Annotated in this window: 61 protein-coding genes (2 of these 61 only partly in view); 25 read left to right on the top strand and 36 right to left on the bottom strand. The window is 39.0% G+C overall.

Annotated elements, in window-relative coordinates; genetic code table 11:
* Window positions 1-235, top strand: the end of a protein-coding gene (locus C1S73_RS16255) for a hypothetical protein (protein WP_038869309.1). It extends 302 nt beyond the left edge of the window; the window shows 235 of its 537 coding nt (coding positions 303-537); the start codon falls outside the window, past its left edge; its stop codon occupies window positions 233-235.
* Between the two features lie 1151 nt (window positions 236-1386).
* On the opposite strand, the gene C1S73_RS16245 is transcribed toward C1S73_RS16255, so the two are convergent.
* The 8 genes from C1S73_RS16245 to rimK form a co-directional block, all read right to left on the bottom strand.
* Window positions 1387-1971 carry a hypothetical protein gene (locus C1S73_RS16245; RefSeq protein ID WP_227740545.1) on the bottom strand — a complete coding sequence of 195 codons (585 nt, stop codon included), beginning with the start codon at window positions 1969-1971 and terminating at the stop codon, window positions 1387-1389.
* Between the two features lie 250 nt (window positions 1972-2221).
* Window positions 2222-3259 (bottom strand): HlyD family secretion protein, encoded by a 1038-nt coding sequence (locus C1S73_RS16240; RefSeq protein ID WP_038869306.1) that lies wholly within the window; start codon window positions 3257-3259, stop codon window positions 2222-2224.
* A gap of 1 nt (window position 3260) precedes the next feature.
* Entirely contained in the window at window positions 3261-4577 is a 1317-nt protein-coding gene (locus C1S73_RS16235) for a glycosyltransferase family 2 protein (protein WP_038869305.1), read from the bottom strand.
* A complete protein-coding gene (locus C1S73_RS16230; RefSeq protein ID WP_038869304.1) occupies window positions 4564-5919 on the bottom strand; it encodes a TackOD1 domain-containing metal-binding protein in 1356 nt (451 codons plus the stop codon). Before C1S73_RS16230 ends, C1S73_RS16235 begins: the two co-directional genes overlap by 14 nt.
* A gap of 100 nt (window positions 5920-6019) precedes the next feature.
* Window positions 6020-6217 carry an ANR family transcriptional regulator gene (locus C1S73_RS28310; RefSeq protein ID WP_152436135.1) on the bottom strand — a complete coding sequence of 66 codons (198 nt, stop codon included), beginning with the start codon at window positions 6215-6217 and terminating at the stop codon, window positions 6020-6022.
* A gap of 724 nt (window positions 6218-6941) precedes the next feature.
* Entirely contained in the window at window positions 6942-7412 is a 471-nt protein-coding gene (locus C1S73_RS16225) for a DUF2780 domain-containing protein (RefSeq protein WP_050566701.1), read from the bottom strand.
* A 70-nt stretch (window positions 7413-7482) separates the two neighbouring features.
* Complete coding sequence (locus C1S73_RS16220; protein ID WP_038869302.1) at window positions 7483-8541, bottom strand: succinylglutamate desuccinylase/aspartoacylase family protein; 1059 nt, start codon at window positions 8539-8541, stop codon at window positions 7483-7485.
* The gene (gene rimK / locus C1S73_RS16215; RefSeq protein WP_038869301.1) at window positions 8501-9406 is read right to left on the bottom strand and encodes a 30S ribosomal protein S6--L-glutamate ligase; all 906 of its coding nucleotides are present in this window, start codon (window positions 9404-9406) and stop codon (window positions 8501-8503) included. Before rimK ends, C1S73_RS16220 begins: the two co-directional genes overlap by 41 nt.
* A 420-nt stretch (window positions 9407-9826) precedes the next feature.
* Between rimK and C1S73_RS16210 the strand changes: the two genes are divergently transcribed.
* The 5 genes from C1S73_RS16210 to C1S73_RS16190 all read left to right on the top strand — a co-directional run bounded on the left by C1S73_RS16210 (window position 9827) and on the right by C1S73_RS16190 (window position 15417).
* Window positions 9827-10255, top strand: a complete 429-nt coding sequence (locus C1S73_RS16210; RefSeq protein WP_158654987.1) for a hypothetical protein — start codon at window positions 9827-9829, stop codon at window positions 10253-10255.
* 29 nt (window positions 10256-10284) lie between these two features.
* A complete protein-coding gene (locus C1S73_RS16205) occupies window positions 10285-11085 on the top strand; it encodes a hypothetical protein (protein ID WP_152436133.1) in 801 nt (266 codons plus the stop codon).
* 44 nt (window positions 11086-11129) lie between these two features.
* Window positions 11130-11864: an EAL domain-containing protein gene (locus tag C1S73_RS16200; RefSeq protein WP_038869298.1), complete on the top strand. Its 735-nt coding sequence runs from the start codon at window positions 11130-11132 to the stop codon at window positions 11862-11864.
* A 259-nt stretch (window positions 11865-12123) separates the two neighbouring features.
* A complete protein-coding gene (locus tag C1S73_RS16195) occupies window positions 12124-13470 on the top strand; it encodes a magnesium transporter (protein WP_038869295.1) in 1347 nt (448 codons plus the stop codon).
* Between the two features lie 402 nt (window positions 13471-13872).
* Complete coding sequence (locus C1S73_RS16190; RefSeq protein WP_038869294.1) at window positions 13873-15417, top strand: sensor domain-containing diguanylate cyclase; 1545 nt, start codon at window positions 13873-13875, stop codon at window positions 15415-15417.
* 105 nt (window positions 15418-15522) lie between these two features.
* Here C1S73_RS16190 and C1S73_RS16185 read toward each other — a convergent pair whose 3' ends face one another.
* Both C1S73_RS16185 and C1S73_RS16180 read right to left on the bottom strand, forming a co-directional pair.
* Window positions 15523-15711: a hypothetical protein gene (locus C1S73_RS16185; protein ID WP_167391655.1), complete on the bottom strand. Its 189-nt coding sequence runs from the start codon at window positions 15709-15711 to the stop codon at window positions 15523-15525.
* 1166 nt (window positions 15712-16877) lie between these two features.
* Window positions 16878-18641 carry a methyl-accepting chemotaxis protein gene (locus tag C1S73_RS16180; protein WP_038869292.1) on the bottom strand — a complete coding sequence of 588 codons (1764 nt, stop codon included), beginning with the start codon at window positions 18639-18641 and terminating at the stop codon, window positions 16878-16880.
* A 1198-nt stretch (window positions 18642-19839) separates the two neighbouring features.
* Here C1S73_RS16180 and C1S73_RS16175 point away from each other — a divergent pair.
* The gene (locus tag C1S73_RS16175; protein WP_038869291.1) at window positions 19840-20787 is read left to right on the top strand and encodes a LysR family transcriptional regulator; all 948 of its coding nucleotides are present in this window, start codon (window positions 19840-19842) and stop codon (window positions 20785-20787) included.
* Window positions 20788-21679: 892 nt separating this feature from the next.
* On the opposite strand, the gene C1S73_RS16170 is transcribed toward C1S73_RS16175, so the two are convergent.
* From C1S73_RS16170 to mobC, 5 genes are all read right to left on the bottom strand, one after another.
* On the bottom strand, window positions 21680-22663 hold the full coding sequence (locus tag C1S73_RS16170; RefSeq protein WP_038869290.1) for a hypothetical protein: 984 nt from the start codon (window positions 22661-22663) through the stop codon (window positions 21680-21682).
* 1071 nt (window positions 22664-23734) lie between these two features.
* The gene (locus tag C1S73_RS16160) at window positions 23735-23953 is read right to left on the bottom strand and encodes a hypothetical protein (RefSeq protein ID WP_102778958.1); all 219 of its coding nucleotides are present in this window, start codon (window positions 23951-23953) and stop codon (window positions 23735-23737) included.
* Between the two features lie 278 nt (window positions 23954-24231).
* Window positions 24232-25056 carry a DUF4437 domain-containing protein gene (locus C1S73_RS16155; RefSeq protein WP_208623400.1) on the bottom strand — a complete coding sequence of 275 codons (825 nt, stop codon included), beginning with the start codon at window positions 25054-25056 and terminating at the stop codon, window positions 24232-24234.
* Between the two features lie 744 nt (window positions 25057-25800).
* Window positions 25801-28467, bottom strand: coding sequence for an LPD7 domain-containing protein (locus C1S73_RS16150; protein ID WP_038869288.1), 2667 nt, complete (start codon window positions 28465-28467; stop codon window positions 25801-25803).
* Complete coding sequence (mobC, locus tag C1S73_RS16145; RefSeq protein WP_038869286.1) at window positions 28461-28814, bottom strand: plasmid mobilization relaxosome protein MobC; 354 nt, start codon at window positions 28812-28814, stop codon at window positions 28461-28463. Before mobC ends, C1S73_RS16150 begins: the two co-directional genes overlap by 7 nt.
* A gap of 230 nt (window positions 28815-29044) precedes the next feature.
* Here mobC and C1S73_RS16140 point away from each other — a divergent pair, with 230 nt between their 5' ends.
* From C1S73_RS16140 to C1S73_RS16110, 7 genes are all read left to right on the top strand, one after another.
* Window positions 29045-29521, top strand: a complete 477-nt coding sequence (locus C1S73_RS16140) for a hypothetical protein (protein WP_038869284.1) — start codon at window positions 29045-29047, stop codon at window positions 29519-29521.
* Window positions 29522-29523: 2 nt separating this feature from the next.
* On the top strand, window positions 29524-30222 hold the full coding sequence (gene stbB, locus C1S73_RS16135; RefSeq protein ID WP_038869282.1) for a StbB family protein: 699 nt from the start codon (window positions 29524-29526) through the stop codon (window positions 30220-30222).
* A gap of 10 nt (window positions 30223-30232) precedes the next feature.
* The gene (locus tag C1S73_RS16130; protein WP_038869280.1) at window positions 30233-30646 is read left to right on the top strand and encodes a hypothetical protein; all 414 of its coding nucleotides are present in this window, start codon (window positions 30233-30235) and stop codon (window positions 30644-30646) included.
* Window positions 30647-30928: 282 nt separating this feature from the next.
* Window positions 30929-31141 carry a Hok/Gef family protein gene (locus tag C1S73_RS16125; RefSeq protein ID WP_373863212.1) on the top strand — a complete coding sequence of 71 codons (213 nt, stop codon included), beginning with the start codon at window positions 30929-30931 and terminating at the stop codon, window positions 31139-31141.
* 116 nt (window positions 31142-31257) lie between these two features.
* Window positions 31258-31665: a hypothetical protein gene (locus C1S73_RS27795; RefSeq protein ID WP_038869276.1), complete on the top strand. Its 408-nt coding sequence runs from the start codon at window positions 31258-31260 to the stop codon at window positions 31663-31665.
* A 342-nt stretch (window positions 31666-32007) separates the two neighbouring features.
* A complete protein-coding gene (locus C1S73_RS16115; protein WP_038869274.1) occupies window positions 32008-32655 on the top strand; it encodes a hypothetical protein in 648 nt (215 codons plus the stop codon).
* 140 nt (window positions 32656-32795) lie between these two features.
* The gene (locus C1S73_RS16110) at window positions 32796-33752 is read left to right on the top strand and encodes a phosphatidylinositol-specific phospholipase C (RefSeq protein ID WP_227740544.1); all 957 of its coding nucleotides are present in this window, start codon (window positions 32796-32798) and stop codon (window positions 33750-33752) included.
* A gap of 405 nt (window positions 33753-34157) precedes the next feature.
* On the opposite strand, the gene C1S73_RS16105 is transcribed toward C1S73_RS16110, so the two are convergent.
* The 11 genes from C1S73_RS16105 to C1S73_RS16055 all read right to left on the bottom strand — a co-directional run bounded on the left by C1S73_RS16105 (window position 34158) and on the right by C1S73_RS16055 (window position 40367).
* Window positions 34158-35351: an MFS transporter gene (locus C1S73_RS16105; protein WP_038869270.1), complete on the bottom strand. Its 1194-nt coding sequence runs from the start codon at window positions 35349-35351 to the stop codon at window positions 34158-34160.
* Window positions 35352-35671: 320 nt separating this feature from the next.
* On the bottom strand, window positions 35672-35812 hold the full coding sequence (locus C1S73_RS27895; RefSeq protein WP_167391660.1) for a hypothetical protein: 141 nt from the start codon (window positions 35810-35812) through the stop codon (window positions 35672-35674).
* A 41-nt stretch (window positions 35813-35853) separates the two neighbouring features.
* Window positions 35854-36168 carry a hypothetical protein gene (locus C1S73_RS16100; protein ID WP_038869267.1) on the bottom strand — a complete coding sequence of 105 codons (315 nt, stop codon included), beginning with the start codon at window positions 36166-36168 and terminating at the stop codon, window positions 35854-35856.
* A gap of 83 nt (window positions 36169-36251) precedes the next feature.
* Entirely contained in the window at window positions 36252-36536 is a 285-nt protein-coding gene (locus tag C1S73_RS16095) for a hypothetical protein (protein ID WP_038869265.1), read from the bottom strand.
* A 528-nt stretch (window positions 36537-37064) separates the two neighbouring features.
* Complete coding sequence (radC, locus tag C1S73_RS16090; protein ID WP_038869263.1) at window positions 37065-37553, bottom strand: RadC family protein; 489 nt, start codon at window positions 37551-37553, stop codon at window positions 37065-37067.
* A gap of 213 nt (window positions 37554-37766) precedes the next feature.
* Window positions 37767-37970 (bottom strand): hypothetical protein, encoded by a 204-nt coding sequence (locus C1S73_RS16085; protein ID WP_050566699.1) that lies wholly within the window; start codon window positions 37968-37970, stop codon window positions 37767-37769.
* A 53-nt stretch (window positions 37971-38023) separates the two neighbouring features.
* Window positions 38024-38242 carry a hypothetical protein gene (locus C1S73_RS16080; protein ID WP_050566698.1) on the bottom strand — a complete coding sequence of 73 codons (219 nt, stop codon included), beginning with the start codon at window positions 38240-38242 and terminating at the stop codon, window positions 38024-38026.
* A 711-nt stretch (window positions 38243-38953) separates the two neighbouring features.
* On the bottom strand, window positions 38954-39289 hold the full coding sequence (locus C1S73_RS16070) for a hypothetical protein (RefSeq protein ID WP_050566697.1): 336 nt from the start codon (window positions 39287-39289) through the stop codon (window positions 38954-38956).
* A complete protein-coding gene (locus tag C1S73_RS16065; protein WP_038869260.1) occupies window positions 39286-39501 on the bottom strand; it encodes a hypothetical protein in 216 nt (71 codons plus the stop codon). Before C1S73_RS16065 ends, C1S73_RS16070 begins: the two co-directional genes overlap by 4 nt.
* 27 nt (window positions 39502-39528) lie before the next feature.
* A complete protein-coding gene (locus tag C1S73_RS16060; RefSeq protein WP_038869258.1) occupies window positions 39529-39816 on the bottom strand; it encodes a helix-turn-helix domain-containing protein in 288 nt (95 codons plus the stop codon).
* Between the two features lie 83 nt (window positions 39817-39899).
* A complete protein-coding gene (locus tag C1S73_RS16055; RefSeq protein ID WP_038869503.1) occupies window positions 39900-40367 on the bottom strand; it encodes a YrhA family protein in 468 nt (155 codons plus the stop codon).
* A 214-nt stretch (window positions 40368-40581) separates the two neighbouring features.
* Between C1S73_RS16055 and C1S73_RS16050 the strand changes: the two genes are divergently transcribed.
* The 4 genes from C1S73_RS16050 (at window position 40582) to C1S73_RS16030 (ending at window position 42755) form a co-directional block, all read left to right on the top strand.
* A complete protein-coding gene (locus tag C1S73_RS16050) occupies window positions 40582-41016 on the top strand; it encodes a hypothetical protein (RefSeq protein ID WP_152436132.1) in 435 nt (144 codons plus the stop codon).
* A 2-nt stretch (window positions 41017-41018) separates the two neighbouring features.
* Window positions 41019-41678 carry a hypothetical protein gene (locus tag C1S73_RS16045; protein WP_050566696.1) on the top strand — a complete coding sequence of 220 codons (660 nt, stop codon included), beginning with the start codon at window positions 41019-41021 and terminating at the stop codon, window positions 41676-41678.
* A complete protein-coding gene (locus C1S73_RS16040; RefSeq protein WP_038869253.1) occupies window positions 41671-42051 on the top strand; it encodes a hypothetical protein in 381 nt (126 codons plus the stop codon). The genes C1S73_RS16045 and C1S73_RS16040 overlap by 8 nt, the downstream gene beginning before the upstream one ends.
* A 260-nt stretch (window positions 42052-42311) precedes the next feature.
* Window positions 42312-42755: a hypothetical protein gene (locus C1S73_RS16030; RefSeq protein ID WP_038869249.1), complete on the top strand. Its 444-nt coding sequence runs from the start codon at window positions 42312-42314 to the stop codon at window positions 42753-42755.
* Window positions 42756-42857: 102 nt separating this feature from the next.
* On the opposite strand, the gene C1S73_RS16025 is transcribed toward C1S73_RS16030, so the two are convergent.
* The 8 genes from C1S73_RS16025 to C1S73_RS15985 form a co-directional block, all read right to left on the bottom strand.
* Complete coding sequence (locus tag C1S73_RS16025) at window positions 42858-43289, bottom strand: hypothetical protein (protein WP_038869246.1); 432 nt, start codon at window positions 43287-43289, stop codon at window positions 42858-42860.
* A gap of 253 nt (window positions 43290-43542) precedes the next feature.
* Entirely contained in the window at window positions 43543-44163 is a 621-nt protein-coding gene (locus C1S73_RS16020; protein WP_038869244.1) for a hypothetical protein, read from the bottom strand.
* Window positions 44164-44462: 299 nt separating this feature from the next.
* Entirely contained in the window at window positions 44463-44663 is a 201-nt protein-coding gene (locus tag C1S73_RS16015) for a hypothetical protein (RefSeq protein ID WP_038869242.1), read from the bottom strand.
* A 214-nt stretch (window positions 44664-44877) separates the two neighbouring features.
* Window positions 44878-45450, bottom strand: a complete 573-nt coding sequence (locus C1S73_RS16010) for a hypothetical protein (RefSeq protein WP_038869241.1) — start codon at window positions 45448-45450, stop codon at window positions 44878-44880.
* Window positions 45450-46181: an AHH domain-containing protein gene (locus tag C1S73_RS16005; protein ID WP_038869240.1), complete on the bottom strand. Its 732-nt coding sequence runs from the start codon at window positions 46179-46181 to the stop codon at window positions 45450-45452. The genes C1S73_RS16010 and C1S73_RS16005 overlap by 1 nt, the downstream gene beginning before the upstream one ends.
* 156 nt (window positions 46182-46337) lie before the next feature.
* Entirely contained in the window at window positions 46338-47546 is a 1209-nt protein-coding gene (locus tag C1S73_RS16000) for a replication initiation protein (RefSeq protein ID WP_038869238.1), read from the bottom strand.
* 428 nt (window positions 47547-47974) lie between these two features.
* Window positions 47975-48385, bottom strand: coding sequence for a hypothetical protein (locus C1S73_RS15990; protein WP_038869234.1), 411 nt, complete (start codon window positions 48383-48385; stop codon window positions 47975-47977).
* Between the two features lie 58 nt (window positions 48386-48443).
* Window positions 48444-48656 carry a hypothetical protein gene (locus C1S73_RS15985; protein WP_005430833.1) on the bottom strand — a complete coding sequence of 71 codons (213 nt, stop codon included), beginning with the start codon at window positions 48654-48656 and terminating at the stop codon, window positions 48444-48446.
* A 153-nt stretch (window positions 48657-48809) separates the two neighbouring features.
* Here C1S73_RS15985 and C1S73_RS15980 point away from each other — a divergent pair, with 153 nt between their 5' ends.
* From C1S73_RS15980 to C1S73_RS15965, 4 genes are all read left to right on the top strand, one after another.
* Window positions 48810-49472: a helix-turn-helix domain-containing protein gene (locus C1S73_RS15980; RefSeq protein WP_038869233.1), complete on the top strand. Its 663-nt coding sequence runs from the start codon at window positions 48810-48812 to the stop codon at window positions 49470-49472.
* Window positions 49473-49931: 459 nt separating this feature from the next.
* The gene (locus C1S73_RS15975; protein ID WP_038869232.1) at window positions 49932-50360 is read left to right on the top strand and encodes a helix-turn-helix domain-containing protein; all 429 of its coding nucleotides are present in this window, start codon (window positions 49932-49934) and stop codon (window positions 50358-50360) included.
* 74 nt (window positions 50361-50434) lie between these two features.
* Window positions 50435-51532 carry a DUF262 domain-containing protein gene (locus C1S73_RS15970; RefSeq protein WP_038869231.1) on the top strand — a complete coding sequence of 366 codons (1098 nt, stop codon included), beginning with the start codon at window positions 50435-50437 and terminating at the stop codon, window positions 51530-51532.
* Complete coding sequence (locus C1S73_RS15965; protein ID WP_050566695.1) at window positions 51532-52299, top strand: MAE_28990/MAE_18760 family HEPN-like nuclease; 768 nt, start codon at window positions 51532-51534, stop codon at window positions 52297-52299. Before C1S73_RS15970 ends, C1S73_RS15965 begins: the two co-directional genes overlap by 1 nt.
* Before the next feature lie 20 nt (window positions 52300-52319).
* Here the strand turns inward: C1S73_RS15965 and C1S73_RS15960 are convergent, their stop codons facing one another.
* On the bottom strand, window positions 52320-53834 hold the full coding sequence (locus C1S73_RS15960) for an Eco57I restriction-modification methylase domain-containing protein (RefSeq protein ID WP_038869230.1): 1515 nt from the start codon (window positions 53832-53834) through the stop codon (window positions 52320-52322).
* Window positions 53835-53969: 135 nt separating this feature from the next.
* Here C1S73_RS15960 and C1S73_RS15955 point away from each other — a divergent pair, with 135 nt between their 5' ends.
* Window positions 53970-54956, top strand: a complete 987-nt coding sequence (locus tag C1S73_RS15955; protein ID WP_038869228.1) for a BsuBI/PstI family type II restriction endonuclease — start codon at window positions 53970-53972, stop codon at window positions 54954-54956.
* A gap of 480 nt (window positions 54957-55436) precedes the next feature.
* Window positions 55437-56459, top strand: a complete 1023-nt coding sequence (locus C1S73_RS15950) for a phage integrase (RefSeq protein ID WP_038869226.1) — start codon at window positions 55437-55439, stop codon at window positions 56457-56459.
* 238 nt (window positions 56460-56697) lie between these two features.
* Here the strand turns inward: C1S73_RS15950 and C1S73_RS15945 are convergent, their stop codons facing one another.
* Entirely contained in the window at window positions 56698-57033 is a 336-nt protein-coding gene (locus C1S73_RS15945; protein ID WP_038869223.1) for a Grx4 family monothiol glutaredoxin, read from the bottom strand.
* 242 nt (window positions 57034-57275) lie between these two features.
* On the opposite strand from C1S73_RS15945, the gene sodB reads away from it, so the two are divergent.
* On the top strand, window positions 57276-57671 hold the 5' portion of the coding sequence (gene sodB, locus C1S73_RS15940) for a superoxide dismutase [Fe] (RefSeq protein ID WP_038869221.1). Its footprint extends 189 nt past the window's final position; 396 of the gene's 585 nt are visible here — the first part of the coding sequence; it begins with the start codon at window positions 57276-57278; its stop codon lies off the right edge, out of view.

The raw sequence follows: 57671 nt of genomic DNA, 5'->3' as shown, positions 1-57671 counted from the left end.
GAAGTGGGAAACAGGCAAAGACTGGAGTCGATGCAGCAAAACAGAGGTTCGACCGAGCCAAATCATTAAAGACCAGAGCTGCCATGTGAACCACAAAGAAGGGACTTCAAACCCAAAATATTGCTCACATACCATCAGTTACGTTAAGACGTTCCAAGATGGCGAGCAGTACGGGGAAACCTATTACTTCGATAATGCAGGAAACACTTATATCGAAGGCTCAACCGAACACTAGGAGTGTACTATCATCGTTTATATCGCGGAGAAACCTTCCCTCGCTAAAAACATCTTCGAAGGGTTAAGTGGCAACCAAAAACGCAGCGAGGGGATGGGTTTTATAAACACAAAGAGCATGTCGTCACGTACTGCGTCGGGCACCTTTTAGAAATTTATGGCCCTGTAGACTAAGATGAGAAGTATTCGAAATTGGTCAAGAGTGCACTAAGATTAAATATTTCTAATAATTTAGATTCAAATAACTCACCTAGCCCGACAAACGTAAAATTTGACGAAAAACGAGCGGATTTATAGCCCACTCAGTGTTATTAGGATCATAAGATTATTTTTGAATCACGCTGCCTTTTTTTGACTATTCATATAATTTAACGCAATACCTTAATCAGAAAAAATTCAATACAACCCTTTACAACTATGGTTTTTCAACGAATCGCGGACAGGAGAATATAAAGAAATCAAGTATAATCGTGTAAATCAGCGTTTTCAATTTCATACCAATCGATGCAAACAATAAAAATCTTGGATCAAAATAAACTTAAGTACCATTTGCAGTGATAATATTGTTTTCATTTTTAACTGCATCATAAACAAAAAATAATGATAGAATCATTTCAGATAATTTCTCAAGACGCGAAATTATCTGAAAGTTGAAAATTTCAACGACCTTTAAGAGTTATTTTGTCTAAGTAATTGATGCATATAGACTCCAGCCTTACATTTTTCTCCTCAGTTTAATGTAAGGCTTTTTTATTTTAACAAACGGCCAAAAATCAAGAATGATAATGACGCTTTCGTCCGTAGCAATCAAAAAGCTTGGACCGCTTATAGGTACTAACCGACGATATCGCATCATTTTCTTGGTAGGTTCACTGTCTATTGTAATCGCTCATCAAGCTTGAATTTGATTCAGGTAACCTGTAGAAATCGCACATTCAGTTTTTAGACTTCTACACAACCTTTAGTAGAGGCGCCTAGCAACTGCTGCGATGACTCATTCTTTGAGTGACGTGAGTCTTTACCAAACTTTCGACTGTTATATTAACCTATTTTGTATAAATAGAAGATAACTAATTCTAAATAAAAGATAATTTGTCCTTAAAAATTGAAACCTCTTAATAAAGAGGCTTCAATAAATCTGTTTGCTAAAATTTAGTTTGAGTATGGAATTGAAGAGTGATGTACATTTATTTTTAATTTTCCATCAGAATCTTTTACATAACCAAAAGTGTATTCAACTTTTATCTCTTGACCATCTTTTTTTGTAAAAAAATAATTACCCATTGCTATTGCAGAATCTTGATCTGTTATGATGCCTTCGTTTTCCCAACGCACTTTAATGTATGGCGCCAATGCAAAGCCTTTATCTTCAGATAAATCTTGGCCAATAAAGTAAGAGAGCGCTTCCTTTTTAGTTCCTCTAAATTGATCTACTGCCGCTAAAGTTGGTTTAAATAATACTTGTCCATCATCAAATGCATAAAATTTTTCGATGTGCTCTGTTGCGGCCTTCCTAGCGTCTTTTGCCGTGCCAATTTTTACAATCCCTTCTCCCCATTCTTTCTGGATACTTTCAACTTCTGTTGTTGATATTGATGCAGCAAAAGTATTTAGTGAGAGAAGAGAACTAATTAAACCTGAGATAACAAATTTTTTTTCCATTATAAAATCCATCATGATAAATAAAAATACTTTTTCTTGAGCCAGATATCTATTGGTTGTTTCGTAATGCGTCATGTCGTAACAATGGCGATATTTAACTTAAGAAATATAATTTCACATTGGGTGTGTAATATAAAATAAAGAACAACTAAAGATAAGTTAATCAATTACAACTTAGAATTTCACTAAATTATTCCTCACTGTTATCCTTCCAAAATATTCCTCATTCTTGAGTGCCAATTTTATTTTCTAATTTAGAGTTTCATACAATTAAACAACTACAATACCGTTCATTGAAGTGGACGGTATTGTAATTCACTCTCTATTAAAATCTTACTTCCACTTCCACTCCTTCAACCCACCGAATCTTTTCCATAGGCTCACCAAAAGATAGTGTGACTTTCAGATACGCTGACTGACTTTCAAACGGACTCTGTAGTTCTTGAGGTAGTTTGTTGACAATTTCAACTGGTTTTGAGACGGCCGCAGAGAATGTTTTACCATCAGGGAAGACGACCTTCGCTTGGGTTTCTTTTGAGCTGTAATCCAAATATTTAGGACTTAGATACGCAATGATATCCGGCGTTACGTTTTGAGCCATCGTTAATAATGGTGCATTTTCTGTAACGCGCTGACCTTCATGAATGTGAATATCCAAAACCCGACCACTAAATGGAGCACTAAACGTTAACATCTCGTGTTGAGCCAGCTTTACGACAAGCTCTTGCATCAGCGCACGGTACTGTTGTAATACAGGGCCTGCCAAGGCCAGTTGCTCTCTATCACTCTTGGCATTGATGTAAGCAATTTCTTGACTGCTAAGTTGGCTTTCAATGGCGTTGCTCACATTTACGACCGCAGCATAATCCACCTCTGAAACCTGACCTTTCTCTCTAAATTGGTCATACTTTTGCTGGATTTGTTGCACCTTAGCGAGACTCGTTTTGGTATTAGCAATCGCTTGTTGGTACAACTCGTCCGTATTATTAATTTTGTTGTTGGATAACGAAACTAGCTCTTTTTGTATAAATTCGACTTCTTTGTTTAACATCCTGTCAGCCAATAGAATTAAGAGTTGTGCTTTGTCGACCTCATCGCCGACATTAACAGAAACAGATCCGACAGTAGCGGCTTGCGTCGCCGTTATCGTTAGCGGATAAGAGGTCACGATGCCTGGCGCAGTGACTAAGACCTGCTTCTTAAACAAGTAATAAGCCATAAATAGTAACGGACTCATTACAATTGCTAAAATCAGAAACCAACGAAGTCGATAACCACCACGCTTAGCCTGACCATACACGACTTTCATGCCATTCTCTGATTGCGGTTTATTTTTTTTGTCTAAGTGAAAGTTAACTTTCATACTAAAATTTTTTGCCTCGTTTCAATACCCACCAAGGAGCCATGCTAGATTCCTCGTGACTGCGCCTTACTACTTCATTCACCATCGAAAACGCAGTTATTAGGCGCATAAAAAATTGATAAATAGGGTACAAAAATAACCATTTGGCGAATTTAAAATCTTCTTTTTTTCTCTCAGATATTAATCCCATGTAAGTTACAAATATTATCAGAGAGAGAAACAAATATGTTATGTACAGCAACAGCATTAACGCTAAGACAAATTTAAGCGGATACACAACGAATATATAGACAGTAAAAATAACAACTAACAAAGGTAATAAAACGTTTTGAACCACACCATAAGCGAGAGTAAATAGAAAATTACTCCAGCCTAATAGAGACGGAGATAATCCTTCATTGTGCTTACGCAAAAATAGAAAAAGTAAATCTCCATCCCACCTTAAACGCTGCATAACTAACGCCTTCAAGGTATCTGGAACGTCGGTATGCCCTATCGCATTAGTGGCAAAAGTCAATTTGTGGTTTGGATAACGTCGTTTATATTGCTTTAGACGCATAGTTAAATCCAAATCTTCCGCAGTGTGCGTATCCCAACCGCCGACTTGCTTGAGCAAATTTTTTCTGAAGGCACCAAACGCACCTGAAATATTATTTAATACACCCCAATTTGCCATCCCCGTTTTTCCTGCTTGCATTGACAGCATGTATTCCAAGGACTGCATTCTTGTCAAAATATTGGTATTATGATTTCTAACCCGCAACGCACCACCGCTTGCAATCACATCTTTTGATGTAAACTGTTTCATCATCGTAAAGACCATATCGTTATCAAAAGACGTATCGCCATCAACGTTAATAACGATCTCGCCTTTAGCAACAGATAACCCGGCGTTAAGGGTCGACACTCGCCCCCCTCGTTGCCACTTAGGGATAACACGCACTTTGCGATTGCGGACTCCAGCGTGACGTAATTCACCGTTCAACGCCGCTAGATAAGTATCTTGATTCTGCACCGCACCATCGACAACCGCTAAGATTTCAATGTGACCGGGATACACTTGTTCGACTAAAGTGTCGATGGTAATTGCAATGGCATCTCCTTCGCCATAACAAGTGATGATAAAACTGATCGATGGAAACTGGATCAAATCGATTTCTTTTTGATTATAAGACCAACGAAAAATGCCTGTTAATACCAGTAGGTACAAGGGCAATTCGATAATGATCATGACTGGGAATAGCAGCAGCCACAGTTCTTTATTGTGAAACAGCATCCCAGAAAGATAATCAAGCAGAACAAGACTATCTTGCCACATAAATATCACCGACTATTGTTTCTAACCATAAAGCAACCCCATCGCCAATACTCGCTTGGGGAAGTGCCCAAGACAACACATTGAGCTCGAACTCTTCGTCTTCGATTTGGCTTCCCAGTATCGAAAGTTTGTCCTGTAATACCGATAAACTAGATGTTTTAGTATTCGGCATAAGCACCAGTAAAACATCTTGTTTAAATTGGCAGCAGATGTCCGTATCTCTAAATATCTCACTGAGACGTCTCGTCAATTGGTCCATAAGAGAGAAAAGCTTGGCATCCCCATGTTGCTTCCCGTACTCGTCCAGTGACGGAAGATGTAACCCCAAAAGCAAGTGTTGTTCTTTGTGTCGCATAGCAACTTTATTCTGCCACACTAATAAATTCTGAAAAAAACTGACCTCGACCTTACCTTTGATTGAGAGTTCTGGAGCTTGAGAAGACATTCCATGTTGGAATATATATTCCCCGGCTTCACCCAAACGATATTGATAAAGTTTGCGAACAACTAGGTCATCTAGCTTCATCTTCTCCTCACAGCTCAGACAGTGGCTCATCGTTGCAGCTTCCACAAAGAGGTTAGAACACTGATTACACACGTGATTCTCTAGGGGACGATCGTAGTCCACACCAATGTGTCTCAATTGCGTCAAACACTTTGGACATTCCAATTTGCCACGGCGCTGAAATGACAGTTGCTCCCCCACGTGACCGCAAGTAAAGCAATGAAGTGAACTCTGTGACTCGATGTCTATGCTGCTACACTGGGGGCAAACTTCAACATAGTTTAAGTGACCACTGTTACAATGCGTGCAGACACGAATACGGTCTTGCAACTGCTCGCTTTCTAAAATATTTCTCGCTTGCTCGGAAAGCACATAGCGATAAGTTGAATAAATATCCGGATAAAACGCATCGATCAATGGATATGTATAGATTGAAGGTGAGTCAAGGTTCTTCAAAGCTATCAATCTGCGATTTCTATTTACACCAAGCCAACCTATAAGTGAATCTATTCGCTCTACATACGGTACTGCTTCAAGACGTCTTTGTAAGCTTTGCCATGCTTTAAAAGACGTAGCTAAATCAAAAACACCGTCAGTAACACATTGAGAATATGGCGTTTCAATAGTAGTGTAGACAACCCAACTCCATCGTTCTGCTTGCTGATAAAAAACTTTTAGCAACTCATCAACTAGCTTTGACTCCGAAACGTTTATGCATAGCATACCGCCCATTCCAAGTGGTAGCTCGTTTATATCATCAATATAAGTTACATTTCCCAGTTCATATTCAGTTGGTTCATCACCAATCCAATAAAATTTCTCTTTATCAATTAGCATGTCTACACTCATATAAATATTAAGATATAACCAAAAAAAACCTCGCATTTCTAAGAGGAGATAAAATGCGAGGGAATAGTGAAAATCACACTACTTTTAATTAAAACCTAGGAGTAAAAGAAGATGGGCGGGTGCCACTTTTATAACAACAAAACTCGTAACGTGCTGTCGCCCAAGGCTTGTTCTTCCCGTAAGCGGAATTTATTGAAGCATGCCAAAGTTTGCAAGCCAGCGCCCAATTTCTTTGCCTTTCAGCCTCACAGGCTCTCTGTGCTAATTCAATATATTTTTTTTTCACATATCACCCAATAATTTTTATTGCCTTCTTATCTTTATATTATAATTACAATACATTATTAATTTTTGAAACGTCTACTCCAGTCCCCAATTAAGGTCGTAAACCTATAAAAACTTAATATTTATTCTATCTATAGAACATGATTTCGAAGTGTTCTAATTGAATGGCTTCTGAGTCAAAATTCATACTAATGAAGTTATAACTTATAGCCTAAAATGAAACATTATCGTATCTCTAAATGGAAGCCTATTGATACCGAGTACTGTTCTAACAGATAAGTCAAACCGAACCATTACATCCAGGCAACATATCTTGTCAAGCAAAAAATCAGCCATACACGTTCACATACAATACGTTAACATTAAGCCAATTAAACACTTTGAAAAACATGCAAAACATCAATACTCTTTCTTCAAAAAAACGATAATGTCAGCAAACATAGATGACTGTCGAATGTAATCCGTTTAAGACCTCTTGACCATTCAGTTGGCTACAGACAAGTCAGATCAATCGCCCTTCCCATTCAGATGATCTAAATACCTGTATCCACTACCTAGAACCCTTCGTTTTTGGAGCTACTTGCATCTGATTGACCAACCGAGTCAAGCCTATTCCCCCAAAAGATCGAGTTTCTGATGTTTATGTTAACCAGTATTCGGACTACCCTAAGCGACTATACTGGCTAATATTGACATCAATTTTCAGTATCAATTATCTATCATTACTACTCTATCCAAAGACTGCTTAGCGAATGCAACAACGCCTCACTAGCACCATTATCTTTCAAATACTTGAGAGTTAAGGACGTAAATTCGGGAATCATAAGAGTTTGGATACCTAAATCGTTGAATGCCGCTTTCACATCGTTCATAGAATTGTACGGGTGATTCATATCAATAATTTCACGTAAATCTGGAATACTGATCAATGACCCTAGTTCTTCTAGGTCTTCATTCGAAATGTTATTTTTGGCATACATCAACAAAATGCTACTGCCTCCGATGACCTGTGGCGCGCTTACAGGGAGTTGTTCCATCAAATCACTATTTAAAGGCGTAACTTCTACATCAAATTTATTGATGTGTTTTTTCAGTTCTTCACTCGAAAAAGATATACTTGAAGTGTCGCCAAAAAACGCGCTAACTTGAAAACTACCGACAATCAATAGCAATATTAAAGGTGTTATTTTTCTCATAAAATTCTTGATTTTTTACATTTTTATTGTTAATCCACTACAAATACACTGTATTGTCCTGTAGTGATTTTTAGTTAATTCCGAATCTAGGAATATCATCGATACACGTTTCGCCAACATATTCGACTTCGAGTGAATCATCACTTAAAAAAGCCAAATTTATTACGGCATCGTTTTCTTGTACGAGTGGTAGTAGACTTTTCCCAATAACAATCGCGTCAGATTTTGCTACAATCGCCCTACCATTACACCCTAAAGGACAACTTATATAAGCGAGAATCTCCCCTTTTTCGACCCTATCCCCAACATTGACAAAAGTTCTCAATATCCCCTCACAATCAGCATTCACCCAACTTGTTTTTTTTACAATGACTGAAGGAGGTACCTTCTTCCTGCTAATTCTAAGCATTCCTATAGAACGCATAAGTCTTGTTACACCAAGGAATCCCGTTCTGACTATTACTTGCTCAAATCGCAGGGCCTCTCCTGCTTCGAAGGTTAGTGTTGGTATACCTAAGTTTTCGGCCACACTTCTTAAAGAACCGTCTCTTTTTCGGGAATCTATAATAACTGGAGTGGCGAAAGCTTCGGCTATTCTCAAAGTTTCTTTGTTTGCAAGGTTTGCACGAATTTGAGGTAAGCTGGTTTTGTTCACTGAAGCTGTACGCAAATCTAATATATAGTCACAACGTTCAACAACATTCGAAAAAAAAGAATAAGCGACTCTAGACGCTAACGATCCTTTGCAATTTCCAGGGAAGACATTGCTCAAACTACCGCTCTTAAGCATGTAAAGAGGTTTGCGAACAAGCTCAAGGACATTGACAAAAGGTACAGCAATCAAAGTACCTCTTAGGTTATTAGTATCGATTGTATTCACGAGCTTGCGTACAATCTCGACACCATTCAACTCACTGCCATCTACTGCAGCGCTAACCATGAGTACAGGGCCGACTTTTTTTCCGTTAATTATCTCAATCGGGATCGATGATGGTGAATCGTAATGCGGATGAACGACTTCTAATCGAATACTTTTGCGAAAACCAGCTGCAATCTTATGCCCGAGAATCTCAAACGTTAAACTTTTGCTAACCTTTACCACGAGTTTTAACCCCTTTTGTGGGAGCATTTTTTTCGATGTAATCAATGATCATTCCGGCAATATCTTTTCCCGTTGCACTTTCGATACCTTCTAAGCCTGGAGAAGAGTTTACTTCCATGACCAATGGTCCGCGTTCTGACCTCAATAAATCTACCCCTGCAATTCCTAATCCCATGATTTTGGCAGCTGCGATAGCAGTTTTTCTCTCTTCTGGAGTAATCTTAATGAGCGACGCACTCCCCCCACGGTGTAAATTTGAGCGAAACTCTCCTTCAGCGCCTTGTCGTTTCATTGCCGCTATTACTTTATCTCCAATAACAAAGCATCTAATATCGGCCCCTCCAGATTCTTTTATGTATTCTTGAACCATAATATTTGCTTTTATTCCCATAAAAGCCTCAATTACGCTTTCAGCTGCTTTTCTGGTTTCAGCTAAAACTACGCCTATACCTTGAGTGCCTTCCAAAAGTTTTATTACAACCGGCGCTCCACCAACCATATTCAAAAGGTCTTTTATATCATCAGGCCTACAAGCAAAACCTGTTATAGGCATACCGATACCTTTTCTTGATAAGAGTTGCATAGAACGCAATTTGTCACGAGACCTCGTGATCGCGACTGACTCGTTAACTGGGAAAACACCCATCATTTCAAATTGTCGTAAAACAGCCGTGCCGTAAAATGTCACGGACGCCCCTATGCGAGGGATAACTGCGTCAAAAGTGGACATCTCAATCCCTTTAAAGTGAACCTCTGGCTTGTTAGAGTTAATATTCATATAACAACGCAACACGTCTACTACCTGAGTTTCGTGACCACGCGATTCAGCTGCTTCAATTAAACGTTTTGTCGAATAGAGATTACGATTACGTGACAATATTCCAATTTTCATTATGTTTGCTCTTCTTTATCGTACAAATTAAATTTTGATTTTTCTTACAATCATAGATATTTCTAAACTTGTCAACATGCATAGCACCCATATTTATCTATCAAACACAAAAAAGAAGAAATACGTTTAGAAACTTCAAAAGCAAATCGAAATTTAGCTTTCGCCTCTCTAATCGTAATTAACTGAAGAATAAGAAAATTTATCAAAAGTGAAATTTCTACATTTAAAAAAACAAGGAATTGTATCGTTTTTGAGAAACCAAACTAATATAATCAACCCTCATTTGTTATGTAAAAATAAAACCCGATCAATAACTTTTATTTTTCTTATCGACAATAATTTTTTATCGAATTAATATTGACATATATTGTTTGCTATTTTATAAACTTAATTTGCGAACGCATAATTAAAAATAAACTCATGCAAAAGACGAAAAAAAAAAACAAATTCTTAAATAACCTGCTATCCTTCGCGTTATTAATATTTAGCAATGTATCTTACGGTTCTGTAAAAATAGGAGTTTGGAAAGAGAGTATCACTCCTAGATATTCCGAATTACGTAACAGTTGTTTAGGTGGGTATGGAGCACCTTTGTCAAACCCAAGATGCTCGCCTGTTGCAATTAGCGATGAGTTGACGTTGCGTACGTTACATATCTCTAATAAATATAATAAGAAAGAACAGTTGACAGTTCTTATTTTTGACACAACAGGTATAGGTGATTCGATTGATAAAGAAATACGCCGAAAAATTCGGGAACTTACAAATTCAATTGATACGGATAGAGTTATTATCGCTTCTACACATACTCATTCAGGATTAGATTATCAAGGAATTTGGGGGGAATAGATAAAAACTATAGAGAAAGAGTTATAAATTTGACTGCAAGAAGCGCAGTCCAAGCGCAGGATACAACCATCCCTGCAAACGTTTTTGCTTCAAAAACAAAAATCAAAGTCGAGAATAGACGCGGATGGAATATTGTCGACGATAGTATTACGACGTTGTTTTTTGAAAATAAATCAAATGGAGGCAGGATTGCAACCTTAGTCAATTTTGGCGCTCATCCTACTATATTATCATCCGATAATTCAATGTTAAGTAGTGATTATGTCCATTCTTTAAGAGAAGCAATCGAATTTGAGAGTGGTGGTATGACATTGTTTTTAAACGGGATATTAGGTGATTCACATTTTAAAACAGACAATAGAGAATTATCCGAGGCAAGTAGAATTGGTAATGAAGCAGCTCGACTAGTTTTGGAATCAGAAAAGAAACGAAAGAAAATAGACGGTGATTTAAAAATCACAACCTTGCCGTTTACTCAACAAGTAACAAATAGACAAATTATAGCGTTATATAACAATAACGCATTAGACATTGACTTGAATGATAATAATGAAATTAATACTAAGATTTTACACGGTACAATAGGCAAAAATTTAAGTTTTATCTCTTTTCCAGGAGAAGCCCTTACAAGGCTAGGTTTGCCAATAAAGAAAAATATGAAGGGTGATTTTAAGCTATTTTTTGGTTTATCGAACGCATCTTATGGCTACTTCATCCCAAACGATGAGTTTTTAAAGGTATCAGGAAGAAATACAGAAGAGGTATTTTCGATGGATGAAAATGCCGGAACAAACATTAAAAACGTAATTATAGATCATTTAAAAAAATAGAATTTCAATATTACTATCGCGACCCTTATTATTGAGAAGTAAAAATGAAGCCAACATGTAATGAAAAATCAAAAGATAAGCCTAAGACAAAAAATAAAACGGTTGATTTTAAAAAATTTTCTCCGTATTTCGAAACCATTGTTAAAGTACATGATTTAGACATGCTTTGCTTTGAAGCATTACTTCGAATAAGCACTAGCAACTCTGAATTACAAAACTCCATATTTACTTATTCAAAAAGACATCAGTTACCTGAGAAAATTGAGATAGAAGGTTTAGAGTTTCTACTATCCAGGCTATCGTGTTGTTCTGGAGAATTTGCAATAAAGTTGAATCCTAATTTGCTTTTGAACGAAAAGGTTCACGACATACTTATAAATCATATCGAACCAAAAAATATAAATATAGAATTAACGAGTTATTTAAAAATAAAAGATTGGACACAAATAATGACGAGAATTGAGGAGTATCGAGAAATCGGTTACCGCTTTTGGTTAGACGAGGTTCATTGCGGTTTCTTTGAGTTAGCTCTTGTTAACCATTTGCAACCTGAAGTCACAAAAATCGTAAGTGATGTTACTAAACGAAGAGTTACAGATGGGCTTTATGATGGAAATTTGCATAAAATGATTTCAATGATTCATGCATTTGGAGGTAAGGTTTTAGCAAAAGATATTGAGCAGTTAGATCATTTTGAGAATATCGAAAGACTGAACTTTGACTATGCTCAAGGAGGATTTTTTGAACTTCCAATAGAGCACCATAGAAGACCAATCTAGGTAAATAATAATCATACTATGAAGATATGGTATTATTATCCCTCTTCTGTCCGTTACTCAACGCTGAAAATATCATGAAGCGGGCACTACCGCATTATCTATTCAGAGATAATGACATATAAGCATGTAACCTTCATTAAGATGTTCTCTGCCAGACATTAAGTCTGATACCTATCAATGTCTAACCCTCGAACTTTGGTGCAGAAGACATACATTTCAAGTAAAAACTCCTATTCGATTCAAAATTAAGGATTAATAATTGAATAAATTTCAAGAGCTATCTCTTTTGATAGAAGCAATAGTTGATAGAAGTGACGATAGTCAGGTCCAGATACTAACACAAGCTATAAAGGATGGCATCGAATCTGGTGCTATCGCTCACGTTATCGAAGCTATACCAATCGAAAAGCGGGGACATTTATGGCGTTCTCTACCGCAGTCAATAAGTATCGATGTTCTTACCGATATGCGAGCTGAGGTTAGGTTATCAGTAATATCAACGTTGTCAGAAAATGAGTTGAAGCTAGTTCTCTCTAGGCTCGACAATTTATCGTTGATCGAATGGTCAGAAACACTACCTGATGACATTGTGAATGATGCTTTAGGTCTGATTGCACCGAGTGAGTTGGACCTATATACGCAAGCAAATACTTATTCGGATATACATATTGGAAGGTGGGCTAACAACAAAATCACGACGCTGCCATTTAACATAAGCATTGAAAAAGCAAAAATGTTGTTAGCAAGAAATAAAAAAGTATTGAGTCACATCTATCTAATTAACAGAAAGAAGCAATATAAAGGAATTGTTCGCTACATTGACATCATGTCTAACATAAATAATATTCGTTTGGACAAGTTGACTTTAGACAGTGTAACTGTAATTGATAGTAAGGTTGAAGTATTCGAAGCAGTTGAAGCTCTAGAACAGCACTCATTTCAATCACTACCGATTGTTGATAGCAGTAATAACATTTTAATTGGTGAAATCGATTGGAAGTTTGCTCTCGAGAAGCAAAGAGAGTTGTATGAATCTCGATTAATGGCTGGTACAGGTATGAATGAAGATGATGACTTATTTTCACCAATAGTCAGAAGCTCACAAAAAAGGGGGATTTGGTTAGGTATTAATTTGTTAACTGCTGTTACAGCTTCTGTTACCATCGGCCTGTTTGAAAATGTCATCACCCAAATCGTCGCATTAGCAGTACTCATGCCAATAGTAGCTTCTATGGGAGGAATTGCTGGTAGTCAAACACTTACTCTGATGATTAGAGCGATGGCCTTAGACCAAATAACTTCCGGAAATCGATTTGCATTATTAAAGAACGAATTGGGAATAGGAATTATTAATGGTATCTTATGGGCTATCGTAATAGGATCTATAACTTGCGTTTGGTTCGAATCAAGTACCCTCGGGATAGTGATATCACTTGCTATTGTGATTAATATAATATCAGCTTCTATATTTGGAGTACTCATACCAGTAGTTTTAGATAAGTTCAAACTCGACCCAGCTTTAGCGGGTTCTGTAATATTAACAACTATAACTGATGTTGTTGGGTTTTTCACCTTTTTGGGAACAGCAAGCATCTTTCTTACTTAGCAACAGCACTGTATATAGTTTAAAAGCCATATTACTATTTATGATTTCAAGTCATATGGAAAATTTTGCTACATTTCATCTTTAAATGCTTTCTAGCTCCTAACTTTTCATACTCGATAACTTGAAAAAGATTTTATGTCCTATCGCACTTTATTGTTACGAAAGACCAAGCCCAGATTGACCTTTGTACATATCCTTGCTTACGAATAGGTACCTTTCAAAAACGAATGAGAAAACTAACCATGACATATATTAAGTAGTGTCTAACCATATGGATGTGCTAAACAAATCTGTGACGTAACTTACTTTATAGATAGTGTACATTGCTTTTTTTAGAACTATAGTAGTTCTAGTACTTTGTTAATATTCAAAATTTGCCATACAAACATAAAGGTGAGTAAAATGCCTAACACTGTCGCAAAGGAAGGGTTCATACAGCGAAATAAAGTCTCCATTTCAGTGTTTCTTTCTTTGATCTTAGTCACTGCCGCTATGACATATGGGGCGTTGCGACTGCAGCAGCGCTATGCCTTGACTATTTTTAACACGTTGGCAGATAGGCAGACTCAATCCATAAAATTTTTTGTAGAGAATGATCTTGAATTTATAGGAGCAGGCGCTAATTTTTTTCAAACTGTAAGCCCGTCAAGTTGGCACAAGTTTTCGCGCTACTCCGAACAAATTGTTCGAGGTTCAAAAAGCTTGATAGGCTTGCAATGGTTGCAACGTGTAGAAAAAAATGATCTAAAATCCTATATAAAAAAAATGCGAGAGCAATATAAAAATTTTGACATTTATACAATTCCAAAAGGTCAGGATAAAAAAGAAGGCTATATTCTTAAGGATGATTCTCCTATATACGTTATCACTGATGTTTTTCCCAAAACTGAAGCAAATTTAGACCTGATAGGTTTTTACTCTTCAAGGGAACGCTTCGATCTGGTCATTCGTGATATTGAGAATAATTATAGACCTGCGATTTCTGATAACGTTAATCTACTGCAATATAGGACAAGTAAGACAACTGAACCAACTGGAATATTAGTCTATCACCCAGTTTTTAATAGCGAAAAGAAACGTTTATTAGGAGTAATGGTCGGAGTATTAAAAAGTTCAGTCTATTTTGAAAACCTAGTAGTTAAAACAGCCACAGAATCAGATCTACTAATTAAGGTTACTGATTTAGGTTTTGATGGGCATGATAGACCGACACTATTCGCAAGTAAAAACTGGGATTACGTAGAAAGCGAGCCATTGAGTAGGATAATCAGTCTCCCAAACCGTAACTGGCTTATCGAGTTCAAATTATCAAATTCAATCTCTACTTGGGATCGCACGATGCTTTATAGCATAGCTATTTTCGGCCTAACCATATCATTTCTTATCTGTTACATCGTTAACTTACAGATCAATGATAAAGAACGTTTAGCCGTAATGTTAGACTCAAAAACTCGTGAGCTAAAAGAAATGGCAGAAAAAGATTCATTAACTTACCTTTATAATAGACGTATGTTCAATTTACACTTAAGAAAATTCATTGATGGTTCAACTCCATTTAGCTTAGTTGGTTTTGATATTGATCACTTTAAAAAAATTAATGACGAGTATGGACATATCGCAGGAGATGAAGCGATTATACATATTACAAAAATGATTAAATCAAAGTTAAGGAAAAGAGACTTGTTCTATCGCACTGGTGGGGACGAATTTTGCATATTAACAAGGTTGGTACAAAAAGAAGATTTGGATAAATATTTGGAGTCATTAAGATTATCAGTATCTGAATCTTCTTTTGTAGTTCAAGGTTCTAGAATACCATGTACTATAAGTATTGGTGCGGCATCATATGCTAACGAGACCCCTGCAGACTTGTATCATAAGATGGATGAACAACTATATGAAAGTAAAAGAAAAGGTAGGAACAGCGTATCTATATTTACTGAGTAGCTACTGTTTAAAAATTTTAAACAGTAGCTTTCATATTTTAATTTTTACTCATCCTTCTTCTATTACAGAGAACTTAAAGTCATATAAAGCAAAGTAAAACTAAATCTATTTCTTAGTATTATGTTTTTGCTTTTTCATGTCATACGTTCTTTTTATAATCAATTGCTTTATTTCTAGAAATTCAGACAATGTTGGTGCGCCAACCTTTTTAAAAACTGCATATGGAGAATTAAAGTAAAGTCTTTCAAAATCATCATGATTAGACTTTTTATTAAAATTATTATTATCTTTCATGTAAACGCTCTGTAACTGTAACTGTAACTGTAACTGTAACTGTAACTGTAACTGTAACTGTAACTGTAACTGTAACATAAATTATTGATGATATTTTTCATAAAGTATATGTTTATCAACTATTCTCAATAATTAGAAGCCCTCTCATAAGAAAATAATTTTTCAATACTCCCAATGATATAGTGAGAATTTTTTATTTAAAAATTTCATTTAAAAAAGCAAACCTATCAATCTGGTCAACTCACAGGCTGAATAAATTATGATTTTAATTTAATAGTATTGCCATTAGTGTTCTCGACCTATTAAAACAGGTTTGTCTCGTAATTTAGACAGCGATCAAACCTCCGCAAATTAATCAGAACTTAAACAACGCATAGAGTTTCATTTACATCAAACCCTGCAGCTTATTCAGTGCTTTAATCATGGAGTAGATTTCACTAATCCCACCATTGGTGTCTCTACGACTTAGCCTCACGTCTAACAACTCGATGCAATACATGACTGTTTCGGAAAGAAAATGCTTGTAATAACTATATCGTGTTTTCCACTTCTTGTTGGAACTATATAGCTTTGGCTATTCACTGCTAAACAAGGAAGTATATTCTATCGATGCGATAAGCGAAACATCCCGCTTAATCCGTATGACGCTACGACAATTCCTTCTGTCGTAAGCAACAACTCGAGATATTTCGATGATTCGTTGGTATTTTCTCTTAAGTAAATTAGGAAGCACTTATCTTTCATTCGCATTAAATAGTTGTTACTGGTCCGTTAGGCCTGGTGCCGACTGATAGATGAAGCTTTCCCCGAACATTACGCCTTCCATCCCTCTACCTTGAGCCTTGGAACCTGTAGCATCAATAACCAGATGTTGTATCACACCTCTAGTTCTTATCTGAATTGAAACCTTAACCTGCTTAGCTCTTTAACTGAAGCAACTGTAGTGTGGACAGATATGATGAATTTTGCCCGACGCGGCCAGGGAATAGATAAAGACGCGTAACGTCCTCATAGGCACTGAAAAATTCATTTACCATAATGAAGACCAGATCGGCTATGCGATGAAATTTGGCATAGGGTTAGGATAGTTAACTGATGTAGCTGATCAGTTCGCCAGTTCCAAATTTGCTTCCATCGAACTATGCTACATACTCTATTAAAGCCTGTCATATTGTTGTTTTAAAGTTGGCTAAGATCATATCCATGTCTCTAGCTTGCTTTGTTATTTCGTTAACTTCAAGCAAGCAATCTTTCGCAGATTTTCTATTTTCTTCGGAAACACTGTTCAATTCTTTTATCGAATCGTCCACCTGAGACATTACTATGCCCTGCTCTTCTATAGCGGAAGCTATCCTCTCTGAGTTTTGTTGAATCATGATGACATCATCTATTATTTGTTGCAGGCTAACATCTAACTGTTGTGTCCCTGTTAGTGTCTGGTTGCCCTGCTCGTTGCAGTTGTTTATTTCATCTACAACACTAGACATCTGACTTTGAATACAAACTACAACACGCTTGATTTCCTCCGTTGATTTATGTGTTCTACTAGCTAGAGCTCTTACTTCATCGGCTACAACAGCAAAACCACGGCCTTGTTCACCAGCCCGAGCAGCCTCTATTGCTGCATTTAAAGCCAATAAATTGGTTTGTTCTGCGATTCCTTGAATGATTTCAACGGCACCACCGATTTGCTGCACAAATTCACTCAACGAAGTAATAGAGTTTTGGCTACTTGACAACCTCTCGGTCAACTCAAATACATTGCTTATTGTCGATTCAACAACTCTTCTTCCCTCAATTGCGTTATTCGATGCTTTATGGACACCTTCGACAGCGGTTGCTGTGCTATAGGAAATTTCGTTTATTGTAGCAACTATTTGTTCTACAGCCGTGCCCATTGATGCCGTTTGTTCCGTTTGAACATCAATTTGAGTTGTTAGTCTTTTGAGTTCTGAGTTTATAGCATCACTGCTTTCAAAAAGTGTTTGAGACTTCGATTTAGACTGCTTTGTCAAATTTTCAATCTTATTCAACAATTCGTTTAAATGGCTGCTGATGGTTGAAATTTCGTCTTTTCCTCGAGTTTCAGCCCTTAGGCTTATGTCGTTTTCTTCAGTGATCGCTTTAATTGTGATTAGGAGTTCATCAACACTATAGTTGATAGTCCGAGTGATCTTCCAAACCACAAAAGAGATGAACACTAAAAGGAGTACAACGAAGGATATACTAATCATCCTCAAACGAGCTTCTCGCTCGACATACGCACTTTTTAACAATGCTGAAAAGTCTTTAAATTGGGTTTCAACTCTATGGGAGGAAGACCTTGTCTTACCAAGCAATCCATTGTCAAAAGATAATCCAATAGTAGTTTTTTGTTCCACAATTTTTCTTGCCAGCTCGTTGAGTTGTGGGTTAACAGATTCTATATCGAGAGCATCAAATTCCCCTTTTTGAATTTTTTCATTGAACTTCATCAGTATCACGTACTTCGTATCTGTTACGAGCTTTAATTTTTCATTCAATAATAAATTATACTGGTCCAATAATCCTGAACTCTCTTCATTCTTTAGAGTTTGGATTGCTCTACTCAACTCCCCGAAAGCTTCAGAATAATCGATTAAACCAGTTTTCAACTTATCGCTGTTAGGCAGATTGTTTTCTTCAAGTATTATGTGTAATTTTTTTTCAATATCAAAAAATATTTTCACATTGCGGTCAAAAGACGCCACATAACGTGTCTCTTCTCTCAACAAAAAGTCTTTTTCATTGCGACGCAAATTAAGTAATCTTACTTCTAATTGTTCTACAAGGTTGATGGCGTCACTTAGATCTTTACTTTGCTTTAAAAAATATGATGAAGCTCCAAGCATCATAAGCAAACCAAATATCACCGTTGCTCCCAATAAATATAACTTCATTTTAATCGTCATTACTAAAAATCCTTTGAGTACTGAAATAAATCTTTTTGATAGTTGCTTTAAAACTCTGTATGTAAAATATGCTTACACTATCATAAGCAATAAGAGCATATCCCCATAAAATTATGAATAAATTCATTAAAAGCCAACTTATATGTCAACATTTTATAAATCACAACAAAATAATTTTATTGATGCGACAATTTTTTTTGTTGAAAAGTTCACTACATTCGTTTAATGAATTTCTAATGTCACTAAAATCCCAACATGGCATCGCAAATAAACGTATTTTGTCCAATTAATTAAGTAAAAAATAAAAATAACCACCACAATTTACACTATGTCATGCGATAGAAATAAACGTTAACATTTAACTTACTTTGTTTACACACTGTTTATTTAAATTCAATTGATAAAAAGAATAATTCATTTAATAACGGTCAGAATGGAGTTGTGAAATTGCCAATTTTTTTAGCTATATCTTATAATAAAAATGATGACATCATTGGGTCTGAAACCTTGTTTTCAAAAACATTGGAAGGCGCAAAACTTTTAGTGAGAAACCATAATCAGGATACAACTAAACGAATAGAGATTAGCTACTTAATAGGGAGACGACTATCAATATATACTCAAAAACATGGATGGATCGATACAACATAAAAAAACCTGGACTTTTAAAACGTCCAGGTAAACGCCAGTATATCTGTTGTTATTTTATGTGAAGTTTCATATTGTTCCGTATACAAGAAGACAATGTCAGAATAATGAAAAATCCTTCACTCCATTAGCTATAAGATATAATAATTTTGTTGAAAAATATTTTTTATCTTAACGATAAAAAATATTTTTAATTCTTTGAAAGAATTTCATTAAACTAGCGGCTATTTGTGTTAGTTTAATAAAATAAGCAATTCCACTATTTGTTGTGTGACCAGGGGTTTATTGCCCCTTTATTTGATGATTAATTTTCATCATATAACCTTGCACTGAATTAAAGGTGCAAGGTTCTTTTTCCAACAAGTGGCATATTTAATTCGTCGTTTTCTCGTTTCTTTTCCCACGCTATTAGCTTAGTTTATATAGCTAGCAGTGAAAAAATCTATTTTAATCAGATAAGAAGATTCGAATGTAAAACAAAATTTAGCAACTCAACAACTGCCCTGCTTCGACTTACTACTGCATAAAAAAGGAATTCCAAAGTAATAAAATGAAAATTTCAGATATCCAGATATTAATTAAGATCGCAGAACTTCAATCAATCACAGCTGCAGCTAAACATTTTGGAATCAGCGTATCTTCTGCTAGCGTGTCTTTGAAGCGCGTCGAAGCTGCTCTGGGTGTTGATCTCGTTGTACGTACCACACGTAAATTAAGGTTGACAATAGAGGGAGAACGTTTTATTCCAATTTGTAGTCAGGCTCTCCTTCTGTTACAAAAAGCTCAAAATACATTAAATGAAGAACAACATGAAATAAGCGGAGAAGTCCGTCTTGCAGTATCATCAGAAATGGGTAGAAATTTGATGCGTATACTGCTAGATAACGTAATAGAAAGCCACAACTCACTTTCTCTCAAGCTTTATGTGAGTGACGGTCGAGCAGACTTCTATAAAGATAATGTTGATGTCGCATTAAGGGATATGGTTCAAACTGAAGCGAATGAATCCAATTTATATGGATTTAAGATTGCCAATATACCTCATATCCTATGTGCAAGCCCAAGCTATATAGCAAAACAAGGTGAACCGATGGAACCTGAAGACTTAGTTTCTCATAACATTTTGCTTTATAAAATCGACGATGTTATTCATGATGGATGGGAATTATTAAAAAAGGAAACAAAACATAGAGTTAAGGTAAAAGGTAACCGCACTTCTAATGACAGTGATATAGTGCGTCGCTGGTGTGTAGAAGGCTTTGGAATTTCTAAGAAGTCCGCTTTAGACGTAGCGAATGATCTTTTAGAAGGTAGAGTCAAGCGACTAATGCCCTGTTATCAATTCCAATTAACTGAACTATGGTTATTACTACCTAGTCGTCAGTTGATTACGCCTTCGATTAGATTGATAAGGGATGAGTTGAAACAAGAGATTAAAAAAGTTAGAGAGAAGTTACTCGAAGAAAAAATACTGTCTTCCAGCGAATGGCCTTTGTAATACTAAGTTACATTATCCCTCACGTTCACTTAATAATAGAAGTCAGCTGAACAAACAAACCATCATTATATAAAGCACGATCTCTGTACGTGTCCAAGAAAGCACCTTAACAAAGATTTGCTACAAGAATACGAGAACCTTTGTAAGATAACTCTTGGGCACGAGCGCTCTAGTTACTACATGTCGCTCAGTGGATGTTTGAAGGAACAAGCCATCCAATTAATCGCTCATGCTTTACATTAACGAGCTACACATCTTTCTTTTTTTCAAAACATGGTCAACCTTTGATAAATTTAATTAATCCGATTTGTGACTATGCAACAAGGAAAACTAGACCTTAGTTACTAGGTAAACTCAAATCTTAGTATCTCGCTATTAAATCTATCAGCCTCCTAACTCGGTACGGGTACTTTTACAGAGTGCAACCGGAAGAGATAAGCACGTATGAAAAAATACAGCATTAGCTCTCACTCACATTCGCCAGAACTACTAACCATAAAATCAAGAGAATAACATTAAGTACAGTATAATTGTCTAAATCTTAAGAAAAAACATAGTATATTTGAAGATTATTGCCGGCGTTTACTAAGGTGAAAAGGGCGATTTATACTGTGTTGAAACAAGCGGAGACCATGTAAAGTAAAAATCGCCCTAAATTTAGGTGTTGTGAGAAAGTAATAAAGTCTAATTCCAAGTAATAAGGAATCATACTGAGTATTAAAGTATCACACTAGAAAGGTCGCGATCACATCGGACACCACCTTCTCTAAAACATTTATGCCAAAGCTTTTTGGAGAGTGAAAAGGATTTGTAGATATGACGAACAAAGAAAGTTACGCAGCTATATCTCTAACGAGGAGACATAACTGCTTATTAAGATAATAGACTAGAGCTATTTCACTTCGTACCTAAGTAGAACTTCATTATCCAAAACAACGTTTGTTGACCAAATGAAGCTAGCTCCAACACCACTGAATTTCTCAATAAAATTCATGTAAGATTTCTTGTTATTCACACCAATTTCGTCTTCCGAGTATTCAGTCGCTTGAGGCCATGAAACTGCATCAAAGTCTTGTGCCATCCAGTTACTTGGGGTTTCCCAATGGGCTGCATAAGCATTCTCACCGTTATCTGTACCTTCTGTAGTACAGCTCTCAGATAAACGTTTACCATCTACCTCACTCAGGCAACTCAAGTCGTAGATTGGCGCAGTATAAAATGTCTGCGCTTGCCAGTCAGAGCCGGTCACAGTACCGTCACTAAAGCTTGCGATAAAGCCACCATCACCTGGGTGAAATGCCTTACCACGATTATCTTCTGTACCTAAACCTAAGTTTTCTTCCCAATCAATTACTTTTACAGCAATTGTGTATGGCTTGTTTACTTTGAACTTTACAATACTAGAGTTAAACGGTGTGAAAGGTACAGTGTCTACAGCAACGAGCTGACCATTGATATATAGCTCGAAATAGTTGTCAGCAAAGATATAACCAGTGATCTCTTCGCCATCTTGATCAATCACAGCCACAGGTACAGAAGCTTCATCTACATCAGCTATGCTTTCAGGTGTGATGTTGGCACACTCTTCATAAAGATCGATCGCCTTTGGCGCTGTTGTGAAATGATTTTGAGCAGGGACTGTCCATACTTTGCCATCAGCATCAGCGATTTCACCGATGCCTGCAACACGGCTTCGACCATTAGCACATTCAAAAAGGCTTGCTTCTACTGTTTTTGCAAGTCCTTGAGTGATGCTAGCTGAGCCTTTGTAATCACTAATTGTTCCAGCTACCGTTAGATCGGAGGATGGTGAGCAACCAGCTAACAGCAAGGCGATAGAAGAAAGAGCGAATACTTGATTGTTTGTAGAAATCATAAATAAAAATCCAGTAGTAAGTATGAAGCTTAAGTGTAGTTTTTAGTCTCGACAAATCAATATGTTGAGTTACATAAATAGTTAGTGCATATATTAGGTTGTGTGCTGTCAATTACCGTAAGCGATGTGCAATTGACTTCGACTCCAAGCTTTCATATCTAATCCCTCGTAACTCACAAATGTCCGGAAACGCATTTCAAAGAGTAATGAAGACAATCATCATGATACGTCAATATTCAGTGGTAGCCCGGCTCAAATTTGGTTGTAGAAATTAGTATGAATATTTTTTGGGTTACTTGGCTGTTTAGTATGAAACTTTACTTCTCTCTCACAGTTATTCCGGACGAATTAAAAATTGAGTATCGCAACTTTCAGTATTCCAATGGGAATATCTAAACTACATTTGCTAATTTTTATTAGGTAATGGAATATGTTGTAACGTTATACCTTATGAAAAAATACAGGCCAATAAATAGTCCAACTATTCGTCGCTTGCAAGCTTAGAAGCTTCTAGGCTTTATTTATCCCTTCTTTCCTTGCTGTTATCAACGTTGTATTTATGATAAATAAGGTATCCCTTATGTGCTTTAAATGCCAATCCATATTGTCCTACCTTTCTCCTTCTTTTTCGTATTATGAGCTTTTCTAGTGAATCTGAAGATATTATTAGATTTTTAATTTTAATATTAAAATTAATATTATACTTATCTAGTTCCATATATATTAATTCAATTATAAAAGCCTTATGTAATCGATCTCTAGGTGTAGCAGGCAAGTTAAAAAAAGTCAAAATGATAGCTTACACCTTCAAATAGTACATATATGTTCGGCTCTATGGTTTTAGTTTCTTTACTATTTGTAATGGGGTGCTATCCCATCACTAGAGCATGTACTAACTAACCTATACTCAGCATAGTAAGCTAGCATCAATAACTTATCAGCATAGGTTTAAACCTTATTTATTTTTAGAGTCGTTAACACTATAGTTATAATTTACATTGATGATTGCACGATACTTTATTTCATAAGGCTCCTCTGAGTATTCTTCTACGTAACGTAAAAATTTTCCAACTATGTATCTCGAGAAAAACCTTGCCCGATAATGCTTAATCTTTTGTTAAGTTCTGCTTGAGACACATCTTCTAACTGGCTTATGAAGTCAAAACTTTCTTCATAAACTGTCGATTTATCAATAAAGTTGTTTTTAATTATTCTTTTTGTACCATCTTCGACATGACCCCTTGCAACGGTATAAAAAATAGCAAATGTTAGAGTTGTTAAATTTTTCAAATTTCCAACTATAAAGTAGCGATTAGTTGAACTTTAAATTTTTTAACATATCCATGTCTCTTTACTTAATTAAAAATATTAGATCTCACTTAATAATAAAATTTTTGTACAGTGCGTTTCAACAATATCCTATTCTTATAGTTTCCTTATTCACCTATTCAGGAAGTGATATTCGTTATGATAAAACTTTTTGTTAGTCTTAATACGATCCGAGAAAAATTCTAGAGCAGCCTTATTTTCTGGAGATAACCGCTCATATGTAAGATTTCTCTGTTTGCTTAATTCACTTTGTATTTGCTATTAGTACGAATATAAATTGTGGCTTCCGATTCCGTGTTATTCATTAGTTCATGACTAATACTACCTGTTGATTCAATATAACTACCTGGTGCAAGGCGTTGTGCTTTTTTCATATCATCAGAGTTGTATTCTATTGAGCCAGAAATAACTACGGCACGAAACTCTGTCGCTGTAGTTTCAATCGAACCTTTAAAACCTGCTGGCAACTTAACCATCGAACCACCTATACCAGTGGTGCTACCCCAAACATAAGTCGATTTCACATCTTCTACATTAATATCGTGTAAATCGCTCTTACCGAGCCAGACAATATTGTCTTTGTGTAGATTGAGCGGTCGTTCACCGTTATCAAATTGCTCTTTAGTTGGCTTAACTAAGTAAGGCCCCTCATCAATCTCAAGGTAGATTAGGTTCGTTTCACCGCTTGCCGCTGTTATGTGGTCTTCACCTGCAGGCTGTGTCCAATATGAACCAGTCGGCATCCACATCTTTACCGATGTTGGATCATCATTGTGCATCAGGCCCTTAATAACAATTCCACGGTAGGTAATGTTATGAATGTGCGGAGGTGACTCAAAACCTTTATTGAAACGTACCAGCATACCCGTTGCTGTATCAGTAGTACGGTCTCCCCAAAGGTCTGCTGCTCCTGGACTTAAAACTCCCCGCAGAGGGTTAAGGTAACCCCATTTGATATCACCTGCTGCCACAATTTTATATGTACCATTAGCCGCAAATGTTGGTGCTGAAAGCAACAACGCCGTTAGCGTAAGTGTTGATTTGGTGATTACATATTTCTTCATTTTGGTTTTCATCCCACAAGTTAGACGCATATATTGCTTATAGTTACATCTTAATTAAATACGCAAATGCTAAATTCTCTTTCGCAAAAATGTGGAAAATTTATTGTAACTTTACACAGACCTCCCAACATCCAAACGTGTAATGGCTCATGACTGTAGCCAATTGTTTCTCTATTCAAGAAATCGTATCTGAAACAAGCTACAGTAGGTCTGCATCAAGAATTTTTAGTTGATTCCTTTTGAATGCAATAGACTCTAGTCACCTCTCTAACATTTGTGAATGCGCATAACAAAAAAACACTTTCAATAGAAACTATAAGATCACAAGTTAACGAGACCATTACAATCATTAGATCTAAAGTCTTCGTCCGTTTTAACAGTTATTTAGGCCCGGGCCATAAATTAGATTTTTCAGTTCTGTGTAGGGTGCATCATTATTCTCAGAAAATTGCAAATGTTAAAAGAGTAACTGCTCAATTGGGGCAAAAGAACACAAGGTTTTCGCTCTGAAAACTAGAGAAACATTATGTTTGTAAATAATGACTGTATAGTCGAAGAAAAACTAAACGAAAGCGAGTGAGAACTTCATCAAATCATGGGTTATCAATGGAGCACACTAGCTCATTAAACGGCACATTGAACTACCAATACGACTTGTTGGATGGTGGCAGACTAACTACCTAGAAAAATCTGTCAAACCTTGAATCGGACAGTCACAGATTGCATCCAGATCAAACCAAAACACTATTTCATGCGACGGTTTTGTTGCCGGTTATAAGCTCTATCAATGACATTAGTCTGAGCATCATACGTCTTAGGCACTGGCTGCACTCCTTCCGCTTTCTTTTGGTCTATCAAACCAAACTGCACCTCTTTAACAGTGTAGTGTTTTAAGAAAGTATCTTTCTTCACAATTTGCTCAACCGTGGATTGTTCAAAACGGTTTGGCGACTTCCCGTTTATCGTTACTTGCAGCTTACCACTGAGCTTATCCCACTGATATTCGACCTCAAACTTAGCAGGCTTAAGCACCTTTTCTTTAAGCTGCGTATTCGCAGCTTCATGAGGCATGTGCTCTTTCGGTTCTGTTGCCGCTTCGCTTTTCGAGCGAGCGCTATCCATCGTTTCAACAATGACGTCACGCTTCAACTCTTCCTTGCGACGAACAAAATCCGCTTCCATCTTCTTATCTGCAAACACAATGTTTAAGTCCTTGCTCACAGCCACATCGATGACTTGATCTTTAAACTCCTTCGTACCATTGATTTTCACCACCCCAAACTTTTCAGCGGCTAGCGTTAGTGCGGCTGCGGTATGGTTAATGTCCGCTTGTTTGCTATGCATAACGATCTTTTCACCGTCATCACGAAATATCTTATCGCCGGTGTTCTTGTCAGAGAAGTCCACATATCGCTTTGTATCGTTCTTGCTCGCGACTAGGTCGTTCATGGTCAACGTGATCTGCGCAGCAGTCTCTCTCGCCTTCATGATGCGCTTAGCGCTCTCGACGGCGCTAAAGCTCTCGTTAGCTGAAACGATAGCATTGTCTTTTGTTTCCGGCGCGCGGTGGCGCTCTAGTTCATGTAGTGCCATAGGTAACTCTCCAATGTGCTCTTTGCGTTGCAAGTGTTTGAGCAATCGGATGGACTCATCGAGTGGGTTCTTTTTACCCCAACCTAGAGTAACTCTATTGCTGACAAACACGATGGAATTGACGGCTTGTTGCTCTTGGCGAACTCGTTGCTGTTGCGCAAGTTGCTGCCTCTGCTTGCCGTAAGTCGTCTTTAGAATTTCTTTGGTTTCATCCCAACTCAGCCCCATGTATTTTGTGCAGAAGTCGCTGACGTTATAAGCTCGCGTTTCAGCTTTTATCCGCCCAGAACCATCTTTGGCATTAAAGTGGCTGTACTGGTCTTTGACTAAACCATGAGAGTCGGAAAGGTGAGAAAGCAAGCTTTCGGCCTTTAGGTTTTGCCTGATAGTGCGAAAGCGACCGAGTTCGCTTTGCTCTTGCTTATTTTCTTGGAAGGTGTCGAACAATTGCGTCACGTAGCTCTCGCTATGTTGCGCCTTGGCTTTGATGCGCTTGATAGTTGCCAGTGTCGCGTTCGGTGAAGGCTTTCGGTAAACCGAAAGTCGAATTACTCGTCGTCGAGGTTCATAACCAGCCCGTCGCAATTGAGGACTTCGACTGGTTTGTTTGACTGCCAAATGATTCGATGCATTATCATGCAATAGTTCTGTAGAACGACTTCCCCGTTTTCGTCCTGCTGTAGCCACATTGAGTTCGGACATACTTGGCAACCCGTTGGGGATGTCGGTAAATCCTCTGGGGATGCCTCGTTCAACACCAGGCTTTCGATCACGCGCCCGTCTGCTCGTTGGAATATTCCGCTGGCTTGCTCCGGTGCTAAGGTTGTGTTGTCGGTAATATCGCACTCGTTGCTCATTTAAAAACTCCCCTTTTAGTTGGGTTGGCAGCGCCTTGTATTGCTCGCGCAATTTGGGAGCTGCTTGGTGAATGTACTTGACCTCATGTGACTTGCTGTTGACCCACTCATCAACCAAGCGGTTCACCTGCTTTTCGCTCGGCTTTTCTCGTTTGAGTGTTCGATGCTCGATAAACTCAGGGCGAAAACAACTGTCCGTTAAACGAACATTGCGCGTTGAGCCGTGAGGTTTGATTTTGAGGTATTCATCCGGCTTTCCGGCCTTACCTATCGATACTTCACCATGCTTCGCGAGTTCTTCTTTGAAAGCGGCCATAGTGGTGATGTTTTTGTCTTGGATAACGTCAAACAGATCAGACTTGAGTTTGGCGTTCGCACCTTTGAAGTTGTCACCTTTGTAACGCGCTAACAATTTTCCATTGTCTATGTTAAATAGCCTTTGATTATCTCTAGGAGATACGAAGTTATGCTTATAATTAATTTTCTCTTGGATCGCTTGAATATAATTCTCATGCGATTTGTAGAAGCCAAATGGGTTTAAATTCTTATCATCGAGCAAATTTTTCTTAGGTATGACAACGTGAACATGAGGAAAACGCTCTACTACTTCCCCTGTGCTCTTATCTTCGTAGGACTTAATTTTTGGAACATGAACTTCAGCATAAATATTAAATTCTTCGCTGACATACGCCGCCATTAATTCTGTTTTAAACTGCTCGTAAACATCTCTTATCACTTGCTCGCCAATATCTTTCTCAGCAAAACTCAAAGTAATATGAAAATAATTTTCAGGTTTATCTGTTTTCGCCATCGTTTTAATAATGGTATCGGTAATAGATAAATCCCCATCAATACAAATACGCTTATCTAAATGGTCGCGGTGCATTTCGCGATCGGACTTCATTCCATCGCGCAAATACTCTGCAATGCCATCCTTACCACCACGAACTCGAACTAACATTTATCCATGCCTTTTTCAAAAGTAGAGCGAACACCAATCAACTCATTCATGACTTTCAGGTAGTTCCGCTCACTAACCACTTCACCACGGTAAGCTTGATTTAGCTTCCTAGCGATTTGGTTGATGTTGTTCGAGGTTTTGTTGGCTAGAAAAACCATGCGTTTTTGAGCATCAGTTTCCTTAACTGAGCCGCTCACTTCCACCATATTATTCTCGTTTGATAAAATAACTTTTCGAAAAAGCTCAGCCTTTTTTATGTCAAATTTTTCTATCACGACTTTAAACGGTTTATATTCAGAAGGTGTTAGTCTTGTTTGAATATGAATAGTGGCACTTTCTTTTTCCATAATTAAACTCGTAGAGTTTCAGGGGTTCAAAGGGATATTATCCCCTTGGCACGCGAATGTATACATTCGGCAACGTGCCTATGGAAATATAAAAGACCCGAAACGGGTCTTTTACTTTCACACATTCACTAGTCTTTTTTCACATATTAAGTTAGAACTATCACAAGACAAGCATTTAATTATCACTGTCTAATCATACTTATATCACTGTTTTATCACAGAGAGGACTTATGTACTCAGAAGAAACGCTTAATAGGCTTGTGCAGGATATTAAAAATGACTTGGATAGCAAACTCATGACTACGCAAGGTGTATTCTACAAGTACATTCCCAAATTAATTGCGTTTAAACGAAACGGGTTTAGTTATTCAAAAATATATGAGCACGGTCAGTTCAGCATTGGTAAATCACATTTCTACAATTTACTTCATAAAGCCACGATGCAGACAATCGAAAGCAATGAAGTTCAACAACAACCAGACACAGCGAGCGAAGACATTAAGCGAAGCACGCTGAAGTCAAAACCACGAACTAACTTTTCTGATTCGGACTGGAAAGCAATTGGTATTCACAATGAATATTTAATCAGCGTCTTGCAAGAAACCGACCTCACACCAGAAGAAGTAAAAAGTTGGAACTGCCCTAACCAAATTCAACTGAGTACGCGAATCAATGAATATCGTATGCGTAAAATGAAGAGGAAATAAACATGTACTTAAATATTGCTGTCGTTAACAACTCTGGCAACGTAGGTAAATCTACCATCTGTGACATCCTGTTAAAACCAAGACTACAAGGGGCACAGGTTGTCAAAGTCGAAACCATTAATTCAGATGGTACGAACGACGAAAAAATCTCAGCAGAGCAGTTCGAAGACGTACTCAATAAAATGGATGAGCATGATTGCTCAATCATTGACGTTGGCTCTTCCAATATCGAAAACTTTTTATTGAAAATGCAGGAGTTCAAAAGCAGTCATGAAGATATTGATTACTTTTTAGTCCCTGTCACCCCATCCAACAAACAACAAGTGGACTCTGCTACTACTATTCAAAATCTAATGACTCTTGGTATAGAGCCTGAACGCGTTAAAGTTGTCTTCAATATGGCAAATAAAAAACTGGCCGTAAGCAAAGAGTATGCAGAATTTTTAGGTGGTATACCTTCTGGTATTTCATTATCAGAATATCCTGTCGTATTCGAATCCACCGTGTTTGATTTGCTCGCCAAAATTGATCGCCCATTTTTGGACGTATTAAATGACAAAAGAGATTACCGTTCATTAATTCGCCAAAGTGAATCAAAAGAAGAACGCAGCATTCTCTCGTTTGAGCGTTCGGCGCATCGCCTCGTCAATGGGTTTAATGATGAGTTAGACCAAGCATTTTCTGCGTTAAAGCTAATCTAAGGGGGACAACATGAACAACCTTGCCCAAATAACCAAAGAGCTCACCCTTGATGAGCTCCACGAACTACGAGAAACAGTTCTTGCGTTAAGTGAAGCATTGAAGCTCGTTCCAAGCGAGTTTGATGCCTCGTTCCAGCAAAAAATCAATCGCCTCCTAGATATCACCAGTGAAGTTGAACACCACAGCAGGCAACTAAGAACTGGTATCGAGCATTCCCAGCAAGCATTTCACAACTCACTCCTACAAGATGTGAGAAAGGAGTCTGCTCAACAATTGATAAACATCGAAAAATGTATCTCGAACAAATTGAGTGGCTATATTCCGGTAAATAAAGGATTCTTCTTCACCGCCTTACTCGTCAATGCGGTGTTTATTGGCAGTATTCTAGGCGGCGTGTTCTATCTATTAGCGTTCAGACAATGAGTGCGCTATTTGATTACCACATATCCACAATCGGCAGGAGATTTTTCCTAGCGGTCTCCTGTCTTCCTCATATGGATATGTGTTAATCATTAGGGTCCATTTACATAAATGACGATACCCGCACGGTTTTAAAACCACATGAATAGATATTTAGAAAGGGAAAGCTTTAAAATAATATCGGGTGCTCTTGGCTTGCTGCCATGAGCATTTCTCTGAGTAGTATTTGTGAATGGTAGAAAGTACAAAGCCCCGAATGAACTATAAATTCAAACGAGGCCGTGTATGTATCTGAACAGTACAAATACTAGCCTCTTTGCCACAAGGAGGCAACGAAAAATGCCAAAAAGTAAAACCGCCTTAGCGGGATTAACGGTAATTTGTATCACCGCGTTGGTGGGACTATGGATAGTCCGAGATTCACTGTGTGAAGTGCAATACAAGGATGAGAACACCAACTTTCTGGCCCGCTTCGTTGTCTACGAAACGGTGAAGTAAGCTCGACAGAGAGAGGGGTTACAGGAGCCCCTCTCTCTGATTCAGTGCTGTCTAGATGCAGGTCAAAGAGCACCCATGTAATTTATTTCCTTCATGAAACCTATACAGGGATGACCATGGATACTGTTTTGCAAGTCAAAGTTACAGATATAGTTTTGGGTGTGATCTCACTAATTGCGGCCATCGCCGCGGTCATAAGTGCCATTCCAACCGTGAAAAATTGGCTCCCCCCGAAGCTTGCGAAAAAAGAAAAAGACATCCTGCTGCTCGCGATAGACGATAGCTTTCCTAATACGATCTGTTTTGTTTGTGGTGCTGGGAAAGCGTATGTCCAAACACCTTATAAAAATCTCTCGAATATTCCAGTGGAAAGTGAAATTTCAACATTGGTAAGTAAAGGGTTACTCATTCACATTGATTCTGAGCTAATACAAGGGCTACTGAACCATAAAGTCATTTGGTTAATGTTGACGGAGAAAGGGATCAGAACGGCAAAGCGTATTCAGCACAAAGCCCAATCTTGATAATTGTGGAAACATTGCTAGCAAAGAAGCCCTACCAATGGCCCCTCTTCCTAATAAGCCAACTCCAGTAGCACTGACTACAAGCCCATAAAAGAATTTCACCTCTAGTAGCGCCATAAATAAGAAAGTGCACAACCTATTCTTCTCTTGTATTTTCTCATTCAACACTCCTACCTCCTCACGTCTACAGTCACGCTTGGCGTTCAAACCTTAAATGACACTAGTTGCATACATGTGGATTAAGCACTACCTTCTTTATAACCAGAAAGAACAAATTCTGGCTAATTAATTAGTTTTATATATAACAAATGCAACAACACCGTTGGACTAGGAGAAAAACACATGACAAAAATTCACAACAATGAATTCACCTTCAATATTGAAGGGCTCTCGGAAATTTCTTTTATCGAAAAAGAGCACAAGATAACAAAAGGTCAGCCGTATGAGGGGGTTAGCTGTAAAGGGAACACGCTTGTCGTGAAAGCAGGACGACACAACTCAGGTGATGTTGCGAAATGGTTTCTAAATAGCGCTAAAGAGCGCGGGGTAATAGCGAAAACATTCAATGACGAAAAGCCAGAAGCTCTAAACTTTGCAGTGCGTGGAACACTATTACTTCATATAAAAGGGGTTACATATACTTTCGATGACTTCGTTATAGGCCAAGGGCATTTTGAGTTTAACAACAACTGGTGGATTGGCTCTAAAGAAATGTTTGGTGTTACATGGGACAACGTAAACCAACAATATGCTGAGCAACTAGTTCAAGACTCGTTAAGTGTAGCATCCAGCATCATTTCTGAAGACCCAGTAGGTAGCGTTATTGATAGTGCGAAGCTCATCGTAGACGTGCTGAACAAACGTAAAGTGGGCTCTGGAAGCATAGCGGCACGAACGAGTGAATCGACGACTGCTGTTGGGCTATTCTTGTTCCAAATGGACAATTCTCAAACCAATGTAACCATGACTGGCCGCTATTCACACCCTTAGTGCCTCTTCTTGTAGAGTGATGCTAAGCGCTTACTACTGCTAGCCATACTCACTCAGACACACAGACCAAAGACGAACAAATGAGCTTTGGTGACTGGTTCATAACCAAAGCTCAAAAACATTCTATATCGGAGAACAACATGGCTGACGTAAGCACAAAAAACTGGATGAGTGCACTAGATAAAAACTTAACACTGGACAGTATTTCCATGCCGGGGACTCATGATTCAGGGACTCAAAAAGCCCTTAAAGGGGGAGCTAGAACACAAAACTTTGGCATTTATGATCAACTATCGGATGGCATTCGTTTCCTCGACATTCGTGTGAAACCAAACGGTCCAGAACTTGACCCTCTAAATATTTACCATGGTGACTTTAGTTGCGGCATTTCTTTCGGTGATGTTCTAAATGATTGTTTAAGGTTTCTCTCAGAAAACCCAAGTGAATCCGTCGTTATGCTTATGAACGCCGCGACAAATAGTGATAAAGACATTCAAACAAAATTCGATGAATACCTTAAACAAGAGAAGTACAAACATCTATTTTACTTAGAGCCACGAATACCGGCGTTGCATGAAGTCCAGAGCAAAATTGTTTTGTTAAGACGTTTTGATGGCGATGAAGGTATCGATCTATCCAATGGGTGGGAAAAGAATGCAACCTTCACTCTGACAACGCCCGAAAACCAAGTGTTCCAAATAGAAGATGAATACCAGCAGCACGATACTCACAAGAAAATGGCTACCGTACACTCCTCAATAAACGGAGCCATGGGGACACCAAATGATAACGCTGTGCATATTACATACAATAGCATCTCACTTGGGGGACACTCACCTTATCAATACGCTTGGGGCGGCGGTTTCGGTAAAGTAGATCCGAAGATGAATCCAGGACTAACGGAATTCTTAGCTGAACAACAAAAGGGAAATAGGTTTGGTATTGTTGTTCTAGACTTTTACAACAACGAAGAAGGTCATATAGATAACAGAAATGCCGAACTGATTATCAACACCAACTCGGGAGTTGACTTAAAAAATGGCGAGTGTGCAAGAAGTTCATCTACCATTAAAGAAGACCATTCTTACCTAGTTTAAAGAATGTATGTCAACTACCTAGGCGGCAGTAAATACCTTATCCATCTCGCATTCTTCTGTTCACCTAAGGTGTCACATCAAGGTGGGGCTTGTCCCCGCTTGACCAATATGAATCACATCAACACGATTTAAATCATCAGTATATGTTAAGGCACCCATATAACATTTCGATACAGCTCGAGAATAACACTCTAGTGTCTGACTAATTATTGGACAAAAGCTTCTTAGGTTGGTTGATATTAGAAATAATTAAGGTAATGTTTTATTTTTAACCATCTCCCTAATGATATTGAAAATATTTTATTATACCAGATTTTAATATTGGCGTGATCTAATCCAACACATTAGATAAATGTTACCTGAATAAGAACAACAGCATAAAAACGACCCAAACCGAACATGTTTCTATAATTTTTTTACTATTAAAATCAGCCTTTCTTTAAATATTGGAATAACCATAACCAATGTAGAGACGGAAAGTGAATATTTCAGACCAAATATATCTGTCATCTGACCAAAAAAGAAAGATCCTATCGTCATAGCTAAGTACATAAAAGTGTATGATATCGATATAGTTAAACCTATGTTTTTTCTATCTCTACCCATACGTTGAATTTCTCTATTAATAATAGTCACCTTTATCGACCATAAGAAACCGAAGATAGCGATAGAAAAGGATGTGATTATATTTGAGTAACTCACAAATAAGTTAGTTATTAAGATAGTTAAAGACAAGATAATTGTTATTAACTCATAATTAAAGCTATTCATTTTAATCGATGATACTTTCTCCTTAATTAAAAATGCGGGTATTGCACCAAGAATCATGAGAGACATAAGTAATGATTGGTATGACTTATTTAAGCCTAGTTCATGTGATGATATATAAGGCATTAATGACCATAAAGCACTACCACTTAAAAAGAGCATCACAGAATCAAATAAACAATTTTTATACTCATGACTCATGATGTTTTTATTATAAATACTTCTATTTTTTTCCTTTACCCTCACCCTTTCCATTTTGCAATTGATTGATTTGATTGATATTATTATCGTTATTGCCACTGGTATCGTAATTATTAATAATGACTCAAAAAATCCTAAAATAGAATATAAGTATCCAGATATTAACGTCCCTAGTATTCTTACAATAGCAAGTGATATGCTATTTATACTTGCTGAGGTATTCAGCTGACTCGCATCGATAATACTGGCAATATATGATTGCATTGCAATCACTCTTACTGCTGTAACCGAAGAAATGAAAAAAGTTATTATTAAAATAAATTGTATAGATTGGAAAAATTGCATTAAATAAATAAAAAAAGCGATAGATAAATTTGATATGAGTATTATTTTATCCTTATCGTATTTATCGCTAATGATACCTGATGCAATACTAAATAAAGCTATTGGAGCGTTAATAGATATAAATGCCATCACGCCAATTGAAGCTGAGTTTGAATATTCAACAAGCAACAGCATTATCGAGGTATTAAAAAACCATATCGAAAAGTTACCAACTATATTATTAATAACGGCTAACTTATATTTTTTATTCTGCTGTAAAGGTGTAACTAATAAACAATCATTCATTTGGCATTCCTTGAACACTGATTTGTCACGAAGCCCTATAGTCTATGCTGAAGGTGCTTTCTTAGTGATCAGGCTTACCTAAATTCACTCAGCAATAGCTACCTCCAGCCAAATATGAGATGACTGATGGTTGCTATGAGATGAGATTAAATTAAAAATTACCATAGACTACATATACCTTTTTGGCATGCCTCCGTCAATATTTAAATGAGGTATTAAAACAGTAAATGAAACTAATCTAAAATCATGTAAATAGGACATGAATGAGTAATAGATCTAACTTAAAACGGCGCAAAAATTCGCTAGAGCCTCCCACCTTTTTAAGCACATTCCCAAATGATTTCTTCCCCACGGTCTTTTTCATATTGTAAGTCCTCTTCATTCAGGTAACCCGTTTGCCAATCGTCCCAACGACAGAAATACGCATCTTCACGCTCACACCACCATTTCACTACAATCATGCTTTATATCAGGGCATCGTTACCGATGCCCTGCCTGCCTTTTAATGCTCGCTAACGAGTGAAAATCTCGTCTCACTGCGGTCGGCATTTGTGACCACTCGAACTCGTTCACCTGCTATATTGTACTCAGAGCAGATACTAAGCCCCTCGCGTGTTGCCTTGTCGTTGGCGACCTTCCTCTCGATGCTGACGTTACCCCAATCCCCGTTTTTATGACGGGTTTCACTAGGGAACAAAAAGAAAGTTGAACCGCCAATCAAGACACCTAAGCCTTTACTAATAACAATCAGACCGAGCTCAAACTCTACAGCAGTGCAAGTGTAGATTTGAGTTGGCTTTTCATTTAATGTAGTCATGTTAATTTCCTCGTGAACGGTAGTTAACGGAATGCCTTAGCTTTTCTGTCGCAAGTGGAGCTAAGGCGTTTTTCTATCTGCCGTTAGTACGGCAGATGCTCAAACCGAAAGACCTTTTCACAAGCGGTCGATTCGTCAGTCACAACAAAGTCGCTTAGACGTTTCACCACCTCTTCAAGATCAGCCGGATAGAATCGAAAACCCTTCATAACTAACCCCGCGTTAGCAAGCTCGCTAGGGCGCACATCACTTCCCATTGCCACCTTAAAAACCTCATCTTTAGAGGCAGCCTTCGACTCCAAGTTCGAAAACTTGGTCGGTTCTGGTTGCTTAGTGATGGTTGAGCGGATTACGTTTGAGTCAGTCATGGCTAGGTTTCCTTATGGAGTGAATTTTCATCTTCGTCGTTGCCTGACTGTCCAACCCTCAAACATGGTTCTAACCTGCAAGGGCGCGAAGCGGCTCTGCCCTACCTTGCCGGTTAGGTTCTGGGTGAGGATGGTTACAGGAAGTTGCAGGGCGATAGGGAAAATCACTAGGAAACCAATGATTGGCGAGAAGGGAGGACGCGATTTACCAGCCACTTGGCAGACATAATCGAAATGGCATTGTGACTATGGCACTGCCATAGGAATACTTTTGCGTTGGGTGATTGTTCACAGGAACTAAACCGAACAGAAAGAAAGATGGCACCAAGTGAGGAACGAACCTGGTGCAAAGACCGATTTCGTTCTGAGGCTAGTTATCGTGGGAGGAGTGAAACGACGGAATGAACCGAGCGCAGCGAGAACGCCACTCTAATTCATTTAAAGGTAATACACGTGTATTACACAGCAATCTATCTACTACTCCATTGATACTTATGACAAAAATAAAAGGCGGCCGAAGCCGCCCTTTTAAATCCAGCCTCGCTCAGCGAATGAAACTGCACCTTCAAAGGAGACTACGAAATGGTCAAGAACCTTAACATCGATAAGCGCTAGTGCATCGATTAGGCGGCGCGTAATGCGACGGTCAGCTTGGCTAGGCTCAGCAACGCCCGAAGGGTGGTTGTGGTAGAAAATCACCGCGGCAGCGTTTTCAGCAAGTGCCTTTTTGACGACTTCGCGAGGATACACCGAAGCTGCGTCAACCGTGCCAGTGAACAGCTCAGCAGAAGAGCGAGCTCGATGCTGGTTATCAAGGAAGATTACGCCGAACACTTCGTGTTCTTTGGCAGCTAATGAGTTTCGACAAAACAGCTTTACCATCTCCGGAGATGTGAGAGCTGGCTGCTCACTGACAAACATTTTCGACTTTAGGATTTCGGCTGCATGAGACAATACTTCCTGCTCCTGCGCTGTGAATAGTGAAGTGTCTGAGTAGTTAAAGGTTGATTCAGTCATGGCTCATTTCCTTGTGTTCATGTTGTTGTCGTCTGACTGTCCGGCCTACTGTCATGGTTCTGGTCTGCAAGGGCGCAAAGCGTTCATATACCCTTGCTGACAAGGTTCTGATGGTAGACGGTTTAAAGGAATGCGATTAATAACTGAACACGATTAGCGCCGTGACTTGCCAACTACACGAACTGACCTTACGGCCAGTCCGTGCAAGACCACTTATGCCGCCGTCGCCTTGTTGAAGTTTGCTCGGATAGTTCGCAACACTGTTGATGGTTTACGAATACTGTTAATAACCATGACTTGAGCGCTTGGTTTCGCCTCTTCTAACGTCAAACCCAAGCCACTCACAACAACTTCATACTGATCACAAAGGTTTTCGATTTGTGGCTCTGTCAGCTCAATCCATTTGGTGCGAACCATATCAGCATAAGTATGTACACAATGCGTTTCCTCGGAACTTTCAAAGAGTTCGTTCAGTGGGCATCTTCACTTGATATTTCACACTCAGATACCGAAGGGAACTCAGGATCAACAGGACAACCCACATGACAAAGCATCTTAATAGCCGTCAGCTTGATAGCGGTAGAATCGGTCAGCATGTTACCTGTGACAGTATCGATGCATCGACCGATAAATTCGTCGCTGTCACGGCGAATATTTAGCGAAGCCAAGCTCGAGCCAGCGAGCGCCATCAAATGATGCGAGTCGAAAGAATTATCGACGCCGACAAAATCGGCCCTTACTCGCTCTTATCGAAGGCAGCGGAAGGTAATGAGGAAGAATGACGAAGCGCAGCTACACAGTAGCGGAGGCGTTGGGTGATTGTTCACAGGAACTAAGCCGAACAGAAAAAGGGATGGCACCAAGTAAGGAACGAACCTGGTGCAAAGACCAATTTCGTTTTGAGGCTAGTTATCGTGGGAGGAACACAGTGACGGAATGAACCGAGAGACAGCGGTATGCCACCCAACGAGAACGCCCAATGTTTTGTGTAAATAGACTTTGTCTGTAAGAATAAAAAATAGAAAAAACGGGAAATGAAAAAGATGAGTAAGACTTCAGAAAAACACTATTACCATGAAGTAAACGGCATAGAACGAGTAGAATACCCCTGTAAATGTGGTCAAGGTTTCTATCGATATGATCCAGACGGAGAACGTTCAACTCATAACCAATTGCCACATCGATGCACCAAATGTAATGAGTTAGTATTCTTTAGCATCCCCTACCCTGCACTTCGCTATAAGGGACGTATATTTGTAGATTGGGAAACAGTGAGAGTACTTGGCGCTTAACTTTGCTTTTTAGGGAGAACAATCGCACGCCCCTTCCCGTGCCCCCCAGAACTGGAGAACTTACACGCTTAAACGCTTTGTTTTTCTCATATCCTAAATACAAATTTCCTACCGTGACCCCTTATTCAGTCTTTGGTTTTGTGTGTATTGACTTGGCATTGAAAACAACGAAGGAAGTATGCATACAAACAAAATAACTCCAACGGCAGCCAAATCACCAACTACAAAGTAAAACACCCCAGCTATAGCCATGACCACTGGAGCTAAAAAGGGGACTTGTTCATTGAACCATTTACTCATAAAGCGCAACTTCACTGTTAAGCTGCGTTTGCTTTTTATTACTGGCCTAAAAACTGTTTTGGTTGTTGTTGGCTTAAATGCAAATGAAATTAAGACCATACAAAGAAACAAAAGGGCGTTGAAAGGCTCAAAAAGTATTTTCATCCAAACACCCTCCAAGAAAATGCAAGCCAAAACACCATCACGACCACCACTGCGTAGCTCAGAGCTCCAAATAGCGCCTCAACCACAGCAGCATCATAAGCTTTAACATCGCCCTTCAATTTCAACAGTCGTAGTAACCAGAAAACTTGCAACCCTCTCCGTACCCCATAAACAAGCAATATAGCGCCAATTAAAAATACGAAATAACCCACTCTAAACCTCCTTGTGATTAACCACTGTTAATAAATACAACGATAGTTTAGCACGCTACAGACGTGCGAAAGGTTATTTTTAATCCAAGTGTGATTTACTGCACCCCAATTCATAATTCGATATTCGCCGCGCTTAAACTGTTCGACTTCGATTTCCAATTCATGCAGTGCTTTAACAGTGTCTTGTGCAGTTCTGCGAGGCATTCCGGTTGCCTCCATAATCAATGGAATGGTATTTCGGCCATTATCTATGAGATAGGCGACCAACAATCTTCGCAAGAACGAAGTTTGAGTTTTACTAGGTTTTTCTGTCATTGAATTCATACCTATAATTTCTTGTGAGAATTAAAATAGCACGAACTAAACACATAAAAATACGCTCCGAAGGACGTCTTTGGTTAGAAGATACAGCTATTTTCTAGATTAAAGCTCAATGCTTCAAAAAAAGTAGTGAAGCTATAGAGCTCATCCCACGATACACTATCAACAATAACAAACGTCTTGTTATCAAGGTTGAACGCTATCCTAGTCGTTGATTCTTCACTATACGCGAAGTACTTCCTTAACGACTCTTCTTCCCAAAATTCCAAATTCGCATCGATAATGCCATCCAAAAAATATGGTTCATTTTTTTGTTCACTTCCATATAAGTTAAAGCCATTACACGAGAAACCGTTTGTTTCCTTTAGGATTGACAGGTAATCACTATCTAGCTTCAGATTGAACAGCTCTTCCACTTTTCTTTTGCATTGTTCAACATCTGCGTCATTTGCAGAAGGAACGAAAAAACCAACACCGAACATCTGATGTTCTTTTTCATTTTGGAGCTTCAGCATCTCCAACGCATCTCTATCTGACATTTTCATCCCTACTTCTTGGGTAAATAGTCCCATCGAGCACAGGCCACTGAACTTCCACAATACTACCGATGATTTAGCAATATCATCTCACTTTGTATCTGTCGCAATTGGGAACGGATCCAGCAAAAATCATCTTTAATTTAAGTATTTAAATTATGAACAGTTATGCGCATTGGAAAAAGAAGATAGGATGCAATCAGTTTCTTAATGAGGGAAAGTGGTGAGTGATTATTTTGGGAAAAGAAGTAAGCCGGCTCGCTCTTTAGGAGGAGGATATAAACCTCTTCATGATGTTGAGAATGTAAAAAAGCCCGTGGAACGTATAGAGACCGCTCGAGAGCGCGCAGCGCAGCAATGTCGAAAACGTCAAGAGGAGTTGCGTTACACGAAAGAGGATGAAGCTAGGTGGGCACGAAATCGAGAGAGAGCACTCTCGGAACGTAAAGTAGACGAGGCATTTAATATTAAAGTAGCGTTGCAAACCAAAGATGGAATAGCTCTTCCTAATCAAGAATTTAAAGCCTTTTTTGAAGATGGTAGTGAGCAAGTATTTGAAACTGACGATAACGGCGTTTCAACTGAGTTTGCAGAGATGACAAGGGTACAGAAAGTCGTTATTTCATTGAATCACGGTTGGATTAAAAGGGATGTATAGCGATGACAGTTGAAATACAAACGACACCGACATCAAACCAAGAAGCAGTGGTTGTACACGTCAAGATCGAAGTGGGTGACTATGTTATCCCGATCGTCTACCCTGATTACCTCGTCGCCATCCCTCCTGAGTTCCAAGAATTATGGGGGGTTAAAATTCTGGATAAAAAAGAACAGTTTGGTCATGCTGGAGCATTAATCATTAATGGTAAAACTGGACTTTCAAAGTACTATGAATACGGTCGCTATGAACAGTTTGGAACTCTTGGTGGAGTGAACAACGTTGGAATATCTGATGCCGTGATCGAAGATGGCAGAATAACAGAGTCAAGCTTGGCCAATATCATGAGTGAACTGTCACAAGATGCAGGACAAGGAGGGCGAATTGAAGCGGTCGTCTTCATCGGAGACTATTATGACAAAGCCTACGAATGGCTAACAGACCCAAAAGGCCCTTATAGGAGCCCTGATAGACAAGCTTATGATGTTACCGATTTTAATTGTATGCAGTTTGTCTTGGATTTACTGAACGCACTCGATATCGAAACACACTGGACAGGGTTTATTGTTAAGCCCGATGATGAAATGGAAGAACTTCAAGAAGACTACAAAGACCTTCGATATACCCCAGGCAACAGAACCTTGGAAATAGAAGATGAGTAAACTCCTCAAGATAATAATAGGGCTTATCAGCTCCGTTCTATTCATTGTCATAGCTGCAACAATGAGCTTCTACCTAAAGACTCAATCCGTTACATATGTTGACGAGTTTGGGGAGACAAGATTGGAAAACCATCCCTCTGCAAAATTTGTGGGAGGTAAAGCTTTTGGTTGGTTTGTCGTGCAAGAACCAATACAAAGCGCCGTCATTATTAATGTGTTCTCAGAGAGCGGTAACCTCCAAGGACGCTATGAACTACTACTTCCAGAATCGCAACGTAGCAGTTTCACTACGAGTGATATAACTTTTTTTAATAATGATACATTTACGCTTTCCGATGGAAATACAGTAAATAGTAGGTTGTTATCCAGATAGTAAAGGAAGCTGTAACTGACCTAAATTCCTGAGAACGAAAAAGATGGCCACAAGCAGAAGAGTTAGAGCTAACAAAAGCGACCTGTTTAAGTCAATGACTGTGTTAGCAGTAAGCACTCTTGCAGTCTCGTTGACAATAGCAATGGGGATCTCGATGCCAATTGTGGCTGGTGTTTTAGCATGGGTTGGAATTGAGATGCTTCTCGGTTCAATATTGGATGAATTTGAGGTTGACGACGCTATCGTGAACGGGTTAAAAAATGCAACCAATTAAGAACAAATACCTACTACTTTTGGGAGCGCTGGCCGTATCCTCACTGTACTTCATTTGGCTTTATGTCGTGATGAAAGACTTCTTCGACATAATCTATCTAAGAGCAGCACAACTAGAAGTTAGCTATAGCTTTGCGACCATACCAGTACAGCTATGGATCTTCTCCATATTCATCTTTGGTGGTTTGTTCGTGGCGAGCAACGGGAAGCTAAAACTACCGAATAGGATTAAACGCATCTACATGACTGTTATCCCAGTTGCCAGCCTCGCGATCTCTATCGGCTTGGGAGTAGTGCTGAAACCAACGCTGATCAAACACTTGACTAACAATGGCTATCAGCTGACCGAAACTATTCAAGCATCTAAACCTTGGTATTTCGATAAAGAGGTTTACGAACTAAACGTTACCAATATAAGTTCCGCTCATTAAGCCTTTCTGGCTTTGAAGTTTGCAAAAACTTCATATGATGTCGCAAATTGCATATTTGCTCCTATTAGACCAAGTCATAGGGTTATGCTCAGTATATTGAGCTCAATTTAGCTCAAGGAACCACAATATAAATTGATTGAAATCATTCCATTTATGCAGAAAATGCCCCTCTTTAAATGCAGAAAAAACATCACCAGCTTCAAGAAAAATAACACTTTGGTCTTTTTTATTATAAAAGTAGGTGCCATTTGAAAGGTCATTCAACGGAATGTAGTCTTCTGACAATTCGTAAGTATTTCTAATTGAAGAAAGAAGATCAAGATAGTCAGAATTAATGACAAACCAGCAAATTTGATATATTTCCTGATTCTTACTACGAAAAGTAGCCCCATCCTCTGCATGTAAATAAAACTGAGCGATATCACTATCCAAATCCAAGCCAACTGAACTCAAAGCTTGCTCATAAGGCGCAGTCACATCTTCAAACCATTGTTCTTTATCGTTTAAGTAATTGATTACTTTTGAATCTAACATAGCCTATCTCTTTTTCATCTCGTTGTTTGCTCGTTCTATCCAATAAGCTTCTCTGTCTAAGTCAAAGCTATCTCTATCTACTGGATTTATTGGGGGTCTATTCGGAAGGGACAGATGCAAACTGTTAGTACCATAATACTGTTGGTGTGTTTTAGCTGACAGTTCAAAAAGGGAGCCTTTCGAGTTTTGTTTAAATAGACTCAACGTCGACTCAGTTTGGTTAGAGTAGCTAATGTATATGCACTTTGCGATTTTAAAGCGATTTATCATCGCAAGCATCAAGAGCTTTATTTACGTGGTAGACCGAAAATAACACCCCACCTTCAGCTAGCATATTGAAACCAATTGGCATTGAAATAAGCCCCAAGAACAAGTAACTGACGTAAAACGTAGATGTCAAAGAGTACAACGACAATAAAAAACTCACGAAGCCAATCGTTGCAATAACAAGACCAAGCACAAGATTAAACACTCCGAACACTACATCAAATTTAAGTAATCGAACTCGGAAAGAAAGCGCTTCTATACCTGTAACATCAGGATACACACCTATCGTTTTCAAGATATGACGAAAGGCCACCTTGCTCCCAATGCGTTCATTCATAATCAAAGCCGCATTTAACATGGGAACACTAAGCCTCTTGCCGTGGATTTTCCGAAAGTGCTCTATGTTGAGTTCATTATTGAAATGAGCTTTTAGCTCGGTTGAGATGTTCGGGTCATCGAGAGCAGCTGTAATCGCGAGGTAACGTTGATTGCGGCTATGATGGTAAAAACCGGCTATCTTAGGAAAATGCCATGCTGCAAGCAAAACTAATATTGCTGCTGCAACCCAGTAATCTCCTTGCTTTAGTAGATCTGCAAATACTTCCATCTAGATAACTCTCCTTAGTTCTTACCTTATAGACATACCACAAATTGATATGCAATCGCATTACATCTTTTCACCTAATACTCTGATTAACAATCAAAATATTATTGAAAACAATGAAATATGTACCCACTAACGGTTGAATAAGTCGTTAGATATATCTAGAGAAGATCGAAGTCATCGAGGGTAATATGGAGCAACATAGGTTGAAGAGTAACAAGGGTAAGTAAGAGCTCTTTAGTACTGAACAGCAACTAAGGGTGAAGACACCCTTATTCTTAGAGCCTTTAAGGAGGCATGGACTAACGTTCGGCCATTTCAATGATACTTAGAACTGCCTTGCGCGTATCTTGTTCAAGCATGCCTTTTGTATCAGCGATGATTAAGCCGGCAATATATATACCCGCAGTTCGCATTTCTTCATTAGCCTCACTGCTCGACACACCATCGATAACGATATCTAGAGCAGATAAAACGATGTCCTTTTCTTTATGATTTAACATATCAACACCCTCGTGAGTCAACTGATTATGAATCACACCTTCTCTACTGCCGCTTTATCACGCAGCAATGATTCAAAGGTGTTGAATGTCTTGTTGGTTAAATCATCCTTTATCTGGACATGTAGCAAACCTAACAATAGTCCTTGTCACTTCAATAGCATCTTGCAACTAAATTAGACCTAAATGCTCCTTTCTTCCTTGTCCCTACCTGTTGTTAAAGTGACCCAACAAGTTCATCAGTGAAAGTGATGCCTCTCAAATCATTCTCTCGAAAAATCTCGACAAACCTCTGGTTACAAAACAAATTCGAGGATCCATCTAACCTCGACTTAAACAACACCTTTTTGTTGATGTCGCCCTCAACAAAAACAAGCTTCTCCACTCCAGCAGAAAAACCATATTCGATTTTCTCAACACACTGGTCCCGATCTTCCAGACCAAACTGAAAACATGAGTAAAGATACCAAGAATCACCATCAACATTTATTGGCAAGAACTCACCCATCAATTCAAGGTTTTCCTTCAACGCGCTGTGCGCTTTTGGTGATAGGACTAAATAAGTTCGTAGCCAAAGACTCACATCCGGTAGTTGAGAATTACTGTCGAGGACATCTTCAAAGCAGACATCGACTTGCTTCCAGATGTCTTGCAGAGAATCATTTTCGGTCGGTTGCCTTAAGATGCGTTCAAATAAATTGAAGTCTCCCAACTGCGTTGCCATCTCATCGGGTGTTGAACACATTGTTTGAAAGTGTTCGTGGTCATCACATATCCTGAAAACGTTCATTAACCTGTCCAACTATTGTCTTTACTGCCCATCACTTTCTCTGGATAGGTTCCTTTTTTCAAGTGCATTTTGACTTGAAAAAGCCTTGCTTCGAAGTGTTTTTTCTCAACCGTTGTTCGCGCAAACTTCGCACTGATCCAAGTTTCATAATTATATCGATGCAGTGAACGATGAGCAGGTGATTGTGGGTCTGCCCAGTTGTATGTGGCATTGGATAAAAAGTTCATCAGCCATACACCGTTGCGAGGGTCGTTGATACCCACTCGATGCAGGTGCATATTTAGTCGAGCGGCTCTCATATCCGCTTTACGAAATCGACCTTCCCCCGGAATGATATGATGAGGCTCGTGGTTTTGTGTCGGTTGAGGCTCCCCTGCTGCCGTTAAGTTACCAGCAAGCCTTCCTGTAGGATGATGCTTTTCACGCAATAGATCGGAAGCATTTTTCTGTAAGTTTTCACTGGTGTAGCTTTCAAGCTTATCTTCAAGGTCTTCGACTCTTGCATGGGCAATAAGCTCGATCCGTTTCAATTTCAGAAACTTTAGGTCTCGGGCTTCAGCAATAAGTCGCTTGTCTCGTTGAGCTTTCGTTTCACTCTTAGAAGGAGTCTTACGATACCTCTCATAGAAATCAGCAACGAGTAGATCATATCTATCTAAAGCTAACTCCGCCGCTGAAGCCTCTTTGGGACGCTTCGATGCTTTACCAACAATACTCAAACTAGTCTGCATACCAATCTCCTATGTGCAAAGCTAGTTGGATAACACTAGGAATTTAGGTGAGCAAATACTCAACCTTTGGCTTTCGACTCAAAAATCATTCATCGTGCAAGTTTTGATGTTATGCATCAATATTGAGAACAGAATAGGCTTTGAACAAACCCAAAACTAACCATCAACAATATTCAGATAAGCCGCCCACTTCAGCGGGGATCGAGTGAAACCAATGATCTTGCGCTTCCCACCATTAGCAAAATCAAGATCTTTCTCAGGGGCAGTTATCTGATGTACAGCATAAGGACCACTTTGCCTCAAACCTAAAAGCGATGAAACCGGAAGGATCCGAACATCTTCAGTAGGCTCAATCAAAGATTGAACTTCATAGAAATAACGACGCACCGTTTTACGACAGAGACGAGCGGTTTTCGCAACTAGCGTGATACTAAGCGATTCCCCCTTATTTAGTAGATATCGACTAGCGTTTATAACGCGCTTTTTAGTTTTCTCACGCCTAACTTGATGTGTTCTCGCCGCAGCTAAGCTTTGCCTTTGCTTAATATTTAGGTCACTCGGCAGATCCATCACTCCCCGCTTAACATGCGAACAAGCGTAATACTTATCCCAAGTCCATCGAGCAACACTTTTAACCACGGACTCAACTTCGCTATGCCTCAAAGGCGTCTGAGTATCAAACGAATGGTTCTTGTATGTTGCAAAGTAACTGACACGACGTTTGAAATTCTCATAGCTCCCTTCCCTACGCTCGGCCTTTACAATCGAATAGGCATAGTGGCGAGCATATTCAAATAAAGTGCAATTACGGGAGTGAGACATATCATCTAGGCTAGCGGGTTCGCGCCAATGCAAAGCTGCTTCAACTTCTACAGAGTCAGCTAATTCACCAAGTTCATAAACTTGGGAATGAAGTTCTGTTGTTTGCCACCATGGATGAAATGGCGTCTTAGCCACTGGCCCTGAATAAGCAAGATCAGCCTTGAGCCGCAAAGCCATAGCTTGATATACCGCCTTAAGGTATTGGATAGGTTTACTTCTCGCATTGTCACTATTACAAACCGGAACAATCGCATAGTAGAGGTGGGCTTTGTTACTGTGTCGATTTCGGACAATGAGATTAGGAGCTGGTAACCCTTCATCTTGCCAAATGTAAGGATTAGGGATTGGTCTATCTTCATGGTCAATGTCGAACACTAACCAAGAAAGCATATCTTTACGGTTAACCTGCATATAAGGCCAGCGGATAGCATAATGCCTTGGTCGAACAAGCATTGCGGTTTTATTATCGCTGCATCTAGACAGATACGGTGCTTCATCGAGCAAACGCTGAAACGAATTGCTCGTTGTTTTTAGAGGGAGCATGGCAACCTGCCTAAAGTTATTTAGTCATGGTTAGGAAGCAATTGATAACCTTCACAGGCATACACTAGCCAACACTATCAATAATCCCGACGCACACAGAGGTAACCTTCGATATTGGAATCGAATGTAGAAACAGGGGCATTATTAATGTTAAAGGGCTCAAGACTTAGAGAGGCTCTTTGCGTGAGAGCACCCTCTAGTTTCTATGAACAAGGAGGCATGTCATCCTTTCGTCTCGCTTGCAAATGTCTTAAGAGCCATGCCAGCTTGGTTGTGTATATCACGCCAGATCCGAATTAAATTACTTTGACAGGCTTCCTGCCCCTCCACTTGGTTATCTCTATACTTAGCGATATTTAACGATGCCACGTTCTGAAGGTGGAGTGCTTCATCAATGTTGGAGATAGGTATCTGAACGGTTAGATAACTCATGCGCTGCCTCCCATCACTTCTAAGCAATATTGTTCAAACTGGAACAGCGCTTCATCATCGAAATGTCCAAGGTCTCTAAGTGCTAGCATTTCCACAAACAAGCTACGATTATTGAAATCCAAATAAGACCAATGATGAAGTTGCGGTGCGCACTTAACATTTCCTGAGCGATACCAACTGACAAATGAATGGGAGAAGAATACACGAGCGCGCTCTCCTTCCATCGCGTCACGTATTTCTGCCAAAATGTCTGATTGAGGACGATGTACCTCGGGAGGAGACAGTTTCTTTGCAATAGCCTCAAGGTATTGCAGTATTGTTTGCTGCTCTTCCATACCGCTTTGCCTAAAGCGTTTTTGTATCTGCTCTATTGACTGATTCAATAAAAATAGTTCTAAACTTTCCATACTAACCTCCAAGTCATGGCCACTAAGTGCGTATGTGAAAAACGTTCATTCGAATAACTCAACCTAAAGCAGTAATAGCCTCACGAGCCGCCATTTCATGCATGGCGACCATGTTAATCAGAGGCTTATCACGAGGTTTGTCTTTAGGTTTGATGATGACGCGACCTTCGGTCACGAACTGGCGGATAGTACCCATAGGCAGGCCAGTGATGCGAGAGTATTCTTCGTAAGTCACATAAGGGCTTAGGGGTGGTATCTTGTACGTTAACATAGTGATATCCTTATATTTATGTCTATCTTCATCGGTTTTCTTTAGCTTTGGTCGGCATGATAACCGAAAACAAGTTTAGTATTGATCCGATTTCTCGTACGGTCAACATGTTTTCGTACAAGATTGAAATCAATCACATAATGGTGAACGATTATGAGTGCAGAATTGGCTATTTTTGATTACATCAAAGGCGAGGCATTCACTGACAAACTGAAAGAAATCAATGGTGTAAACTCTCTTGGAGAGTTAGCTCAGATATATGGTGTACCTAAAACCACTTTTAGTACTTGGAACTCACACAACAGAAACTCACACGAACTAGTTGTTAGAACTCATTTACGTACAGGCATACCAGTTAGAGAGCTGATTCTTCCCAACGACTCCCCTGAGACCGAACTACATCATTCTTTTTGGGGTAATAAAAAAGAGCCTAAAACAGGGGGGACTTCATCTAGTCCAGCGTTGCAGAACTCTCAATTAGCTATCGTCGCAATTAAGAGCTTCTGCCTCACGAACGGCCAGCTTGTGCCAACCGGAGAGATTCCATACGCACAACGCATGTTTAACTCGTGGGATTTGGAAGCCAGGAACACCATCGAAATCGAAACAAACGGAGGTCGCTTTCTAGTAGATAAAAAACAGAACGACGCAGTGAGTGGCGAGTATTTGATTGATATGAATGGACGACTGTCCATCAATCACATTCAACGGCTACCAAATAAACTTGCAATCATATTTGGTAACTCTACGGTTGAAGTATCTGAAGAGGATATAAAAGTAATTGGTCGCATAGCGGTAGCGTTGGAGAAGAGATGATACTGTCCTAATCGAAGTTTTAAAGGATTATTGCCTCGTGCCATAGCTTATCTGGGAAAGCTACAATGGTTCATGTGACGCAGAGGCTTGGTATAAAAAACCAAGAATGTCTTTTCAAATACGAATATGTGCGACTAACTGATACTCATCGCTCTCGATAATGTGCTTTTGGTACTTATGAACATCAATAGCCACGATTTTATGAATGTGGATCGCTTCTTTTAGGAGGGCATTAGGTAAGCCCAAGGTTTGTCGAGCTATTAGCAACCTAATCAATGATAGTGCGTTTAGTCATACCTGAGAATTGAGAGTATTGGTTGCACATGATAAGAGACGCATTTAGTGCTACTTGATGTGAAAGCATAGTGATATGCTATTACGTAACTGATGGTTTTTATTCAGGTGAAAGCATAACAGCTCGCTATACGATTTCATTTGAAGTTATCGATCGCATACATTATGCACACCAATTCCAAGCCCGTTCGCCTAAGTATATTAGGGGAAAGGTTGATACCGGCTACAAAAACCAGCTCAAGCCAGGAATTCATTGGCGTATTTGGTTTATCTAAGTCCACCATCGACACATGGTGTCACAGAAATTTAATACAATATGAAATTGTGGCTCGATTGTATTTGGAAATAGGAATCTTAATAAGACGGTTCACACTCAGTGAAGGCGAGCCTTATGAGGCTTCATTGGACCACACACTTATTTCAGAGGGAAAAGATTTTGATGCCAACTGTTTTCGTATAGAAGATGGACAGCTGGCAAATAAAGAGTCGCGTCAGGCAGTGAGCGACACATATCGAGTGGATATGGACGACCAGCTCTCGCTAGCCGATATTCAGCGCGTATTAGGCAAGAAAATGACATTCAGCTTTCGATGAAAGTAAAGTGAGAATCATGGGTAGAGTCTCTCTACGTATGGAAAAATCTAGTTAATAAAAGTTAAGTGGAAACAATGACTGAACTAACAAAAACACAACAAGAAATTGTTGACCAAATAGAAAAAGCAACGCATCAGTTAAAAACAGACAACTATGCCATGTCTATTGGTGAAATCATTAATCTATATCGTGATGGAGATATGATTCTTGACCCTGCTTTCCAAAGGCTTTTCAGATGGGAGGATGGTCAAAAAACTAAATTAATCGAATCTATTTTGATAGGAATACCAGTCCCTGAAATATTTGTTGCTCAAAAATCAGATCATACATGGCATGTTGTCGATGGAGTCCAAAGGCTGTCAACAATTCTCCAAATGGCTGGTGTTTTACATGGGTACGCTCCACTAACCTTCGAAAGTTGCAAATATATTCCAGCACTAGAGGGGCAAACTTGGAAAACATTGCCAACAGAGCTTCAACGATCAATAAAACGATCAAAGCTCAAGATAACAATACTTAGAACCACGGACAGCGATGAAGCTCAATATGAGTTATTCCAACGCCTAAATACGGGAGGTACAAGCCTTTCAGTTCAAGAAGTAAGAAACTGCGTAATCTTAATGTTCGATGAAAAGTTATACGAGCTAATTAACGAATTGAAAACATATCCAAACTTCCTGAACTGCTTAACCTTAAAAGATGAAGACTATGAGCAAGAAGAGCACATGGAACTAATTCTTCGAATGTTCATCGGTTATAATAATCAAGTTAATTATGAGGAGCATGGTCAGATTAATAAAATAGTAATCTCAGAGTTTATCGACCGAGAGACTATCAGACTCGTCAACACAGCTGACTACAAAAAGTTTGCTGAAGCATTTAAGCATACATTTGATATGCTTAATTTAACACTTGGTGAAAACTCCTTTAAAAAATACGACGCTGAACAGAATAAATTTAGAGGTGGCTTCAACGTATCAATTTTTGAGATCCTAACAATTGGTATATCGACCAACATAGAGAAAGTATCACAAATAGGTACAAAGCAGTTAGAAGAAAAAATAAAAGACATCCAATCTGAAGATGAAATCGTTAAAAGTTTGGGACGTGGTGTACGTGCAATTAAACGGTTCCGCGATACAACAAAATTCTCAAGAGAATACTTTGAATAATGGCGAAGAAGTTCAACTTACAAGACTTTGTTTCTACGATAGAAGGTGATTTGCTTTGGCGAAAAAAGGAGATCTCCGACTTGATCGTCCTTCGCAATGGTGAAAATGACTTTCTGGTATCTAAGTCAGTAATATTAATGCTCTATTCTCATTGGGAAGGGTACATAAAAAACGCGTCAAAAGCGTATATTTATTACATTTCGAGCTTAAAGCTACCATTAAATAAGTTAACAACTAACTTCGAAGCAATTGCTTTAAAAAATGAACTGAATTTAGCCAAGTCTTCCGCGGAAAAGATGAGGATTGATTGTGATATTACACTCGTCAATGACTTTTATGAACGCCTAAACGACACATTTACGGTACCCAGTGAGATACTACAAGAGCGAAATAAAAAGTTCATCAATACTCACGACAATTTGAATATTGAACACTTTAATCACATTATGAGAATTGTTGGGATTGGTAATCTTGATGCTATAAGCAACAGAGCTAACTACATAGATGAACAGCTTCTGCACCAGAGAAATACCATAAGTCATGGTACGAAAATCAACCCTAAAAACCCTGGGTTTAACCTTTCAATACCACAGGTAAAAACGTTAAGAGACTTTATAGTTCTACTTATGGAGTTTGTTCGAGACGAGTTAATTTACTATTCCGAGGAAGAACTATACTTATTCAACAATATGGCAAAAGCTGAAATAAGAAGAGACAAATCCACGACTAATCTTGAAAATAATTTAAAGACCTTATTTGAAGAGTAAAGCCTCCTTAGAGGCTTTATCTATAAAATTAATTTGTTAACAATATAATCTATATTTTTTTGATCAATATCATCACTAATATAGCTCTCAGACATTTGAAGTAGCCTTTCCTTTCTTGGGTAACGTAATGTTCTTAAATCCGTAGCATTAACCTGAGTATGTCCATTCATTTGTCTAAAGTATTGATCGACTAACGTACTGTTTAAAAATATCCACAGCCCCTTCGCTAAATCATCATCCAATGGCATGTTGTTGGAATGAAAATAGTTTGTTTTATTCTCAAAGCCGACAACTGAAGTATCTGCAATATCGGCTGTATATAGAGAGGCTGCGATCCTTCGCTTTTCCTCTTTTGCAGTCAGTCTTCTGGTAAGCACGTACGTGCCATTAGGAACCATTAGCTTTTCAGTGCTTTTGTTGTTGAGCAAAGAGTTAGGCTTTTTTGAAGCTTTAATAGGCCATTCAACACGACCATTTTGTAGATGTTGTGGAAAAATTAAAGGAACAGAGCGTTCGCATGTGTCTTGAACCAAGTTTTCGCGAGTTCGAAAATCAACCACGCGACCTGTGCTAGCCTGAATCCCTAAATCTTCAAGGGAACACGGTAAACCACCTGCAGCATGTGCTATTTTTTGCTCTTCCTCATTCGTAATTATATGAATAAACCGATCTGGGTTATTTGGGCTAACTACATCAGAAAACGGAACCTCAAATATTTCAGGGTTCGGATCTTCGGCGCACGAACTAGAGTATACAGTAACATTTTCGACTTGCAGTTTGCCTTTAGTCAAATGAAAAACAACGTTCTCTTGAAGTACTTTATCCGCCTTAAATGCTGACTTTCGACTGTTAAATACATGAATCTTATTCAGAGAACATTCATCAAGTATTAACTTTCGAAAATCATTGAAATACGGACCGTTACAAAAGCTTCTTGGAGTAATGGCAACAAGTTCTCCCCCGTCTTCAAGTAGCTTAATAGCTAGCCCAACGAATGCAGAGTATAGGTTACCCGTTTCAAACTTAACCTTCTTGATCTCTGCACGCTCGGGGCCTTTAGCTGAAATTTTTAAATATGGCGGGTTAAGTATCGCTCTATTGAAAGAAGGAACAAAGTTATCCTTGGTAAGATCATATACAGCTTCCTGAATGAAATCGTGTCGAATAACACTAGAAGTCCAGTCGATATTAGACTCACTTAACAATTCCTCACACAACTGTAGAGTTTGGCTTAGATGCGATACCATAACGTCATCGATCTCGTAGGCTGTAGCAGAGATACTATTGGCTGAAGCTACTGCCCTAGATACAAAGGCCGCGGTGAGAGAGCCTACACCTGCACCCGCATCTAACAAACGAATATCCCCAGACATGTCTTCAAACATGCTGGCAAGCAACTTAGATACCGAAGAGGAAGACATGAACTGCCCTAGCTTTCCTCGAAGGTTTTCATCCAAAAGAGAATTCGCTCGTTCTCTAATCTCATTTACTTCCATGTTAATGTCGTTTGGCACAGCTAAAGATACTTCGCTCATATATTGTTCATTTGTACAGTAGTTCACTAGATTAGAGTATGTCAGAAGTCATCTGTTTGATAAAGCTATAACGAATGATACGATATAGTAAAGCGCACCTAAGCGTTACAAAACGTTGTTAAGGCTATAGAAGTAATGAAAAAAAGTGAAAAGCTCTCGTTTGTAAAAGATGTCTTGATAAGTTTAGGCTTACCTGAAGCACAGCAAAATGAACGCTCTTGTTTGACTCTACTCGCCCTCGCTGGATTAAAGGTAAATTCAAGCTACCAGGATACATCAGCCAAGCTAGTCACCACTCGAGATATAATGGATTTCATACGAGATGAGTATGAAGTCGAGTACGCAGCAAATACGCGTGAAACTATCAGAAGGCAGACGTTGCATCAGATGGAGCAAGCTGGATTACTCGAACGTAATCGAGATGACCCTGCTCGTGCGACTAATTCACCAAAGAATAATTACTCTCTAAATGCCCCTATCGTAAAGATCCTAGCGCAAGGACCAAAAGGCAGGTGGCAGCCTCTAATAGATAACTTCCACGCTGTTGTGCCAAAGCTAACTGAGCAATACGAAAAGAAAATCAATAAGCATAAGATTCCGATCGCTCTTCCTGATGGAAAAACAATTGAGCTGTCACCGGGTGCCCACAACCAACTTCATGCAGATATTATTCATGAGTTCTGCCCTATTTTTGTTGGTACTGCCTGCAAAGTATTGTATATCGGTGATACAGCGAGTAGCCGCGACAAAGAAGGCGGTAAGTTACTTCATCTAGATACACAATATTTGGAGTCTATCGGTGTTCCTCCGATGTCGCATGACAAACTTCCTGACGTAGTCGTATACGACGAACAGCGTCAATGGCTATTTCTTATTGAAGCAGTGACTAGCCATGGTCCAGTAAGTCCAAAACGTTGGAAAGAGCTCGAAGATATGCTTTCTCAATGTAAAGTTGGTCGTGTCTACGTAACAGCTTTCCCTGACCGGAAAGAATTTAGAAAAAACGCTGCCGATATTGCTTGGGAAACAGAAGTTTGGATTGCCGACAACCCTGAACACATGATCCATTTCAATGGCGATCGCTTCCTTGGACCACACGAAAACAAAACTCAGGTTAGTTAAAATGCGTAATCTGTCCTGAAATTTTAAGGCCCATTTCTGATTAAAATTGTTTAATTTTTTTGTAAAGCAAAAGATTATGAGCAGGATATTGATGGGTAAAAGTCTATCCGATAGTCTCGCAGTGTTGGATCGCCCTATTCAAGAGTAAGCAACGCAACCTGATGCCAATGAATAACACACTAAGCGCAACACATAGCGCAAATGCCGCGCGTTATAATCACTCTTGAGCAGACTTTATGTTCGGCATCGCTTTGACTCCTGTAGCTACTATACCTGCACAAGATTGACGATAAAAAGCTTTAGAGAAATACGACGATAGTATCATGGTCAACCAAATACCTTTCTCAATAAGATGATTAGGTTCACTGTTACGTAATCGAGGCATTTATCGACCTTGTTCCTTCCGTGCGAGATAGAACATTGTCCAACGCTTTAGCTTGAATTACACTGTCTTTATATACAGTCAAGTGGAGCTTAAATATGACTGTCCGCAACTTAAAAGACAGCAGTAAAAAGCCATGGCTATGCGAGTGCTACCCAAACGGTCGCACTGGTAAACGCGTCCGTAAACGCTTCGCCACCAAAGGCGAAGCAAATGCCTACGAATTCCATCTCATGAAAGAGTTGGATGACAAACCTTGGCTTGGAGCAAAGCCCGATCACCGTCGCCTGTCTGACTTGGTTGCGCTTTGGTTTAAGTTGCATGGAAAGAATCTAAAATCCGGTGACCATTCTCGCTTGCGTTTAGAAATCATGGTTGCCGATCTCGATAATCCAATCGCTGCTCATCTGAATTCACAACAACTGGCATTGTACAGAGCCAACCGCTCGAACAAAGGGAGAGGCAAACAACACAAGGAATTGTCGATCGCATCGAGTAATACGGATTTCGGCTTGTTGAAATCGGTGTTCAACAAGTTGATAAAGCTCGGTGAGTGGAAACTACCTAATCCGGTGAACGGTATTGATGCCATTAAAAAGCCACAAACTGAATTGGCGTTTTTATCCGATCAGGAAATTCATCATTTATTCGAAGTAGCAAGGCAAAGCCCTGTTGGTGACGAGATAATTAAGGTTTACAAGATTTGTTTATCAACAGGTGCGCGTGTCAGGGAAGCGATATTTCTAAAAGGCTCCAACTTAACGAAGTACCGAGTCACGTACAGTAACACCAAAGGCAAACGCAACCGAACGGTACCCATTTCGGAAGACTTATATAACCAGATTTATAAACCAACCAATGATCGCCTTTTTACTTGCAGTTACAGAGTTGTGTATAAATGGCTTAGAGTAGCATTGCCACACCTACCGGAAGGGCAGGCAACTCACGTATTGCGTCATACCTTCGCGAGTCACTTTATGTCGAACGGCGGCAATATCCTTGTACTAAAAGAAATTCTCGGTCACAAACTGATTGACCACACGATGATTTACGCCCATTTCTCACCAAGCCATTTGAGTGATGCGGTGCGCTTCAACCCTCTCGTAAACCTCAATATCTAGCCGCCACAAATGGCGACAAAATGGCGACAACCGTCATTAAACATCGGTATTTATCGGCATTCATCAGAACGGGTTGTTTTTCAACCACTTGAAATAGCAAGGGATTGCTCGGTTTTGCGAGGGTTATAGAAAGAATGGGACATAATAAAGCTTTATGTTCATTCCACTAACCTAAAAAAAGAAAAAGGAGCCAATGCGGCTCCTTTGTATTCTATCGCCAAATTTGAGTATTTACGAATTACTCAGCGTCACCTTCAACGCGTGCTGCCGCTTCTTTGATAAGAGGCTGAAGCTCACCTTTCTGGAACATTTCCAAAATGATGTCACAACCACCGATCAGTTCGCCTTCAATCCATAGTTGTGGGAATGTTGGCCATTGAGCGTATTTTGGTAGCTCAGCACGGATGTCTGGGTTTTGTAGAATGTCTACGTAAGCGAACTTCTCGCCACAAGCCATTAGCGCCTGTGCAGCTTGAGAAGAGAAACCACAGCTAGGCAGTTTCGGTGATCCTTTCATGTACAGCAAGATTGTGTTTTCAGAGATCTGCTGTTTGATTTTATCGATAGTTTCCATCGCTTCCTCATTCATGGATGTGAACTTTAATTATTGCCACATTTTACTCAATAACCACAGAATAAAAACCATATAATTAGTAAGTCTTTGTGGGTTTTATCTTAAAATATTTTCATATCGGGGTTTTAATAAAGTAAAAACTTGCTAAAATACTTTTCAAGTCAGTCGTAAAGACTACATATAAATAAAAACACTGGAAGCAATCGAAAGGTAACCCTTTCATATCTATGGAGAATTGAGCAATGGCATTTGAACTACCAGCTCTACCTTACGCGAAAGACGCACTAGAACCACACATCTCTGCTGAAACTCTAGATTTCCACCACGGTAAACACCACAACACTTACGTAGTTAAGCTAAACGGTCTTATCCCTGGTACTGAGTTCGAAGGCAAAACACTAGAAGAAATCATCAAGACTTCTACTGGTGGCGTATTCAACAACGCAGCACAGATCTGGAACCACACGTTCTACTGGCACTGTCTAGCTCCAAACGCGGGCGGCGAACCAACTGGTGCAGTTGCTGAAGCAATCAACGCAGCATTCGGTTCTTTCGAAGAATTCAAAGCGAAGTTCACTGATTCAGCAATCAACAACTTCGGTTCTTCATGGACTTGGCTAGTTAAGAAAGCTGACGGT

This window comes from Vibrio jasicida 090810c, assembly GCF_002887615.1.
GTDB lineage: Bacteria > Pseudomonadota > Gammaproteobacteria > Enterobacterales > Vibrionaceae > Vibrio > Vibrio jasicida.
Note: the sequence above shows the minus strand (reverse complement) of the source record. Positions and strands in the feature narration are given on the sequence as shown.

Bases quoted from the DNA above. Each gene is read 5' to 3' on its own strand.
- C1S73_RS16245 (WP_227740545.1), bottom strand. From the start codon at position 1,971: ATGACGCATTACGAAACAACCAATAGATATCTGGCTCAAGAAAAAGTA.
- C1S73_RS16240 (WP_038869306.1), bottom strand. From the start codon at position 3,259: ATGAAAGTTAACTTTCACTTAGACAAAAAAAATAAACCGCAATCAGAG.
- C1S73_RS16235 (WP_038869305.1), bottom strand. From the start codon at position 4,577: ATGTGGCAAGATAGTCTTGTTCTGCTTGATTATCTTTCTGGGATGCTG.
- C1S73_RS16230 (WP_038869304.1), bottom strand. From the start codon at position 5,919: ATGCTAATTGATAAAGAGAAATTTTATTGGATTGGTGATGAACCAACT.
- C1S73_RS16225 (WP_050566701.1), bottom strand. From the start codon at position 7,412: ATGAGAAAAATAACACCTTTAATATTGCTATTGATTGTCGGTAGTTTT.
- C1S73_RS16220 (WP_038869302.1), bottom strand. From the start codon at position 8,541: ATGCTCCCACAAAAGGGGTTAAAACTCGTGGTAAAGGTTAGCAAAAGT.
- rimK (WP_038869301.1), bottom strand. From the start codon at position 9,406: ATGAAAATTGGAATATTGTCACGTAATCGTAATCTCTATTCGACAAAA.
- C1S73_RS16210 (WP_158654987.1), top strand. From the start codon at position 9,827: ATGCAAAAGACGAAAAAAAAAAACAAATTCTTAAATAACCTGCTATCC.
- C1S73_RS16200 (WP_038869298.1), top strand. From the start codon at position 11,130: ATGAAGCCAACATGTAATGAAAAATCAAAAGATAAGCCTAAGACAAAA.
- C1S73_RS16190 (WP_038869294.1), top strand. From the start codon at position 13,873: ATGCCTAACACTGTCGCAAAGGAAGGGTTCATACAGCGAAATAAAGTC.
- C1S73_RS16185 (WP_167391655.1), bottom strand. From the start codon at position 15,711: ATGAAAGATAATAATAATTTTAATAAAAAGTCTAATCATGATGATTTT.
- C1S73_RS16180 (WP_038869292.1), bottom strand. From the start codon at position 18,641: ATGACGATTAAAATGAAGTTATATTTATTGGGAGCAACGGTGATATTT.
- C1S73_RS16175 (WP_038869291.1), top strand. From the start codon at position 19,840: ATGAAAATTTCAGATATCCAGATATTAATTAAGATCGCAGAACTTCAA.
- C1S73_RS16170 (WP_038869290.1), bottom strand. From the start codon at position 22,663: ATGATTTCTACAAACAATCAAGTATTCGCTCTTTCTTCTATCGCCTTG.
- C1S73_RS16155 (WP_208623400.1), bottom strand. From the start codon at position 25,056: ATGAAGAAATATGTAATCACCAAATCAACACTTACGCTAACGGCGTTG.
- C1S73_RS16150 (WP_038869288.1), bottom strand. From the start codon at position 28,467: ATGTTAGTTCGAGTTCGTGGTGGTAAGGATGGCATTGCAGAGTATTTG.
- mobC (WP_038869286.1), bottom strand. From the start codon at position 28,814: ATGGAAAAAGAAAGTGCCACTATTCATATTCAAACAAGACTAACACCT.
- C1S73_RS16140 (WP_038869284.1), top strand. From the start codon at position 29,045: ATGTACTCAGAAGAAACGCTTAATAGGCTTGTGCAGGATATTAAAAAT.
- stbB (WP_038869282.1), top strand. From the start codon at position 29,524: ATGTACTTAAATATTGCTGTCGTTAACAACTCTGGCAACGTAGGTAAA.
- C1S73_RS16130 (WP_038869280.1), top strand. From the start codon at position 30,233: ATGAACAACCTTGCCCAAATAACCAAAGAGCTCACCCTTGATGAGCTC.
- C1S73_RS16125 (WP_373863212.1), top strand. From the start codon at position 30,929: ATGTATCTGAACAGTACAAATACTAGCCTCTTTGCCACAAGGAGGCAA.
- C1S73_RS27795 (WP_038869276.1), top strand. From the start codon at position 31,258: ATGGATACTGTTTTGCAAGTCAAAGTTACAGATATAGTTTTGGGTGTG.
- C1S73_RS16115 (WP_038869274.1), top strand. From the start codon at position 32,008: ATGACAAAAATTCACAACAATGAATTCACCTTCAATATTGAAGGGCTC.
- C1S73_RS16110 (WP_227740544.1), top strand. From the start codon at position 32,796: ATGGCTGACGTAAGCACAAAAAACTGGATGAGTGCACTAGATAAAAAC.
- C1S73_RS16105 (WP_038869270.1), bottom strand. From the start codon at position 35,351: ATGAATGATTGTTTATTAGTTACACCTTTACAGCAGAATAAAAAATAT.
- C1S73_RS27895 (WP_167391660.1), bottom strand. From the start codon at position 35,812: ATGATTGTAGTGAAATGGTGGTGTGAGCGTGAAGATGCGTATTTCTGT.
- C1S73_RS16100 (WP_038869267.1), bottom strand. From the start codon at position 36,168: ATGACTACATTAAATGAAAAGCCAACTCAAATCTACACTTGCACTGCT.
- C1S73_RS16095 (WP_038869265.1), bottom strand. From the start codon at position 36,536: ATGACTGACTCAAACGTAATCCGCTCAACCATCACTAAGCAACCAGAA.
- radC (WP_038869263.1), bottom strand. From the start codon at position 37,553: ATGACTGAATCAACCTTTAACTACTCAGACACTTCACTATTCACAGCG.
- C1S73_RS16085 (WP_050566699.1), bottom strand. From the start codon at position 37,970: ATGGTTCGCACCAAATGGATTGAGCTGACAGAGCCACAAATCGAAAAC.
- C1S73_RS16080 (WP_050566698.1), bottom strand. From the start codon at position 38,242: ATGGCGCTCGCTGGCTCGAGCTTGGCTTCGCTAAATATTCGCCGTGAC.
- C1S73_RS16070 (WP_050566697.1), bottom strand. From the start codon at position 39,289: ATGAAAATACTTTTTGAGCCTTTCAACGCCCTTTTGTTTCTTTGTATG.
- C1S73_RS16060 (WP_038869258.1), bottom strand. From the start codon at position 39,816: ATGACAGAAAAACCTAGTAAAACTCAAACTTCGTTCTTGCGAAGATTG.
- C1S73_RS16055 (WP_038869503.1), bottom strand. From the start codon at position 40,367: ATGAAAATGTCAGATAGAGATGCGTTGGAGATGCTGAAGCTCCAAAAT.
- C1S73_RS16045 (WP_050566696.1), top strand. From the start codon at position 41,019: ATGACAGTTGAAATACAAACGACACCGACATCAAACCAAGAAGCAGTG.
- C1S73_RS16040 (WP_038869253.1), top strand. From the start codon at position 41,671: ATGAGTAAACTCCTCAAGATAATAATAGGGCTTATCAGCTCCGTTCTA.
- C1S73_RS16030 (WP_038869249.1), top strand. From the start codon at position 42,312: ATGCAACCAATTAAGAACAAATACCTACTACTTTTGGGAGCGCTGGCC.
- C1S73_RS16025 (WP_038869246.1), bottom strand. From the start codon at position 43,289: ATGTTAGATTCAAAAGTAATCAATTACTTAAACGATAAAGAACAATGG.
- C1S73_RS16020 (WP_038869244.1), bottom strand. From the start codon at position 44,163: ATGGAAGTATTTGCAGATCTACTAAAGCAAGGAGATTACTGGGTTGCA.
- C1S73_RS16015 (WP_038869242.1), bottom strand. From the start codon at position 44,663: ATGTTAAATCATAAAGAAAAGGACATCGTTTTATCTGCTCTAGATATC.
- C1S73_RS16010 (WP_038869241.1), bottom strand. From the start codon at position 45,450: ATGAACGTTTTCAGGATATGTGATGACCACGAACACTTTCAAACAATG.
- C1S73_RS16005 (WP_038869240.1), bottom strand. From the start codon at position 46,181: ATGCAGACTAGTTTGAGTATTGTTGGTAAAGCATCGAAGCGTCCCAAA.
- C1S73_RS16000 (WP_038869238.1), bottom strand. From the start codon at position 47,546: ATGCTCCCTCTAAAAACAACGAGCAATTCGTTTCAGCGTTTGCTCGAT.
- C1S73_RS15990 (WP_038869234.1), bottom strand. From the start codon at position 48,385: ATGGAAAGTTTAGAACTATTTTTATTGAATCAGTCAATAGAGCAGATA.
- C1S73_RS15985 (WP_005430833.1), bottom strand. From the start codon at position 48,656: ATGTTAACGTACAAGATACCACCCCTAAGCCCTTATGTGACTTACGAA.
- C1S73_RS15980 (WP_038869233.1), top strand. From the start codon at position 48,810: ATGAGTGCAGAATTGGCTATTTTTGATTACATCAAAGGCGAGGCATTC.
- C1S73_RS15975 (WP_038869232.1), top strand. From the start codon at position 49,932: ATGCACACCAATTCCAAGCCCGTTCGCCTAAGTATATTAGGGGAAAGG.
- C1S73_RS15970 (WP_038869231.1), top strand. From the start codon at position 50,435: ATGACTGAACTAACAAAAACACAACAAGAAATTGTTGACCAAATAGAA.
- C1S73_RS15965 (WP_050566695.1), top strand. From the start codon at position 51,532: ATGGCGAAGAAGTTCAACTTACAAGACTTTGTTTCTACGATAGAAGGT.
- C1S73_RS15960 (WP_038869230.1), bottom strand. From the start codon at position 53,834: ATGAGCGAAGTATCTTTAGCTGTGCCAAACGACATTAACATGGAAGTA.
- C1S73_RS15955 (WP_038869228.1), top strand. From the start codon at position 53,970: ATGAAAAAAAGTGAAAAGCTCTCGTTTGTAAAAGATGTCTTGATAAGT.
- C1S73_RS15950 (WP_038869226.1), top strand. From the start codon at position 55,437: ATGACTGTCCGCAACTTAAAAGACAGCAGTAAAAAGCCATGGCTATGC.
- C1S73_RS15945 (WP_038869223.1), bottom strand. From the start codon at position 57,033: ATGGAAACTATCGATAAAATCAAACAGCAGATCTCTGAAAACACAATC.